The 56,428-nt window shown below is 59.2% G+C and carries 53 protein-coding genes, 1 tRNA gene and 6 pseudogenes (1 of these 60 cut by a window edge); 24 read left to right on the top strand and 36 right to left on the bottom strand.

Annotation, left to right across the window (positions count from 1 at the left end):
• Positions 1–546, top strand: the 3' portion of a protein-coding gene (gene ubiG / locus AB4Z52_RS28200; RefSeq protein ID WP_442221186.1) for a bifunctional 2-polyprenyl-6-hydroxyphenol methylase/3-demethylubiquinol 3-O-methyltransferase UbiG. It extends 225 nt beyond the left edge of the window; 546 of the gene's 771 nt are visible here — the last part of the coding sequence; its start codon lies beyond the left edge, outside the window; its stop codon occupies positions 544–546.
• A 25-nt stretch (positions 547–571) separates the two neighbouring features.
• On the opposite strand, the gene AB4Z52_RS28195 is transcribed toward ubiG, so the two are convergent.
• The 5 genes and pseudogenes from AB4Z52_RS28195 to AB4Z52_RS28175 all read right to left on the bottom strand — a co-directional run bounded on the left by AB4Z52_RS28195 (position 572) and on the right by AB4Z52_RS28175 (position 3,755).
• Entirely contained in the window at positions 572–1,000 is a 429-nt protein-coding gene (locus AB4Z52_RS28195) for a DUF1178 family protein (RefSeq protein WP_442221185.1), read from the bottom strand.
• Entirely contained in the window at positions 997–1,854 is an 858-nt protein-coding gene (locus tag AB4Z52_RS28190) for a carbon-nitrogen hydrolase family protein (protein ID WP_442221184.1), read from the bottom strand. The genes AB4Z52_RS28195 and AB4Z52_RS28190 overlap by 4 nt, the downstream gene beginning before the upstream one ends.
• A gap of 9 nt (positions 1,855–1,863) precedes the next feature.
• A complete protein-coding gene (gene grxC, locus AB4Z52_RS28185; protein ID WP_442221183.1) occupies positions 1,864–2,121 on the bottom strand; it encodes a glutaredoxin 3 in 258 nt (85 codons plus the stop codon).
• Positions 2,122–2,154: 33 nt separating this feature from the next.
• Positions 2,155–2,331, bottom strand: a pseudogene (locus tag AB4Z52_RS28180) (ComF family protein); the annotation flags it as partial.
• A 149-nt stretch (positions 2,332–2,480) separates the two neighbouring features.
• Positions 2,481–3,755, bottom strand: coding sequence for an ATP-binding protein (locus AB4Z52_RS28175; RefSeq protein ID WP_442221182.1), 1,275 nt, complete (start codon positions 3,753–3,755; stop codon positions 2,481–2,483).
• Positions 3,756–4,151: 396 nt separating this feature from the next.
• Here AB4Z52_RS28175 and AB4Z52_RS28170 point away from each other — a divergent pair, with 396 nt between their 5' ends.
• On the top strand, positions 4,152–5,036 hold the full coding sequence (locus AB4Z52_RS28170; protein WP_442221181.1) for a class I SAM-dependent methyltransferase: 885 nt from the start codon (positions 4,152–4,154) through the stop codon (positions 5,034–5,036).
• Between the two features lie 94 nt (positions 5,037–5,130).
• On the opposite strand, the gene AB4Z52_RS28165 is transcribed toward AB4Z52_RS28170, so the two are convergent.
• The 6 genes and pseudogenes from AB4Z52_RS28165 to AB4Z52_RS28140 all read right to left on the bottom strand — a co-directional run bounded on the left by AB4Z52_RS28165 (position 5,131) and on the right by AB4Z52_RS28140 (position 9,217).
• Positions 5,131–5,298, bottom strand: a complete 168-nt coding sequence (locus AB4Z52_RS28165) for a Flp family type IVb pilin (protein ID WP_442221180.1) — start codon at positions 5,296–5,298, stop codon at positions 5,131–5,133.
• Positions 5,299–5,369: 71 nt separating this feature from the next.
• On the bottom strand, positions 5,370–5,684 hold the full coding sequence (locus tag AB4Z52_RS28160; protein WP_442221195.1) for a hypothetical protein: 315 nt from the start codon (positions 5,682–5,684) through the stop codon (positions 5,370–5,372).
• Between the two features lie 146 nt (positions 5,685–5,830).
• Entirely contained in the window at positions 5,831–6,244 is a 414-nt protein-coding gene (gene mutT, locus AB4Z52_RS28155) for an 8-oxo-dGTP diphosphatase MutT (RefSeq protein ID WP_442221179.1), read from the bottom strand.
• Positions 6,241–7,049, bottom strand: a pseudogene (locus AB4Z52_RS28150) (GNAT family N-acetyltransferase). The gene mutT and the pseudogene AB4Z52_RS28150 overlap by 4 nt, the downstream one beginning before the upstream one ends.
• Positions 7,030–8,271 carry a bifunctional glutamate N-acetyltransferase/amino-acid acetyltransferase ArgJ gene (gene argJ, locus AB4Z52_RS28145; protein ID WP_442221178.1) on the bottom strand — a complete coding sequence of 414 codons (1,242 nt, stop codon included), beginning with the start codon at positions 8,269–8,271 and terminating at the stop codon, positions 7,030–7,032. The pseudogene AB4Z52_RS28150 and the gene argJ overlap by 20 nt, the downstream one beginning before the upstream one ends.
• A gap of 52 nt (positions 8,272–8,323) precedes the next feature.
• A complete protein-coding gene (locus tag AB4Z52_RS28140) occupies positions 8,324–9,217 on the bottom strand; it encodes a peptidylprolyl isomerase (protein WP_442221177.1) in 894 nt (297 codons plus the stop codon).
• Positions 9,218–9,461: 244 nt separating this feature from the next.
• On the opposite strand from AB4Z52_RS28140, the gene secA reads away from it, so the two are divergent.
• The 3 genes from secA (at position 9,462) to AB4Z52_RS28125 (ending at position 15,080) form a co-directional block, all read left to right on the top strand.
• Positions 9,462–12,179, top strand: coding sequence for a preprotein translocase subunit SecA (gene secA, locus AB4Z52_RS28135; protein ID WP_442221176.1), 2,718 nt, complete (start codon positions 9,462–9,464; stop codon positions 12,177–12,179).
• Positions 12,180–12,417: 238 nt separating this feature from the next.
• Positions 12,418–13,812 carry a lipopolysaccharide biosynthesis protein gene (locus AB4Z52_RS28130; protein WP_442221175.1) on the top strand — a complete coding sequence of 465 codons (1,395 nt, stop codon included), beginning with the start codon at positions 12,418–12,420 and terminating at the stop codon, positions 13,810–13,812.
• Positions 13,809–15,080: a GNAT family N-acetyltransferase gene (locus AB4Z52_RS28125; RefSeq protein ID WP_442221174.1), complete on the top strand. Its 1,272-nt coding sequence runs from the start codon at positions 13,809–13,811 to the stop codon at positions 15,078–15,080. Before AB4Z52_RS28130 ends, AB4Z52_RS28125 begins: the two co-directional genes overlap by 4 nt.
• On the opposite strand, the gene AB4Z52_RS28120 is transcribed toward AB4Z52_RS28125, so the two are convergent.
• Complete coding sequence (locus tag AB4Z52_RS28120; protein WP_442221173.1) at positions 15,067–16,716, bottom strand: AMP-binding protein; 1,650 nt, start codon at positions 16,714–16,716, stop codon at positions 15,067–15,069. The two genes, AB4Z52_RS28125 and AB4Z52_RS28120, sit on opposite strands and share 14 nt — an antisense overlap.
• Before the next feature lie 241 nt (positions 16,717–16,957).
• Here AB4Z52_RS28120 and AB4Z52_RS28115 point away from each other — a divergent pair, with 241 nt between their 5' ends.
• Entirely contained in the window at positions 16,958–17,938 is a 981-nt protein-coding gene (locus AB4Z52_RS28115; RefSeq protein WP_442221172.1) for an aldo/keto reductase, read from the top strand.
• 96 nt (positions 17,939–18,034) lie between these two features.
• The gene (locus tag AB4Z52_RS28110) at positions 18,035–18,826 is read left to right on the top strand and encodes a class I SAM-dependent methyltransferase (RefSeq protein ID WP_442221171.1); all 792 of its coding nucleotides are present in this window, start codon (positions 18,035–18,037) and stop codon (positions 18,824–18,826) included.
• Between the two features lie 24 nt (positions 18,827–18,850).
• Here the strand turns inward: AB4Z52_RS28110 and AB4Z52_RS28105 are convergent, their stop codons facing one another.
• Positions 18,851–19,438, bottom strand: coding sequence for a TetR/AcrR family transcriptional regulator (locus AB4Z52_RS28105; protein WP_442221170.1), 588 nt, complete (start codon positions 19,436–19,438; stop codon positions 18,851–18,853).
• Between the two features lie 299 nt (positions 19,439–19,737).
• Between AB4Z52_RS28105 and AB4Z52_RS28100 the strand changes: the two genes are divergently transcribed.
• Both AB4Z52_RS28100 and AB4Z52_RS28095 read left to right on the top strand, forming a co-directional pair.
• Positions 19,738–21,036, top strand: a complete 1,299-nt coding sequence (locus AB4Z52_RS28100) for an MFS transporter (RefSeq protein WP_442221169.1) — start codon at positions 19,738–19,740, stop codon at positions 21,034–21,036.
• A gap of 139 nt (positions 21,037–21,175) precedes the next feature.
• Positions 21,176–21,260, top strand: a tRNA-Leu gene (locus AB4Z52_RS28095).
• A gap of 585 nt (positions 21,261–21,845) precedes the next feature.
• Here the strand turns inward: AB4Z52_RS28095 and AB4Z52_RS28090 are convergent.
• The 14 genes from AB4Z52_RS28090 to AB4Z52_RS28025 form a co-directional block, all read right to left on the bottom strand.
• Positions 21,846–21,968, bottom strand: a complete 123-nt coding sequence (locus AB4Z52_RS28090; RefSeq protein WP_442221168.1) for a hypothetical protein — start codon at positions 21,966–21,968, stop codon at positions 21,846–21,848.
• Between the two features lie 566 nt (positions 21,969–22,534).
• Positions 22,535–23,302, bottom strand: a complete 768-nt coding sequence (locus tag AB4Z52_RS28085; protein WP_442221167.1) for a hypothetical protein — start codon at positions 23,300–23,302, stop codon at positions 22,535–22,537.
• 323 nt (positions 23,303–23,625) lie between these two features.
• A complete protein-coding gene (locus AB4Z52_RS28080; RefSeq protein WP_442221194.1) occupies positions 23,626–24,273 on the bottom strand; it encodes an SOS response-associated peptidase in 648 nt (215 codons plus the stop codon).
• 304 nt (positions 24,274–24,577) lie between these two features.
• On the bottom strand, positions 24,578–24,856 hold the full coding sequence (locus AB4Z52_RS28075) for a hypothetical protein (protein ID WP_442221166.1): 279 nt from the start codon (positions 24,854–24,856) through the stop codon (positions 24,578–24,580).
• Positions 24,857–25,091: 235 nt separating this feature from the next.
• Entirely contained in the window at positions 25,092–25,577 is a 486-nt protein-coding gene (locus tag AB4Z52_RS28070; RefSeq protein WP_442221165.1) for a hypothetical protein, read from the bottom strand.
• Between the two features lie 441 nt (positions 25,578–26,018).
• The gene (locus AB4Z52_RS28065; RefSeq protein ID WP_442221164.1) at positions 26,019–27,140 is read right to left on the bottom strand and encodes a hypothetical protein; all 1,122 of its coding nucleotides are present in this window, start codon (positions 27,138–27,140) and stop codon (positions 26,019–26,021) included.
• A gap of 323 nt (positions 27,141–27,463) precedes the next feature.
• A complete protein-coding gene (locus AB4Z52_RS28060; protein ID WP_442221163.1) occupies positions 27,464–27,721 on the bottom strand; it encodes a hypothetical protein in 258 nt (85 codons plus the stop codon).
• A 225-nt stretch (positions 27,722–27,946) separates the two neighbouring features.
• Positions 27,947–28,267: a hypothetical protein gene (locus AB4Z52_RS28055; protein ID WP_442221162.1), complete on the bottom strand. Its 321-nt coding sequence runs from the start codon at positions 28,265–28,267 to the stop codon at positions 27,947–27,949.
• Positions 28,268–28,448: 181 nt separating this feature from the next.
• Complete coding sequence (locus AB4Z52_RS28050) at positions 28,449–31,106, bottom strand: nitrate reductase (protein WP_442221161.1); 2,658 nt, start codon at positions 31,104–31,106, stop codon at positions 28,449–28,451.
• Between the two features lie 123 nt (positions 31,107–31,229).
• Positions 31,230–31,571: a nitrite reductase small subunit NirD gene (gene nirD / locus AB4Z52_RS28045; protein ID WP_442221160.1), complete on the bottom strand. Its 342-nt coding sequence runs from the start codon at positions 31,569–31,571 to the stop codon at positions 31,230–31,232.
• 4 nt (positions 31,572–31,575) lie between these two features.
• Entirely contained in the window at positions 31,576–34,026 is a 2,451-nt protein-coding gene (gene nirB / locus AB4Z52_RS28040; RefSeq protein WP_442221159.1) for a nitrite reductase large subunit NirB, read from the bottom strand.
• Positions 34,027–34,043: 17 nt separating this feature from the next.
• Entirely contained in the window at positions 34,044–35,279 is a 1,236-nt protein-coding gene (locus AB4Z52_RS28035) for an MFS transporter (RefSeq protein WP_442221158.1), read from the bottom strand.
• A 296-nt stretch (positions 35,280–35,575) separates the two neighbouring features.
• Complete coding sequence (locus AB4Z52_RS28030) at positions 35,576–36,811, bottom strand: CmpA/NrtA family ABC transporter substrate-binding protein (protein ID WP_442221157.1); 1,236 nt, start codon at positions 36,809–36,811, stop codon at positions 35,576–35,578.
• Positions 36,808–37,410: an ANTAR domain-containing response regulator gene (locus tag AB4Z52_RS28025; protein WP_442221156.1), complete on the bottom strand. Its 603-nt coding sequence runs from the start codon at positions 37,408–37,410 to the stop codon at positions 36,808–36,810. Before AB4Z52_RS28025 ends, AB4Z52_RS28030 begins: the two co-directional genes overlap by 4 nt.
• An 80-nt stretch (positions 37,411–37,490) precedes the next feature.
• On the opposite strand from AB4Z52_RS28025, the gene AB4Z52_RS28020 reads away from it, so the two are divergent.
• Positions 37,491–37,796, top strand: coding sequence for a hemagglutinin repeat-containing protein (locus AB4Z52_RS28020; RefSeq protein ID WP_442221155.1), 306 nt, complete (start codon positions 37,491–37,493; stop codon positions 37,794–37,796).
• Between the two features lie 359 nt (positions 37,797–38,155).
• Here the strand turns inward: AB4Z52_RS28020 and AB4Z52_RS28015 are convergent, their stop codons facing one another.
• Positions 38,156–38,542, bottom strand: a complete 387-nt coding sequence (locus AB4Z52_RS28015; protein WP_442221154.1) for a type II toxin-antitoxin system VapC family toxin — start codon at positions 38,540–38,542, stop codon at positions 38,156–38,158.
• On the bottom strand, positions 38,539–38,787 hold the full coding sequence (locus AB4Z52_RS28010; protein ID WP_442221153.1) for a type II toxin-antitoxin system VapB family antitoxin: 249 nt from the start codon (positions 38,785–38,787) through the stop codon (positions 38,539–38,541). The genes AB4Z52_RS28015 and AB4Z52_RS28010 overlap by 4 nt, the downstream gene beginning before the upstream one ends.
• A gap of 189 nt (positions 38,788–38,976) precedes the next feature.
• On the opposite strand from AB4Z52_RS28010, the pseudogene AB4Z52_RS28005 reads away from it, so the two are divergent.
• The 5 genes and pseudogenes from AB4Z52_RS28005 to AB4Z52_RS27985 all read left to right on the top strand — a co-directional run bounded on the left by AB4Z52_RS28005 (position 38,977) and on the right by AB4Z52_RS27985 (position 43,436).
• Positions 38,977–39,902, top strand: a pseudogene (locus AB4Z52_RS28005) (DUF1403 family protein).
• Positions 39,903–39,904: 2 nt separating this feature from the next.
• Positions 39,905–40,673: pseudogene (gene scpB, locus AB4Z52_RS28000) on the top strand (SMC-Scp complex subunit ScpB).
• Positions 40,670–42,469, top strand: a complete 1,800-nt coding sequence (locus tag AB4Z52_RS27995) for an SWIM zinc finger family protein (protein WP_442221152.1) — start codon at positions 40,670–40,672, stop codon at positions 42,467–42,469. The pseudogene scpB and the gene AB4Z52_RS27995 overlap by 4 nt, the downstream one beginning before the upstream one ends.
• Before the next feature lie 393 nt (positions 42,470–42,862).
• Positions 42,863–43,162: a type II toxin-antitoxin system RelB family antitoxin gene (relB, locus tag AB4Z52_RS27990; protein ID WP_442221151.1), complete on the top strand. Its 300-nt coding sequence runs from the start codon at positions 42,863–42,865 to the stop codon at positions 43,160–43,162.
• Complete coding sequence (locus AB4Z52_RS27985) at positions 43,149–43,436, top strand: type II toxin-antitoxin system RelE/ParE family toxin (protein WP_442221150.1); 288 nt, start codon at positions 43,149–43,151, stop codon at positions 43,434–43,436. The genes relB and AB4Z52_RS27985 overlap by 14 nt, the downstream gene beginning before the upstream one ends.
• Before the next feature lie 255 nt (positions 43,437–43,691).
• Here AB4Z52_RS27985 and AB4Z52_RS27980 read toward each other — a convergent pair whose 3' ends face one another.
• A complete protein-coding gene (locus tag AB4Z52_RS27980) occupies positions 43,692–44,081 on the bottom strand; it encodes a helix-turn-helix transcriptional regulator (RefSeq protein WP_442221149.1) in 390 nt (129 codons plus the stop codon).
• A gap of 545 nt (positions 44,082–44,626) precedes the next feature.
• A pseudogene (locus tag AB4Z52_RS27975) lies at positions 44,627–45,776 on the bottom strand (tyrosine-type recombinase/integrase).
• A 7-nt stretch (positions 45,777–45,783) separates the two neighbouring features.
• Between AB4Z52_RS27975 and AB4Z52_RS27970 the strand changes: the two are divergent.
• Complete coding sequence (locus AB4Z52_RS27970) at positions 45,784–45,966, top strand: DUF1403 family protein (protein ID WP_442221148.1); 183 nt, start codon at positions 45,784–45,786, stop codon at positions 45,964–45,966.
• 78 nt (positions 45,967–46,044) lie between these two features.
• Here AB4Z52_RS27970 and AB4Z52_RS27965 read toward each other — a convergent pair whose 3' ends face one another.
• Positions 46,045–47,373, bottom strand: a complete 1,329-nt coding sequence (locus AB4Z52_RS27965) for an aminotransferase-like domain-containing protein (protein ID WP_442221147.1) — start codon at positions 47,371–47,373, stop codon at positions 46,045–46,047.
• A gap of 98 nt (positions 47,374–47,471) precedes the next feature.
• On the opposite strand from AB4Z52_RS27965, the gene AB4Z52_RS27960 reads away from it, so the two are divergent.
• From AB4Z52_RS27960 to AB4Z52_RS27940, 5 genes are all read left to right on the top strand, one after another.
• Positions 47,472–48,461 (top strand): nitrate ABC transporter substrate-binding protein, encoded by a 990-nt coding sequence (locus tag AB4Z52_RS27960; RefSeq protein WP_442221146.1) that lies wholly within the window; start codon positions 47,472–47,474, stop codon positions 48,459–48,461.
• Positions 48,462–48,492: 31 nt separating this feature from the next.
• Complete coding sequence (locus AB4Z52_RS27955) at positions 48,493–49,383, top strand: ABC transporter substrate-binding protein (protein WP_442221145.1); 891 nt, start codon at positions 48,493–48,495, stop codon at positions 49,381–49,383.
• Complete coding sequence (locus AB4Z52_RS27950) at positions 49,380–50,327, top strand: amino acid ABC transporter permease (RefSeq protein ID WP_442221144.1); 948 nt, start codon at positions 49,380–49,382, stop codon at positions 50,325–50,327. Before AB4Z52_RS27955 ends, AB4Z52_RS27950 begins: the two co-directional genes overlap by 4 nt.
• Positions 50,324–51,103, top strand: a complete 780-nt coding sequence (locus tag AB4Z52_RS27945; RefSeq protein WP_442221143.1) for an amino acid ABC transporter ATP-binding protein — start codon at positions 50,324–50,326, stop codon at positions 51,101–51,103. The genes AB4Z52_RS27950 and AB4Z52_RS27945 overlap by 4 nt, the downstream gene beginning before the upstream one ends.
• Before the next feature lie 63 nt (positions 51,104–51,166).
• Positions 51,167–52,345, top strand: a complete 1,179-nt coding sequence (locus AB4Z52_RS27940) for a M20 aminoacylase family protein (protein ID WP_442221142.1) — start codon at positions 51,167–51,169, stop codon at positions 52,343–52,345.
• A 171-nt stretch (positions 52,346–52,516) separates the two neighbouring features.
• Here the strand turns inward: AB4Z52_RS27940 and AB4Z52_RS27935 are convergent.
• From AB4Z52_RS27935 to AB4Z52_RS27925, 3 genes and pseudogenes are all read right to left on the bottom strand, one after another.
• Positions 52,517–53,359, bottom strand: a pseudogene (locus tag AB4Z52_RS27935) (integrase); the annotation flags it as partial.
• Positions 53,360–53,381: 22 nt separating this feature from the next.
• On the bottom strand, positions 53,382–53,801 hold the full coding sequence (locus tag AB4Z52_RS27930) for a type II toxin-antitoxin system VapC family toxin (RefSeq protein ID WP_442221141.1): 420 nt from the start codon (positions 53,799–53,801) through the stop codon (positions 53,382–53,384).
• A complete protein-coding gene (locus AB4Z52_RS27925) occupies positions 53,801–54,043 on the bottom strand; it encodes a type II toxin-antitoxin system Phd/YefM family antitoxin (RefSeq protein WP_442221140.1) in 243 nt (80 codons plus the stop codon). Before AB4Z52_RS27925 ends, AB4Z52_RS27930 begins: the two co-directional genes overlap by 1 nt.
• A gap of 486 nt (positions 54,044–54,529) precedes the next feature.
• On the opposite strand from AB4Z52_RS27925, the gene AB4Z52_RS27920 reads away from it, so the two are divergent.
• Together AB4Z52_RS27920 and AB4Z52_RS27915 are read left to right on the top strand one after the other, a co-directional pair.
• Entirely contained in the window at positions 54,530–54,835 is a 306-nt protein-coding gene (locus AB4Z52_RS27920; RefSeq protein WP_442221139.1) for a hypothetical protein, read from the top strand.
• Positions 54,832–55,233, top strand: coding sequence for a type II toxin-antitoxin system death-on-curing family toxin (locus AB4Z52_RS27915; RefSeq protein ID WP_442221138.1), 402 nt, complete (start codon positions 54,832–54,834; stop codon positions 55,231–55,233). The genes AB4Z52_RS27920 and AB4Z52_RS27915 overlap by 4 nt, the downstream gene beginning before the upstream one ends.
• Before the next feature lie 128 nt (positions 55,234–55,361).
• Here the strand turns inward: AB4Z52_RS27915 and AB4Z52_RS27910 are convergent, their stop codons facing one another.
• A complete protein-coding gene (locus AB4Z52_RS27910; RefSeq protein WP_442221137.1) occupies positions 55,362–55,655 on the bottom strand; it encodes a winged helix-turn-helix transcriptional regulator in 294 nt (97 codons plus the stop codon).
• A 174-nt stretch (positions 55,656–55,829) separates the two neighbouring features.
• On the opposite strand from AB4Z52_RS27910, the gene AB4Z52_RS27905 reads away from it, so the two are divergent.
• Positions 55,830–56,219, top strand: coding sequence for an FMN-dependent NADH-azoreductase (locus AB4Z52_RS27905; RefSeq protein ID WP_442221136.1), 390 nt, complete (start codon positions 55,830–55,832; stop codon positions 56,217–56,219).
• Positions 56,220–56,428: the final 209 nt, after the last annotated feature.

Here is a 56,428-nt window from a genome sequence, read left to right as displayed (position 1 = left end):
ATTGGCTGCGGCGGCGGCCTGCTGTCGGAGCCGGTTGCCCGGATGGGAGCCGATGTCGTCGGCGCCGACCCGTCCGATAAGAACATCAGCATCGCCTCGACCCACGCCAAGGCCTCCGGGGTCGCGGTCGATTATCGCGCCGTCACCGCCGAGCAGCTTGCCGAAGCCGGCGAAACCTTCGACATCGTCCTCAACATGGAAGTCGTCGAACATGTGGCCGACGTCGAGTTCTTCCTGACGACCTGTGCTCGAATGGTACGCCCGGGCGGCCTGATGTTCGTTGCCACCATCAACCGCACGATGAAGGCAGCAGCGCTTGCCATCTTTGCGGCCGAAAACGTCCTGCGCTGGCTGCCGCGCGGAACACATCAGTTCGAAAAGCTGGTGCGTCCCGACGAGATCGAGACGCCGCTGGTGGCCCAAGGCATGGAGATCGTCACCCGCACCGGCGTCTTCTTCAACCCGCTGCTGAACCAATGGAACCTGTCCAAGGACATGGACGTGAATTACATGATGGTGGCCAAGCGGGCGGCCTCACCGGCCTGAGGGAAATCCGGGCTTTCGGAAGATATTAGTTCACATCGTCCGGCAGCGTCGGGATGGCTGCGATTTCGATACCCTCGTCCATCAATGCGCGGGCTTCTCCAGGCGTTGCCTGGCCGATGATCCCGCGGGCATCTGCCTCGCCATAGTGAATCTTGCGGGCCTCTTCGGGGAATTTCGTGCCGACATCCTCGGCATTCGCCTTGATGGCAGCCACCGCTTCCTTGAATTTTGCGATCGCTTCCTTCTGCGCTGCGTCCATGGCGAGCGTCTGTAGCTCCTGCTTCTTGCGGGCCGTCGAGACGGAAGGAGCCATCAACATCTTGGAGACGGCCAACGAGCCGCAGACGGGGCAGGTCAGGAATCCGCTTTCGACCTGCCGGGTGAAGTCGGCGCTTTCGGAAAACCAGCCCTCGAACTCATGGGCATTGTCACAGGTCAATGCGTAACGGATCACGCGGCAACGCCTCCAGACGCGGGCGCCGCGATCTTCTCCAGCGAGAATTCGCGGGCATTCTTGAGATTGGGGATCTTGTCGTGGGCAGCCTTCACTTGAGCAACGTCGATCTCGGCGACGACGACGGCTTCGCCGGTACCGCCGGCCGATGCCAGCACCTTGCCCCAGGGATCGATGATCATCGAGTGGCCGAAGGTCTCGCGTCCGTCCTGGTGCAGGCCGGCTTGCGCTGCCGCGATGACGAACATACCGTTTTCAATGGCACGCGCCCTCAGAAGAATTTCCCAGTGCGCCTCGCCGGTCTGCTTTGTAAAGGCGGCCGGAACGGTCATCACCTCGGCCCCGGCAACGGCCTGGGTCCGGAACAACTGCGGAAACCGCACATCGTAGCAAATCGAAAATCCGAGTTCGGCAAAGGGCAGAGACGCAATACGGGCCTCCGCACCCGGGCGGTAGACGGCACTCTCGCGCCAGCTCTCGCCATTGTCGAGATCGACGTCGAACATGTGGATCTTGTCGTAGCGGTTTATGAGCACGCCGTCCGGCCCGAACAGGAAACCGCGATTGGCAATTTTGCCGTCGTCAAGCGCAATTGCCGTCGAGCCGATGTGGAGGAAGATGCCGAGCTCCGCTGCAAGGCTCGCGGCGGTTCTGACGATGATATCGTCGCTTTCGTCCCGCAGCACGGCGCGCAAACCGGCACGATCCCTCTGCACTGCGCCCGTCATCTCGGGCGTCTGGACGTAGATCGCGCCAAGACCTGCGGCCTCGCTCACGAGGCGCGCCATATCGGCCGCGTTCTTTTCAGGATCAACGCCGGAGCACATCTGGATGGCAGCTGCCTTGAAGGTCATGGTCTATCCTCAGTTCGAAAGCATCGGGTCGAGCCTGCCTGCGCGATCGAGCGCGTGCAGATCGTCGCATCCGCCGACATGGACTTCATTGATAAAGATCTGCGGAAAGGTCGCCCCGCCATTGGACTTGGCGATCATCTCCTGGCGCATGTCGGGAGAATAGGTCGCGTTGTGTTCGACAAAGTCAACGCCCTTTGATTGAAGAAGTGACTTTGCCCGGGCGCAATAACCGCAGAATTCACGCGTATAGATAACGACGGATGCCATGATCAACTCCGAGGAGGAAAGACGTATTTCCAGTCATATAAGCACCCCGAACGCCCTTGCAAAGGTCAAAACCGTCACATCGGCAGCAACTGCCTTCTTCAGAGTGCGGGTCGCAGCGGCGACCGTCGCACCAGTCGTCAAGACCTCGTCGACAAGGAAGATGCGTCGGCCAAAGACGTCGCTATCGCGACCGCTGGCAATCCCAAAGGCAGCCGCGCAGGAGTGCGTGACCGTGCAGCAATACAGCCAAGTTTTTCTTCTCCCGATGATAGGTCCAGTCTCCATTCAGCTTGTGATCTCTGCTCGCCCAGTAGCGGGGCGTCATTAGCGACGATAAGGTTCGGCGCTATCGAGCAATATTATGAGCGTGCCGAAAAGGAGGAAAATATCGAAGCAGGTACCGCCAGCAGTCTATCGCCAAACACCAAGACATCGTTGCCCATGTAGATCACCAAACCTAGGAAGTCCCATTTTTTGCCGGGCCCCTCTTTGAATGCGTGAAAATTCTTGAAGTCGCTTTCAGTGACCGATGAAGACGCCTTCATTTCGAAGCCGACCAACAAATCCCCAGTTTCGGCAAGGATGTCGATTTCTTTTCCGTTCCGATCCCGCCAGTGGAATAGCCGCCATTCATTGCGCTGTAGAGGAATCGATTTCAGGAGTTCGGTATAAATATAAGTCTCGAAGAGTGAGCCAAGGGGCGTCTGGTCCTTTCCCAAACTGAAGTCATCCGAAGTTAGTCCGCGTAACGCCGCGGCAATTCCAGTGTCAATGACGTGGGATTTAGGATGTCTGACGTCACGGCCTATTTCCCCTGACGTCCAAGCGGGCAGCCTTGTGACAAGCGAGAGACGCTCAAGAATATCGAAATAATCGCTTGCTGTCTGGCGCTGTATCCCCAATCTCTCCCCGAGTTCGACAAGGTTAATCTCGCTGCCGGTTCGAATGGCGACCTGATCTATCAGTCGTCGCATCGTATCCGGCCTTCTGACCTTCATTACGTCCGCGACATCCCTATCCACGATCGTGTCGATGTATTCCCGATACCGGCGCTGTCGAGACCGCTCTGGCAACGGTCTTATCTCAGGGTATCCGCCGCGAATTATGCGGTCGATGCTCTCCGCTCTGATCATCGGTCGGCAATTAGGAAGGGATGCTCGCCCGCCGTCCTTTACCCAATCAAGCAAAAGACAGGGTCCGGCGCTGTCGATTTCAGCAGAACTCAAGGGAAGCAATTTCAGTGTTTGTACTCTACCAGCAAGCGAGTCCATTATCTCCGCCGAAACAAACACATTCGATGATCCGGTTAGAAGGAATTGCCCCATCTTTCGGTTGCTATCGACGATGCGTTTGATCGTCAGCGCGATTTTCTTGGATCGTTGAACTTCGTCGATTACTATCGGCTCGCCATTTGCCGCCGCCACTAAAGTTTCGAGATGACCCTGCGGGTCGGACTCGACTGCCGCGAGGACATTTTCATCGTCGAACGAGACGAAGTGGCCATGGCCCAGCATTTCTCGAACCAACGTGGTCTTTCCGGTTTGTCGTGGGCCAATCAGATTGACAATACGAGCGCTAAGGAGCGCTTCATCAAGCTCCGGTTTCATATGCCGCTGATATAGCTCCTTCGCCATCACAAAGTTCTCTAATTAATCGTTGTTTATGCGTACCTTACGACAATAATCGAGTCAATGAAAATGCAGCGGAATGTATGTTACGATGTCAGCGGAATGTATGTTACACGTTAAGCGGAATGTATGTTACATGCTCAGCGGAATGCATGTTGCATTCGGCACAAAGGCTTCTGTGCGAGCCCACCGAAACTCCGCAACCGGCACAGGTCGACAGATAGAGCAGGTCGGCGAGCAGCGTGAAGGGACGAAGACCCGTCTGCCACGAGGACCGCAGAAGGACATCGTGATTTCGCTTTTGATAACCCCCATATGCTTGACAATATCTGCTTCCTGGCGCCATTGCGACGGGAAAAGCAGGCTGCAAGGACGGCAGGAAACTCGAGGAATGATGATCGCATGGACATTGTATTCGATCAGAAGCTGATAGCTGGAAACCGCCGCAGGGCCTTGCGTCAAGGCGACCCGAACTCAGCTTTTCTCCTTGATATTGCCGCGCGCGAAATGGCCGACCGTCTCTCCGTCGTCGAACGCAGATTTGAGGAGGCCGTCGAGCTCCACGGAGCAACCGGTAGCGCTGCACACCAGGCAATGGCGACCGGAAAGATCGGTCACCTGACCCGCATCGAGATCGACCAGGCCTTTGCCGGACCCGGCGAGACGGTGGTCGAGGCCGAACCCGAGAAGTTGCCGCTCGCCCCTGCCTCCGTCAATCTCGTGCTTTCGCCGCTCAACCTGCACCTGACCAACGACACACCGGGTGTCTTCATCCAGGTGCGCCGAGCGCTTGCACCGGACGGCCTCTTCCTCGCAGCCATCCCAGGCAGCGGTACGTTGCAGGAACTGCGCGAGGTGCTGCTTGCGACCGAAGCGGAAATGACCGGTGGGGCAAGCCCGCGCGTCATACCTTTCCCCGATGTCCGCGACGTCGGCGGCCTGCTGCAGCGGGCGGGCTTCGCACTGCCGGTCATCGATGCCGAGAGCTACACGGTTCGCTACGCCTCGTTGTTTCCGTTGATGAAGGATCTGCGCGCCATGGGCATGGCCAACCCGCTGATCCACCGCAGCCGCAAGCCGCTGACGAGAGCTTTTTTCCTAAGAGCGGCGGAAATCTATGCCGAGCGCTATTGCGATCCGGACGGGCGCATCAGGGCGACCTTCTCGATCATCTACGCTTCCGGCTGGGCGCCACATGACAGCCAGCAGAAGCCACTGAAGCCGGGCTCGGCAAAGGCACGCCTTGCCGACGCCTTGAAGGTCGACGAGCATAAGTTGAAGCAATAGGATAATACCAGGCGGAATTCGCGACGCGGATTCCGGTCTGGAATTGTGTAAAAAGCAAACCAGGGGAGAGTGCGGCCAGAGGCTCGCGCCAACCTTAATCCGTGGCGATCTTGTTTGCGACAATATTGAAGATGCGGCTGATGTTGTCGCCGTAAGCCCCGACGGCGCCCATCATTGCTACCGAGATCAAGGCAGCAATTAGACCATATTCAACGGCGGTGGCGCCGTCCTCACTGCCAAAAAGTCGCCTCAACGTCTTCATTTTGATCAGGCCCCGATTTCCCCACGAACCAGCGAACCTGATGCCCCCGGCATCTGATCAGCGGCAAATAATCAACAGCCGCCGTCGGCGCCGTATCCCTGAACGACGCAGACCGAACCCGGCTCCTGCTGCAGCACGCTGCGGCGGATCGTATAGCGCTTGCCGTTTTCGGAAGTTGGAATGGAGCCTGTGGTGATGTTGTCGAAATCTGGCGCGCTCGCAAGCACACTCGACTTGGACTTGTCGGCCAACATCGGCGTCAGGATAAGCGAAAGCGCCACCGCTGCCGTTCCAAACAGCAGGGCAATATTCAGCGCACCCGTCCTACGCGATTTAAAGGAAGTCTGTTCTTTCTCGCGAACAGCCTTCCAGAAATCGTCATCCATCATGTCAAGCCTCTTTACACACACACCAACCGCTTGATTGAGTACGATCTTTGCCAGAAGGTCTTAAACGATCCATTAACATCCACAGGCAAATCGCCGGCGATGGATCAGATCCAGCACAAATCGGGATCGGCGGTCGGCCTCGTTCAGAGCAGATCCTGAAGGAAGGGAATGAGCGGCTCGTCGGCCGGTGGCATTGGGTAATCCCGAAGCGCCTGGGGCCGGACCCATTTTATCGCCTGCCCTTCCTGTCCCGTGGGGATGCCTTCATAACGCCTGCAGACGTAAAGAGGCATCAGCAGATGGAAGGTTTCATACGTATGGCTGGCGAAGGTGAGCGGCGCCAGGCAGGCAATCTTCGTGGTGATGCCAAGTTCCTCGTCCAGTTCGCGCACCAATGTTTCTTCCGGCGTCTCGCCAGGATCGACCTTGCCACCGGGAAATTCCCAAAGCCCAGCCAGCGATTTACCCTCGGGGCGTTGCGCGAGCAGGATCCGGCCATCGACGTCGATCAGCGCACAGGCAGCCACGAGCAGGATACTGCGGGGCGCCGCCGTCATGCGCCGTGCTCCGGCCGCCAATATTGATAGCGATAGGCCTCGCGGAAACCGAAGCGGTCATAAAGCGCCAGCGCAGGCGCATTCGAAGCCTCCACCTGCAACCAGGCGGTCTTTGCGCTGCGCATGCGCGCCCAACGGAGCGCCGAGGTCAATATCTCGACACCGAAACCTCTGCGACGAAATTCGCGCGCAACGGAAAGTGAAAGGATGCCTGCAAGATCGTTGTCGTGAACACAAAGCGTCGTCGCAACCGGCCCGGCATCGTGATCCTCGATGACGAAAAGGCCTGAGGGCGGCTTGATGCCGCTGACTACCTCGGCAAGCGCTGGTTTCAGGATGGGATCGGCTTGATCGACCCACAGATTGGCATCAACGTAGCGGCCGACATCATGGCTCGGCAGGTGATCGAGCGTATCGGGCAGTTCGATATGGGCAATATCGCAGACCATGACCATCGTCTCGCCGAAGCACCGCCAGTTTTGCTGGCGCAGAAGCGCCATCAGGATGGGCGGCGCCAAAGGTGTTTCGCGCACGACCATCGGTCGTCCGTAAGCCTCGAACTTGCGCTGCGCCTTCTCAAGCCGGATTTCGACATCCCGGTGGTCGGCCGGATCGAGCGGAACGATGGAGTTCAGCCGCTTCGAAGGATGGCCTGCCGTCAGCCTGACCTGCCAGCTGCCGTCATATTGCACTGACGATGCCGGCCACGCCCGAAAGCCGACGGCCTCGAGCCGGCGCACCAGCGGCAGGTTGTTCATTCTGGAATGGGCAGGCATCAAAGGCAATCAGCTCCGGTAGTCGCCATTGATGGCAACATATTCCTTCGTAAGGTCGCAGGTCCAGACAGTTGCCCGGCCGTTGCCGAGCCCGAGGTCGACTTTGACGGGGATATCCTGTCGCTTCATCACATTGGAGGCAGCTTCCTCCGAATAGGAAGCGTCGCGCTCGCCATTGACGGCGACCCTGATATCGCCGAACCAGATTGCAAGCCGGTCGCGATCGGCCATTTCGCCGGCCTTGCCGACGGCCATGACGATGCGGCCCCAATTGGCGTCTTCGCCAGCGGCAGCCGTCTTTACCAGCGGCGAGTTGGCAATCGACAGCGCGATCGTCTTGGCGGCAGCATCGCTCTCAGCACCGGTGACGGTGATTTCGAGCATCTTCGTCGCCCCCTCGCCGTCACGAACGACCTGGATTGCCAGATCCTTCAGCACATCGTTGAGTGCTGCACGAAATGCTGAAAGACGCGGGTCGTTCGCGTCCTCGACCCGGACCTGGCCGTCGGCACCGGCAGCGCCCGTCGCAAACAGCATCAGTGTGTCGGATGTCGAGGTGTCGCTATCGACGGTCATCGAATTGAAGGTCGGGCCGACGCCGGCAGACAGCAGCGACTGCAGGACGTCAGGGGCGATATCGGCGTCGGTGACAACGAAGGACAGCATGGTTGCCATGTCGGGGGCAATCATGCCTGCACCCTTGGCGATGCCGTTGATGGTGACAGTGACGCCGCCAATCTCCGCGCTGCGTGTTGCCACCTTCGGATAGGTATCCGTCGTCATGATCGCCTTGGCCGCCTCGAACCAGAAATCGCCGGTCGCCTCGGTATGCATGGCACCCAGCACGCCCGAAAATTTCGTCGCATCCAGCGGCTCACCGATGACGCCGGTGGAGGCGAGATAGACCTCGCGCTCGCTGCAGCCGACGGCAGAAGCTGTCGACTTTGCCGTGAGCTCCGTCGCCTGGCGACCCTTCAGGCCGGTGAAGGCGTTGGCATTGCCGGAGTTTACGACGACGGCGCGTGCGGACCCGTGGGGCAAGTTGGCGCGGCAGAAATCCACAGGCGCCGACGGACATTTTGAGCGGGTGAACACACCAGCGACGGACGCGGGCTTGTCGAATACCATCAACAGCACATCTGTCCGGTTCTTGTACTTTATCCCGGCGGACGCGGTCGCCATGCGCACGCCGCGCAAGGCAGGCATGGTGGCGAAGGTTTTGGGGGCGAGTGGAGAGACGGAACCTGACATGGCGCTACCTGATAGTGAAGGGCCCGGAAAAACCGGGCCCTGATGGATTGTCTTACTTCTGCGGCTGCGCGGCTGGATCGGGCTGCGCCCCCGGCTGCTGCTGCTTGTTGGCGTCTTCATAGCCCTTGCGCAGCGCCTCGTCGGAAATCTCGACCTTGGCAGCCTGCTTCGCAGTGGCCAGAAGCTCAAGATACTTGTCGCGCATGACCAATTGACGAACCTGGTCCTGAACCTGGTCGAGCGGCGGTGGCGGAGCGTCGCGCTTGTCCTCGACCTTGATGACGTGATAGCCGAAATCGGTCTTCACAGGCGTCTTCGAGTAGGTGCCGACCGGCATGGTGAAAGCGGCATCTTCGAATTCCTTGACCATGCGGCCCCGGGCAAAATAGCCGAGATCGCCGCCATCGGATTTGTTCGGATCGGTCGACTTTTCCTTGGCGAGTTCTGCGAAATCCTTGCCGGCGTCGAGTTCCTTGATGACTTCCTTGGCTTCGTCCTCGGTCTTTACAAGGATATGGCGCGCATGAATTTCTTCCTGCTTGGGAAGCGCTGCAACTTCCTTCTCGTAGCGTGCCTTCACTTCTTCAGGCGTGACCACGTCGACGACATGCTTCTTGAAATAGGCATTATGCAGCTCGCGGTCTTGAAGATAGCCCATGCGGGTCTTGAAATCGGACGTCTCGTTGAGCTTCTCGGCAAGCGCGTTCTTGGCAAGCAGCTTGACGTCGATGGCGGCTGACAGGGCTGCGACCTTCTTCTGGTCGTCAGGCAGCTGGGCAAGCTGAGGATCAAGGTTGGAAACAGCCAGATCAAGTTCGGACTGGTGAATTTCCAGATCGCCGACCTTGGCGACAACGGCGTCCTTCTGATCGGCAGAAAAAGCCGGGGCCTGGAAGGCGACAAAGGTTGCGAAGGCAACCGCTGCAAGTTTGTGGTAGCTCGACATGAATAAACCCTTTGGTGTTCTCGCCGGCATCAATACGCCTAAAACCGGCCGGAAAAATGTGTTCCTCATAAGAATGTGGCCTTTGTGTATCCGCCATTCCCGTTGACATCAATCGACCCCCCTCTTATCTGTCACGCAACCTCGCGTCCAGATCAGTTTCCGGGCGTTTCAAGGCAATCGGCTGATTTTTTCGGGACGGCCATTGTAGAAACGTCGGGATGTAAATTCAGAAAGGACCAGTCATATGGTCAGCTTTGGTGGAATAGCCCGAAAGTTGTTTGGCTCGGCCAACGAGCGGCGTGTCCGGGCGTTTCAGCCCAACGTCGCCGCGATCAACCCGCTCGAAGAAGGCATGCGCGCCCTCACCGACGAGCAGCTGGCCGCAAAGACGGTTGAGTTCCGCGAGCAGCTTGCCGCCGGAAAGACGCTCGACGATCTTCTGGTTCCAGCCTTTGCCGTTGTACGCGAGGCGTCGCGCCGCGTTTTGGGCATGCGACCTTTTGACGTTCAGCTGGTCGGCGGCATGATCCTGCATTCGGACGCCATCGCCGAAATGAAGACTGGCGAAGGCAAGACGCTGGTCGCAACGCTGCCGGTCTATCTGAACGCGCTTGCCGGCAAGGGCGTTCACGTCGTTACCGTCAACGACTACCTGGCACAGCGCGACTCGGCGACGATGGCACGCATCTACGGCTTCCTGGGCTTGACCACCGGCGTGATCGTCCACGGTCTTTCCGACGAGGAACGCCAGGCAGCCTATGCCTGCGACATCACCTACGCTACCAACAACGAGCTTGGTTTCGACTATCTCCGCGACAATATGAAGTATGACCGAGCGCAGATGGTGCAGCGCGGACATTACTTTGCAATCGTCGACGAAGTGGACTCGATCCTTGTCGACGAAGCCCGCACGCCGCTGATCATTTCCGGTCCGCTCGACGACCGTTCCGACCTTTACACTACCATCGACGCCTTTATTCCGTTGCTGACGGCCGAAGATTACGAGATCGACGAAAAACAGCGCTCGGCCAACTTCTCGGAAGCCGGCACTGAGAAGCTCGAAACAATCCTTCGCGACGCCGGGCTGCTCAAGGGCAATGCTCTTTATGACATCGAGAACGTCGCGATCGTCCACCACATCAACAATGCGCTGAAGGCCCACAAGCTGTTCCAGCGCGACAAGGACTATATCGTCCGCAACGACGAAGTGGTGATCATCGACGAGTTCACCGGCCGCATGATGCCGGGCCGGCGTTATTCGGACGGGCAGCACCAGGCACTCGAAGCCAAGGAAAGAGTGAAGATCCAGCCGGAAAACCAGACGCTGGCGCAGATCACTTTCCAAAATTATTTCCGCATGTACGACAAGCTCGCCGGCATGACCGGTACGGCGTCGACGGAAGCCGAAGAATTCGGCAACATCTATGGCCTTGACGTCATCGAAGTCCCGACCAACCTGCCGATCAAGCGCATCGACGAGGATGACGAGGTCTACCGGAGCTTCGAGGAGAAGTTCAAGGCGATCGTCGCCGACATTCTCGACGCACACAAGCGCGGCCAGCCGGTTCTCGTCGGCACGACGTCGATCGAGAAGTCCGAGCTGCTTGCCGAACGCATGCGCAAGGAAGGCTTCACCGACTTCCAGATCCTCAACGCCCGCTACCATGAGCAGGAAGCCTATATCGTTGCACAGGCCGGCGTGCCGGGCGGCGTGACGATCGCGACCAACATGGCCGGCCGCGGTACCGACATCCAGCTCGGCGGCAATCTTGAAATGCGCGTCGAACGCGAACTCGGCGAAGTCGAGCCAGGTCCTGAACGGGACGCGAAGATCCAGGCAATCGCCGAGGAAATCAAGGTTCTAAAGCAGAAGGCGATCGACGCCGGCGGCCTTTACGTCATTGCGACGGAGCGCCACGAAAGTCGCCGTATCGACAACCAGCTGCGCGGTCGCTCAGGCCGCCAGGGCGACCCGGGCCGCTCCAAGTTCTACCTGTCGCTCCAGGACGATCTGATGCGCATCTTCGGCTCCGACCGCATGGACGGCATGCTGCAGAAGCTGGGTCTCAAGGAAGGCGAGGCCATCGTCCATCCCTGGATCAACAAGGCGCTCGAGCGCGCGCAGAAAAAGGTCGAAGCCCGCAACTTCGACATCCGCAAGAACCTCCTGAAGTACGACGACGTCCTCAATGACCAGCGAAAGGTTATTTTCGAGCAGCGCGTCGAACTCATGGAAGCGCAGAACATCTCCGAGACCATCGCCGATATGCGCCACGACGTCATCGACGATATCGTTGTCAAGTACATTCCCGAGCGTGCCTATGCCGAGAAATGGGATGCAAGCGGCCTCAAGGCCGATATCGCCAACTTCTTCGATCTCGATCTTCCTGTTGAAGACTGGGTCAAGGAAGAAGGCATCGCCGAAGACGACATCCGCGCCCGTATCACCGAAGTTGCCGACAAGGCAGCTGGGGAGAAGGCCGAACGTTTCGGTCCCGAGATCATGCACTATGTCGAGCGCTCGGTAATCCTCCAGACGCTGGACGGTCTTTGGCGCGAGCACATCGTCAATCTCGACCACTTGCGTTCCGTCATCGGCTTCCGCGGCTACGCACAGCGCGATCCGCTGCAGGAATACAAGGCCGAAGCCTTCGAGCTTTTCCAAGCCCTTCTCAACAATCTGCGCCAGGCGGTCACGGCACAGCTGTCACGCGTCGAACTCGTCCAGCAGCCGCAGCAGCCCGAGCCGCCCGCCATGTTCGGGCACCACCTCGACGCCTCGACCGGCGAGGATGACTTTGCTCGCATCATGCCTGCAACCGATGTTGCCGTCGCGCCGGAAAGCCGCGACCCCGACAGACCCGAGACCTGGGGCCGCGTCGGGCGCAACGAGGCATGCCCTTGTGGCTCCGGCAAGAAATACAAGCATTGCCACGGCGCCTTCGAACCAGAGATCGTTTGAATATCGCCCGTCTCGATTGGAAATGCCGCCTTCTGGCGGCATTTTTATTGCCCCAACGCCTTGGCGCTGCAGGCAGAATATTTTGATATGAATTATCTCCAGCAAATTTAGCGACGCCGCATAAAAAGCCGGTCGAACAACCGTTTCTTAACCCTGACCTGCCAAGACTTGGCTGAGGCCAGGACTGCATCTAGAGTATTGCGCGTTGATTACAGCGGTCATCGAAACAGCGGAAAGAATGCTGCCTACTGGGCTGCGTGCATCGCTGTTGTCGTTCGTCAATAAGTTGTATAGTTTGCTTTCTACACGCGATGAGCAGGCGCTGGCGCAGAGGATGGCGCTGGTTGCCTTTGCCATCCGCATAGGCAGTGCAGCTCTTGCCTTCCTCTCGCAGGTGATCCTTGCGCGCATGATGGGTGGGTTCGAGTACGGCATCTTCGTTTTCGTCTGGGTTCTGATGGTGCTTTTCGGCAATTTGTCCTGTCTCGGCTTTCATACCGCGGTCATCCGCTTCCTGCCGGAATACCGCGCGGCAGGCGTCAACGATCTGGTTCGCGGCCTGACGAGTACTGCCCGGCGCTTTGCGCTGGCTTCCGCCGGAGGCCTTGCGATTGTCGGGTTCGCCGCACTCTATTTCTTTGGCGGCATCATCGAAAACTTCTATGTGGTGCCGATCTTCATCGGCCTTTTCCTCATGCCCCTGATTGCTCTGGGTGACGTGCTCGATGGCACGGCGCGCGCCAACCACTGGCCGGTCATGGCATTGAGCCCGACCTTTCTCATCCGCCCGACGTTGATCCTCGCATTCATGCTGGCGGCCGTCACTGCCGGAGCACCCCATACCGCAATTACGGCGATTGGCGCAGCACTCGCCGCGACGTTTGTGACCACCGCTGCACAATATCTCGCCGTCACCGCACGCATGCGCACCCATTATGCGACCGGTCCGCGCACGATCGCGTTCTCGACCTGGTTCGCGGTTGCCTTCCCGATTTTCCTGATCGAAGGCGTCGGATACCTTCTGACAAACTCCGATGTGATCGTGGTCGGCATCTGTTTGCCGCCGGAGAAGGTTGCCATCTACTTTGCAGCCGCCAAGACCATGGCACTCGTGCATTTCGTCTATTTCTCGGTAAAGGCTGCGGCGGGTCCACGCTTTTCAACCATCATCGCCGAAGGTGACCGGACAAAACTTGCCGCCTTTGCAGCCGAGGCCGCCCGTTGGACGTTCTGGCCGGCCTTGGCCGTCGGCCTTGCCGTTCTCGCCGCCGGTCAGTTTCTGCTCTCTCTCTTTGGCGCAGCCTTCGCTGCGGGCCACATCGTCATGGCCATACTCTTGGGCGGCATTCTCACCAAGGCGGTGGTCGGTCCGGGGGAAATGCTTCTGATGATGTCGGGGCATCAAAAGCTCTGTGCCTGCCTTTATGCCGTGACGCTTGCAACGGGTATCGGTCTCAACGTGACGCTCATTCCGTATTTCGATATCGAGGGAGCGGCAATCGCCACCGCCGGCGCCATGGCCTTGGAAGCGCTGCTGCTGCACCTTGCGGTGCGACGGACGCTTGGGATCGTCCTGTTCGTCTTCGCTCGTCCATCGCTCATCGCCACGACCACTGAGGCTCGCAAGCAATGACGCGCCCTCCGTTCAGCGAAAGTACCAACAGCAAATCAAACCCGATGATGCACGAGCTTGCAGCGTTGCATTTCGAAACCCCGCGAGCCGAAACCCGCATCGAAGTCGGACGCCCTGGCCGCGAGCTGTGCCTCTATCCCTCAAGGCTCGGCTACGAGTTGCAGGAGGAGCTCGATTTTCTCTCCAATCGCGCCATGGAGCCGAACGTCTTCTTCTCCGGCGGCATGCTGGCTCCGGCCATGCCGCGGCTGGACGAACGCCAGATACGACTTGCGCTCATCCGCGACAACAAGGACAAGCGCAGCCGGATGCGGTTGCTGATGCCGCTCTCGATCGAAAAGCCTGGCTTTGCCGTCGGCCCCTCGATCATCCGTGTCTGGTCGAACACCTTCGGCCCACTCGGCACACCGCTCGTCGACGTCGAAGATGCGGCCGAAACGCTCGACAACCTCCTGGAGGCCCTGGCCAAGGCGGACGCTCGACTGCCGACGACGCTGGTGCTGCCCGACGTCAGGCTGAATGGCCGCTTCGTGCAGATGGCCAAGGTCGTCGCCATCGGCCGCAACCTGCCTGTGACCGTCGCCAATCCCTATCAGCGCCCGATGTTGCAGAGCACCGAGGATGCGCCGGTTTATCTCCAAAACGCCGTAGCACCATCGCATCTTCGAGAAATGCGCCGCCAGCGCCGGCTTTTGGACGAGCAGGGCGAGGTGACCTACAACGTCGCCCGACAGCCTGCCGATATCCATCGCCGGATGGAAGAGTTCCTTTCGCTGGAATCGAGCGGCTGGAAAGGCAAGAAGCGCTCCGCCCTGCTGCTTGATCGGCACCACGCGGCTTTCGCGCGGGAGGCGATCTCCAACCTTTCCGCCGTCGACGCCGTCCGCATCCACACCCTCGATCTCAACGGCAAGGCAATGGCCTCGATGATCGTTCTGATGATGGGTGGCGAGGCTTATACCTGGAAGACCACCTTCGACGAGGATTATTCCCGCTGTTCGCCCGGCAAGCTGTTGCTCGGCGAGTTGACCCAATGGCATCTCGATGATGCCAACATCGTGCGCTCCGATTCCTGCGCCGTTCCCGACCATCCGATCATGAGCCGCTTCTGGAAGGAGCGCGAGGACATGGGGACGTTGATCATCGGGCTGACGCAGAACAGCGACCGCGATGTCCGCCAGGCCGCCACCCAGCTGCATATGTACCGAAACACCCGGAATGTCGCAAAGAGGCTGCGCGAAAAAATACTGTCGCTTACCGGCCGCTAGTCGGTGAGACCTCCGCAGCGGCCCGATCCCGCAGCAGGCGGCGGATGACCTTTCCCGACGTCGTCAAAGGCAAGCCCTCGACAAATTCGATCTCGCGCGGATATTCGTGCATTGAAAGCCGCGTCTTGACCCAGTCGCGGATCTCCGCGGCAAGCGCTTCGCTCGGCTCCCGGCCGGGAACGAGCACCACATAGGCCTTGACGATCTCGGTGCGCACGGGATCGGGCTTGCCAACGGCGGCGGCGAGTTGCACCGCGGGATGGCCGATCAGGCAGTCTTCGATTTCACTCGGCCCGATGCGATAGCCGGAAGAGGTGATGACATCGTCGTCGCGGCCGACGAAGGTGACATATCCATCGGCATCCTGCCAGCCAAGGTCGCCGGTCAGAAGCCAGTCGTCGACAAATTTGGCGGCGGTCGCCTCTATATCCTGCCAATAACCGAGAAACATCACCGGGTCCGGACGTCGAATTGCGATCTGGCCTGTCTCGCCGGCCGCCAATTCGCGGCCTGTCTCAGCGACGATGGCAACACGGTGCCCGGGAACCGGCTTTCCCGTCGCCCCAGCGCGACTGACGCCGAAAGCGGCGCTGGAGGAAAGCACGAAATTGCATTCCGTCTGGCCGTAGAATTCATTGACAGTGACCCCAAGCGTCGCGCGGGTCCATTCGAATGTCTCGCGGCCGAGCATTTCGCCGGCCGAGCCGATGGTGCGCAATTGGAGGTCATATCGCGCCTGCGAGTTGTCGACCGACTTCAGCAATCTGAGTGCCGTCGGCGGAATGAAGGCGTTGCGCACCTTCATCTCGGACATGATGCGGTATGCCATGTGCCCATCGAACTTTTGTGCCGGCGACGACACGACGGGGACGCCAAGAAAAAGGCTTGGTAGCAACGCATTGAGCAGCCCGCCCGCCCAGGCCCAATCGGACGGCGTCCAGACCCTGTCGCCAGGTTGCGGAAAGCGCTCATGGGCAAACTGCATGCCGGGAATATGGCCCAGCAGCACACGGTGACCATGCAGTGCGCCCTTGGGCGGACCGGTGGTTCCGGAGGTGAAGATCATCAGCGCCGGGTCATCGGGGCCTGTCCTTACGACTGGAAACACGGCAGACTGGGCTGCAACGAGCGCTGCGAAATCCTCGACACCAGCCTCAGCGCCGTCGATGCTGATCACATGAACAAGATCTGGCAAACTATCGCGGATGGGTCGCAGCCGTTCGAGACCGAAGGCATTGGTGACGATGGCGGCGGCACCGGCCACCTTCAACCGATATTCCAACGCCTCGATCCCGAACAGCAGCGCCAACGGCAGGGCGATCGCGCCCATCTTGTAGATTGCCACATGGGCGACGACCGTCTCGAAACATTGCGGTAGGAGCAGCGCGACGCGGTCACCGGATTTGACGCCAAGGGTGGTTAGCGCATTGGCGAAGGCTGCCGAATGTCTCGCAAGTTCGCCATAGGTCAAACTGGCATGATTGCCTTGCGGACTGAAATGCTCAAGGCATATCCGCTCCGGCTCCCGCTCCGCCCAGGCGTCGCTGACCGAATGCCCGATGTTGAACCATTGCGGCATCTGCCAGGAGAAATCACGATAAAGCGCGTTATAGTCCTCGCTAAGGGAAAGTTTCATGCTGACAGTCCGTTCGATGCTGCACTGCAGCTAATACTCTGTGAGCAATAACGCAAAATGTTTTTGCCCATCAGCCTCCATCCACGGCTCAAATTGTTAGTTCCTCTTCAAAGCCTATCACGAATTATTGAGCTAATCGTCGAGGCAGAACTGATCTAGCTTTACGATACGATGGCAGGCCCTACCTTCCCCCGGCGGTGGCGCGCATCGCATCGGTTCGACAACAGGACGGAGAATCTCGATGGAATACGTAAAATTCGGCTCGACCGGTCTCGAAGTGTCGCGCATCTGCCTCGGCTGCATGACCTATGGCACTGCTGATCGCGGCAATCACGCCTGGACGCTGGACGAGCAAGCAAGCCGCCCGCTGATCAGGCAGGCTATCGAGCTCGGGATCAACTTTCTCGATACCGCAAACACCTATTCGGACGGCTCCTCGGAGGAGATCATCGGTCGCGCTATCAAGGATTTCGCCCGCCGTGAGGACATCGTTCTGGCAACGAAGGTCTTCAATCGCATGCGCCCCGGCCCGAACGGCGCCGGCCTGTCGCGCAAGGCGATCTTCGACGAGATCGACAATAGCCTGAGAAGGCTCGGCACCGATTATGTCGATCTCTACCAGATACACAGATATGATCACACGACGCCGATCGAGGAAACGCTCGAGGCATTGCACGACGTCGTCAAGGCGGGCAAGGCGCGCTATATCGGCGCGTCCTCGATGTATGCCTGGCAGTTTGCCAAGGCTGTTTACATTTCCCGCCTCAACGGGTGGACGCAGTTCGCCAGCATGCAGAACCATGTCAACCTGCTCTACCGCGAAGAGGAACGTGAAATGCTTCCCTTCTGCGAGGACCAGAAGATCGCCGTCATCCCCTGGAGCCCGCTGGCGCGCGGTCGCCTGACCCGCGACTGGAACGAAAGCACCTCGCGCCAGGAGACGGACCAGTTCGGCAAGACGCTCTATACTCAGGCGATCGATTCAGATCACAAGATCATCGATGCCGTTGGTGCGCTGGCGGCTGTCCATGGCGTTCCACGCGCCCAGATCGCCACCGCGTGGATACTGCAAAAGAGCGCCGTCACGGCGCCGATCATCGGCGCCTCGAAGCCGCATCATCTGACGGACGCGGTAGCCGCCCTTTCGGTCAAACTGAAGCCGGAGGAAATCACAACGCTGGAGGAACCCTACGTGCCGCGCACGGTGGCCGGCTTCAAGTAAGCACATTCTGCTCGAGGCTGAGCGGGCAAGCGTCGATTTTCACGCGCCGGTCATGAGCCGACGGTAACACTGATCAAAGCATTCGAGGATGCGCCGATGATGACTGTCCCCTTCGAGGCTCGCCGGTTTCAGTCGACTGCGGCTTTCTATCTCCGCTTCCGGGTTCCCTACCCTTCTGAACTTGTCGCCCGGGTGGCGGAACGTTCCGGCATGCGGCCCGGCGACCACGTCCTCGATCTCGGCTGCGGACCGGGCCAGCTCGGCATCGCCTTTGCAAAGCTGGGCGCCGAAGTGACCGCCATGGATCCCGAACCCGAAATGCTTGCGGCTGCAGGAGCTGGCGCCCGCGACGCCGGCATCGTCCTCCGCCTTCGCCACGGCTCCTCCTATGATCTCGGCCCGGATATCGGGAAAATTCATCTCGTCGCGATGGGCCGCTCGTTTCATTGGATGGACCGTCCGGCAACGCTTGCGGCACTCGATGGCCTGGTGGAGCCTGGAGGCGCGGTAGCACTGTTCCACGATCGCCACATTTCGACGACGCCGGACTGGCGTGGCATCGTCGAACGACTTGGCGAAACCTTTTCGCCGGAGCGCAGCGCTGATCGCCGGAAACGCAAGAGCAAGGAGTGGGAACCGCACGAGATCGTTCTTCTGCGTTCGCCATTTTCCAAACTGGAACGCATCGGCATCGTCTTCGAACGCACGCTTGAAATCGACGACATCATCGGCCGCGCCTTCTCGATGTCGGTGACCTCGAAACAGGCGCTCGGTGACAAGGTAGATGAATTCGAAGCAGCTTTGCGCCGCGAACTGAGTGAGGCAGCACCCGACGGCCGCTTTGCGGAAATCGTCGAGGCAAGTGGGCTTCTGGCTTTCCGGCGATAGCAATCAATTCACGAAAACAATGATTTAAGCCTTGCCGGCGGCGTCATCCGAATCTGGGGAAAGCTCCGCCTGCGTGGCTGCAAGCAATTCGTCCGCCAGATGAGGATTGTCCATCGCTCGGGCCAGAATGACGGCGCCCATCATCGACGACAGGCTGGCAAGCGCCTTGCGTCGGCGTTCTTCCGGCGTATCTCCTGGCGTTACCTGTTCAAGGATCGTTGCCAGATCCATCAGCCCGCCGGTGAAGGTGGATTGCATGGCGGGGCCATGGCGGCTGACTTCCTGCGTGAGCGACGCAAAGACGCAATCGCTGCTTTCAAGATTGCGGCGCGAGAGGTAGTGCCGAAGTAGGGCATCCAGCGGCTCTTCCGGCGCATTGTCGATGACCGCCTGCCAGCGCTCCTTGGTCTTTGCCACCAGCGCCTTGCTCGCCTCGCGGGCAAGATCGTCCTTTGAAGAGAAATGACCGTAAAAGCCGCCATGGGTGAGACCTGCCGCCTTCATGATCTCGGCAACGCCGATGCCGTCAAAGCCCTTTGCGCGAAAAAGCTCGCCCGCGACCTGCAATATCCTCTCGCGGTTTTCAGCGAATTTCTCGCGGCTCACCCTCATCAAGATTTCTCCGAATTGACGCTTGACAATTTATATGACAGCCATCATCAATAAGCAACAAATATGATGACCATCATCTAAATTCTCCATCGACGGAAAAGCGCTATGCGATTGAAGCGACCCGAGCGACATGTCTGTCTTAACCGTCTGAAGATAGCCAGTGCTGTTCCGCTCGGCTTGACCCATGATATGCTGACGAAATCTTCGCTCAAGAATAGCCTAGCCGGTGGAAAATTCGCCTCTGTCGACCGCCTGACCCACCCAGTCCGCTGATCTCAACCCTCACTGGAACACGCCCCATGGTCTCCACCGCCCTCGCCTCGACCCTTGCCCGGCGCAACATCCATTATGGATGGGTCGTCGTCGCCGCGACTTTCCTCACCATGCTGGTCACCGCCGGCGCCATGGGCGCTCCTGGCGTCCTCATCAAGCCGCTCGAGGATGAATTCGGCTGGAGCACATCGTCGATTTCGTCGGCGCTTGCCATCCGCCTGGTGCTGTTCGGCCTGATGGGTCCCTTTGCCGCAGCCTTCATGAACCGCTTTGGCCTGCGCCCCGTCATCTTCTTTGCGCTGACCACCATCGGCCTCGGCTTCATCGGCTCCCTGTTCATGACGCAGCTTTGGCAATTGCTGCTGCTTTGGGGCGTCGTTGTCGGCTTTGGCACCGGCTTGACCGCGATGGTGCTTGCTGCCACCGTTTCGACGCGCTGGTTCAACAAGCAGCGCGGCCTCGTCATCGGTATGCTCTCGGCCAGTTCGGCCACCGGCCAGCTTGTCTTCCTGCCATTGATGGCAGAACTGACCACACGCTATGGCTGGCGCGCAACCATTATCTTTGTCTGCGGTCTGCTGATGCTCGCAGCGCTCATCGTCCTTTGCCTAATGCGTGACCGCCCGGCCGACGTCAATCTGCCGATCTATGGCGAAACGACGATCACGCCGGCGCCACAGGCCGGCGTCGGCCTGCTGACGCTTCTGACCTCGCCGCTGATAACGCTTAAGGAAATCTCCAAGACCTCGACCTTCTGGATCCTATTTGCCACCTTCTTCATCTGCGGGCTCAGCACCAACGGGTTGATCCAGACCCATTTCGTCACGCTCTGTGGCGACTACGGCATTGTGCCGGTCGCTGCCGCCAGCGTGCTCGCCGTCATGGGCATTTTCGACTTCTTCGGCACGATCGGGTCCGGCTGGCTTTCCGACCGCTTCGACAATCGCTGGCTGCTGTTCTGGTATTACGGGCTTCGCGGTCTGTCGCTGCTGTTCCTGCCCTTCAGCCACTTCTCCTTCTACGGCCTGTCGATCTTTGCGGTCTTCTACGGCCTAGACTGGATCGCCACTGTGCCCCCGACCGTGAAGATTGCCGCCGATCGCTTCGGCCCGGAGAAGGCAGGCCTCGTCTTCGGCTGGATCTTCGCCGGCCATCAGTTGGGCGCTGCAACGGCGGCATTTGGAGCAGGCCTATCGCGCACCGAACTGCAGAGTTATCTGCCCGCCTTCTTCGTCGCCGGCGCCTTTTGCATGCTCGCCTCGATCCTTGCGATCACACTCAAGAAATCCGGCCTGACCAACAAGGGCCCGGCTGTCGCCCACTAGCTGCAACCATCAAATCGCCCGTGGTCGACAAGACCGCGGGCTCGGCCTCAACTATCCGAAAACGCACGTAATAAGTCGCCGGCCCGCCTTGCGCGGGCGCCCGGTCGCATGCTAGAGACCCGGCTCGTCGGTATCCGTTGCCCCATTGGCGGAATTGGTAGACGCGCTCGACTCAAAATCGAGTTTCGAAAGAAGTGCTGGTTCGACTCCGGCATGGGGCACCACCTACCAACGTTGCGGCTGTTTTTGTTGATGAAAATCGGCCTTTTTGCCCCACATTTTAGAACTGTCGAATGTGCGGGACAAATACGAGCTACTTTTGTTCTGGCATGAGCTTATGCATGGCCCCTCAATCACGACGGACAGGTTTTCCAAAGAGGATGTCGGTCTCGCCCACATACGCTTGCAGCCTAGACGTTGACTACCGTTAGGTCGGCGATCTCCTTTCGCGCTTGGCATCCTCGAGTTCAAATTGGATGCCACGCGCGGCCCTTACCAATTCTAGAAGCTTTTGTTCGTCTCTGACGCCTTGGCGATAGAGATGGATGGTTATGGCGGCAACCCTGTTGGCTTCCTCCGAGCCGGGGGCACATTTCTGCTCGTCGCATACGGTGTTGTGGACCGATTGGCAGACGCCAAGATCTCGGGATGTCAGGGGTTCGTCGGTTGGTTTTATCCTCTGTTCTCTCATCGTTTCATCCTCCAAGTGGAACGACAGGAGAAAAAGATAATTCCGGATTTTTCGGACTTCAATAGCCCTAAGGGCTACCACCAAAATCACCAATTTCCGTAGAGCCGAGGCGAACCGGCTAGATGGCGCGAAAAAGGACCATTGCCGGATAGCTGATTGCGGCCAGAACAATCAGCAGCGAGATGCTGGCCTTGAGCAACTTGATACGGCGCGCTCGCGCACCACTCCAATCGTAATTCACGCCTTACCCCCGTCATGCTTCCCATCGCAGCGCCGAACCTAGCGTTAGGCGTCGCCGTTCCAAGGGGCTGACGATGTTTCACACATAAAATCAATCGGGCGATTTCCATGGGCGACATTGTCACCGCTCAACACATTCGCGCCCTACGAAGGGGCAGGTGAAAGCAATATGAAGTCCGTCGTCGTATCGCTTAATCAATTTGGCGCGACGTTCGGGCTGGATAGGCCGCACTGCGTGGCGCAACTGGTCCGACGATCATGCACAAGAGCAGCTACTTTCGCTACGATCGGGAGATCTGAGGGCCGACGCCAGCGCAATCGAAGTACGATACTCGTGCGGATCTCGAAGCACAACTTTGGCGCTTGACTAATTTATATTCAAGGCGCCTAATATTAATGCAGACGTGGATTGAAATAGTATCCCCCATTGCCTGGCCCGTCACCATCCATGGTGGCGGGCCTTTTTTGCATTCGTCCTGCGGCCGACCAGGGCTCGTCGCATTGATCCGAGCGGGTATGGAGATCTGTAGCCCAGGCTGGGCCACGAGATCTCAGCGCTCACGGGTATTAGTTGAAGATGGTGGACACGTCGCTCGCCCCTGATGCACCATCCTCTCGCACTTCCTTCCACTCGCGGTATCGGGCAGCGTCCGAAGTCTGTAGTTTGCGGGCTAAAATTATCGACATGTAGCAAATTCCAAACGTTTCCAGGCATTCAGAGACCAAGACGAACAACGCGTTGAGGATGTTGAGGTTGCCGTCCTGAAAGAGGTCGTCAACGTTGTACGTCGTCAATGAAGCCGCAGCTACCAGGACAAATATTGTGAAGTAGGGCAACACTAGCGCTGCGATCAGTCGGAAAAAAGTCGGCAATAGTTTCCGTCGACCTCTGCCAAAGGCGTCCACCAAGCCTGTAGTCGAGCCGGCAATTCCGGCGATCGGCCAAGTTCCGACAAGGGCAAGTATCAACGCATATGAAACGGACATTAGTACCGCACAGAGGAATACAAACCAGCCTTTCGAAAATGAGTGGGCGCCCCAGGCAAGCGGGATGCCAACACCGATCGCCATCGCCGCTAGCATTAGAAGAAGATTTTTCCAGATGAAGCCGCGGAGACCGGGCATCTTTCCTCGGCTGCGCCCAGAACCGGGGGCGAGGCCATTGAGAATTTCATTCTGAACGTAATACGCGAGGTAAAACGTGGCAAAGAATGCGGCAGACTTGGCTTTCCCGCCGCTGAATTCGTTGTAAGCCACTATCGCCCAACCCAGTGCAACCATGGACATGAACATGAATGGATTACGCTTTACAAAGGAAAACGTCTCTAGAAACACAGCAACCCCCCACTGCACGAACACTCGCCCCTGAATTGAAGGTATCGTCAGAAAAATGATGCTGTCAAATGTTCAAAGGGACTTGGCGCAACCTGATGGGATATCGCCTCAGCCCGATCTCATATCTGTGTGATCTGCTTCGGGTTGTATCCGGTTGCCCACCATCGCCGGGTACGCAGGGTTATGCTCTGCGGAGGCTGGCGGACCCGTGCCCGGAGCGTTGCCAGCCTCTCCCTTGAGGGCTTGCAATAACAGGTCCCCATTTACCGCCATGGCAATCGTGAGCCATCGAGCCATATGCCGCCGCTTCGTGGTGTCTTCTGTTATGCTGACTGACTTTCGAGCGGTAACAAAACGAGCCCATCGTCAGGCAGCGGTCGCTGCAACGCCTTCGCTTCTTCCCATGGTGCCGTCAGCCAGATTTCGATCTCTTCGGATGTGGTCAAGATCACCGGCATTGCCTTCGGGTGGATCGGCGCGACGACTGAATTCGGCTCACATGTCAGAAAGGCATAAAGGTGATGCTGACCGGCACGTGGTGTCTTTACCGAGCCGCGCACGCCATGCCAAGTCGTCCAGACACCGGCAAAGAAGGCAAGGGGCTTGTCCTTATCGAGGGCAAACCAGCGCTTGGTCTTCTTCGGCTTGGTGTCTTCCCACTCACAGAACTCAGTCCAAGGAACAAGGCAGCGACTATCGGGGCCTAGCCAGCGCCGCCAATGCGGCGAGCCGATGTTGCGGATGTTGGTCACGCCGCTATCAGGCTTTCCATTGGTGAGAAATGGCGGTGACGGCATGCCCCAGGTCAGTGCTGCCAGCTCGCGCCCCTTCGGCCTGTTGCGGACTACCGGGCCGGAGCGGTCGGGATAGACCTCGACGGTTGGTTCCATGTTGCCGATGCTGTCGATCATGGCGTCAGTGATTTGCCTGATGGCTTCCTGGTTCGATGTCATCCGGTAGAGATTGCAGATTCCATCCTCCGAAGGCGTCCAGTGGCCGAGCTTTGACAGCTCGGATGGATCGATGATCTCACCCTTGTACCGCTGGCGAAACTGCAGCGCAGCTTCGCGCTCGGCAAAGCAAAAGACCAGGTAGCTCTCATCGTAATATCGGGCCGAACGACTGTGCGGCGAACATCCCAATTCGGTGGCGTCTGCCATGATCACCATGCGCTCCGAAACCGGCCGGTACTCCCAGGCCAATATGACCTGATGCGGCCAGCCGACATCAACGAAATGCCGGGTGATCTCGCCTTTTCGTCTGCTCATTGTCTTCCTAAAGCATCACGTCTTCCCAGACCGGCCGTTGGATGGTCTTGATCCGCACCAGCTTGCGAATGGTCATGCCGACCATTTCCCGCGCTGTCGGAAGCTCGAAGATTGCGTCCATGTAGTCCTTGCGCTTGCATTTTTCGCAGCGGAAGCGTCCGGGAATATCGAAGATCGCCACGTCGCCACAGACCAGCAGCATGTCGCCGGCCCGATAGCGCCGGGTCATTCTGCACCAGGTGCAGGTGATCTTGACGAGCTGGCCGATGTCTTTTGCCTTTGACATCGTCTGTTCTTGCGCTGCCACGTAGGGGTGCGGAGGCCATTTTCGATGGGATTCTGGCATGTCTCAGGGCCGATCGAATGCCGGCGTCCATCCTCGAACCAAGCCTCGGCTCAGAGCACCGGATGCCAAGGCAAGTTGTTCGCGCAGGTGGCGGCCGTCGGCAAGGAGGGTCGCGATCGTCGCTCGTGCGTCACCGTCATGACAGGCGATGGCCGCGTCGATCTCCGGCTGGCCCTCACTGCAGATTTGATGTGGCTCGTTCAATGTCGTCTTCCTCGTCATCTGCAAAGATCAGGGGCTGGGCCGCTTCCTTCAGCCACAAATCGACGGCGTCGTCCGGCGATGCACAGGCGTAGCGCTTGACAATCAACGGAACGCCGTGACCGACGTAGGCGACAAGCGCGATGCCCAATTCCTTGCTGAATGCGATGTCCAGTTGATTTCCTGATTGGCCGCTATCGAGTGTGCCATCGAACGCGACTTCCATATTGCGAAACGCCTCAAACGATTGGGGACATTCTTCGCGAGCGATCGCATCAGATATCGCGCTGTTCAAGCGACAGGAGTCGAGGATTTCGGGAAATTCCTCGGCGGCCTTCAACAGATATGGCTCAAGACTTTCGATGTTCATAATTGGTCGGGTCAGGGTTAGATAACCCTGGTCCAGCTCTGCCCTCGGCCAGACGCCGGCCTTCTCAAAGTAGCTGTTTTTAAGCAACATCTCTCCGTCCTCCTGTGTGGTTCACAGCAGCCAAACCGTCGGCGTGAATATGAATGCCGCTTGCTGCGGCTTCGATGTTCTTATTATGTTCTAGTTTGCAGCAGAGTCAAGCCGACGAAATGGTAGGGAGGCGCTGAGAGCTGTTATGGTTGGCCAGCGGTAGCGGCTGGACGTTCAGTTAACCTTTGCCCGCTGCTTCGGAATGAAATGGATAATCCGATAGCTTTCGCTTTCCCAAATGCCGACGGCTTTAAGCCGAGGGCTTTAAAATGGTGGTCTAGGATGGCTCGCCATTCGGTCATGCGACTGGCTGGCTTTGCACTGGGGTTCATGTCCATCCAGATCCGACAAGCTATTCTATAGCGACGAAAGGAACCCGAGGATGGGCCCCGCTGGGCATCTATCAAGGGCCAAGGTTGGGCAAAAGCCTTCCTTGCCCGATCATTTCAACCATTCAGGTCGCCGGCGCCACCTCAGGTCGCTCTTAAGACTCTTCCCGGCTGCTTTTCTATCGCCTTTGAGGTGATCCATATATTTACCGAGTATGCTGTTGAGAAAAACGTGGGACCTCGTGAGGCTGGAACCCAAAAGCTTGAATTTCGCCTCTCCGTCTCGCTCCATTTGCTGGACGATCTTCCAAAAAAGAAAGCTATCGTGGCTCTCTTTTTGAGTGAGGAAGTAACCGGACGCATAAATGTCCTCGAAACGCTCGGCGAACGTCAGTATTTCTTCATGACGGAGGTTGTATCCCACCCATCCGCATTCCGGGTATATTTTCCGATTGAGGTAAGCTGCAAGCTGGTCGCCTTGTGGCGCAACTCTCTCAAGAAGGCTATGGGGAATTTCGGTGTGAGTGACTGTATCAGCATCGAGCCATATGAGATGATCTGCAACTGTCCGGCATCTGCGGATCGCATCGGTCACGGCGTAGACCTTGTTGGAAAAGCGAACAGCATCCCACAGGAAATTGCGCTCTAAGCTGTCGCTAGATGGTCGAATTCCCTGGGCCAACGGGTTCTCGCCAAATGCTTTTCGAAATTCGAGCAAACGTGGCAGGGTTGCATTTTGGTCGAAGATCTGAAGACGGCTATCCCTTTCCTCGACATCTACATCCTCAGCGTACACCAAGAGCGACACGTCTTTGGGCCAGTATCGAAGAAAGCTTTCGATGCATCGTTTGCCATAGTCGCGGTAGCCCTGTTCGTGAAACGTCGTCACAACGACATGTCGTTGCCGCTCTTGCGGCTGCAATTGAACGAAGGACATTGACGGCAGGCTCCACGGCAAAATTTTGCCGATCCCTACAGGTTGTGTGTGAACCGTAACTGATGAGTTGCGTGGGATAATCGAAACGAAAAGACAAATGATTTCAAGCGTAGGCGTTTTGTCCCCCAAACTCACAAGGTATTGATGGCGTGCGCTTTTTCCAGTTCGGCATGGGACACCACCTGCAAAGCCTTCGAAGACTTCAAGAAGGCCAACGAAGAGAAACTGAAGGCCAAGGCCGATGTCATCCTCGGCGAGAAGGTCCAGCGCATCGACGATGCCGTTGGCAACTTTCAATAAGCGATCGATGATCTCAACACCACGGTGGCAGCATCCCCCCCAATGGTTGAACTAAAGATCGTTGAATGAATTGATAAAATAACGCTTCAAAACGAAACGAGCAGGTGGCGGTGCGGAGGTAGAAATCGACTATCCTGCACTCGACAGCGATCTGCGCACGAACGCGACTGCAAAGCAGAACCGCATCGATCTGAATGACCCGACCGTCTCCGCTCAGGAGACGGTCGAACGCAATCTCGGCTATGCGAGCGCCGCTTCGAAGGCAAACGAAGAATAGGCTTCACGTTCGGCCGACAGAGCGAGGTCAGCGTGCCATCGACTTATTGCGCCGGCTGTACCGCCGGCGTCGCTTGCTGCTGCTGCAGCTGTTGTTGCTTCAGCTTTTTGTCGGCGATCTGCTTCTTGTGCAGTTCGTGTCCGGCAACACAGCCGCCGACAGCGCCAAGCACGGCATGATGGCCAGCATAGTGGCCGGCCACGGCGCCAGCCGCGCCGCCGCTGATGCAGCCAACGGCCTGGGCTTCAGTGCTTGCACCCGCGATCGCGAGCAGTGCCGCAGCAATCATGATCTTCTTCATAGTGACCCCGCATGGGTTGGTTGTTGTCTGTTGCCATTAATACGTCGCCTAACTGAACCCCGACTGAATGGACTGTTCATCGAGCGGGTCCTTCGTTCACAACAAGGGTCGCGAGCGCCGCTCCGAAGACCGAAGAGCCGCTGTGCCAGTCATGAGGCTATCTGCCTCCACCTAAGCATTCACGAAGATGACCACGATCGTGAGTAACAGCACTCTTCAAGCCGTCTATGGTTGGACGTATGAAAGAGCCAGATAGATCGTCAAGGAGGAAACTGCGAGTAAAATGCCTGCCTTTGATCCGGTCAAGGACCGGTCGATGGCGAGAGACAGCGCAATGGCGAATGCTGTCAGGGTGAGGCCGCGGCTTACGCCGACATGTTGGAGAGCAAAGGATGCCGAGCAAAGAAAGGCGGTCGTCGCTAAGGTGGTCGAAGGTGCTTGTAGCAACATGACATCCGTGTTGGGCTGCAGAAGCGCAAGCATCCGTTTGAAGCTGCACGTCATGGCAAGCCCAAGCAGCAGGCAGACGACCCAATCATCGACCATTATCTTCCTCCTACCGCGGCGCCAACACTCAATCTGCTGTTTGTCCCAATCCCCATGGGTCCTGTAATCGCCACCGCAAGGACGGCACCGAAGGCGACCGCTCGTCCGCTCTCGAAAGCCCAGAGGGCGAAAAATTTCGCAGGGCGTGTGAGCCGCAGCAGTGGAGCCTCGTATGCGACGTCTACTCCGCAGCGGCGACGCGACATCCATCGATGATCCCCCTGATCTCGGCACGGCAGGAGCCGCAATTGGTTCCGGCATTGAGTTCCTTGCCGACAGCCTCGACACTGTGGAAGCCGCCACGGACGGCAGCGACGATCTGGTTCACGCCAACGGCGAAGCACGAACAGACCGTTGCGCCGGGGTCGGACTTGCCGATGCCGGGGCGTCCAGCAACGACGGCATAGCGCGTGCCGGGATCGGCATGGGAGGCGGAGAGTTGCCCAATCGCCCAATTGCGGGAGACGGCCACCGGCTGGTCTGCAAGGAACAGCGCGGCCAGCAGTCTGTCGCCGTCGAAATAGGCAAGCCGGAAGAGGCCGGAGCGTTGATCGACATAGCCGATGGGCTCGCAGTGCAGCGGCAATTCGAATGTCTGGCGACACCATGCCCGCCAATCCGCCCCCGGTTCACTGAAGGCAAGTTCCGTCCGCCATCCGCCATCCGCCTTGGCGACCGCCCAATAGGCTGCATCAAGATTGGCGGGCCTTCGCGCCGACACCGCAAATCCATACGATTTGACGCTGAAGGGCCGCGCGGCAACCGCCACGTTCTTCGATGCGGGTTGTCCTGAAACGGGATCGACGACCGGAGCAACGACAGCATCGATGCGCGCCATGGAGGCAAATTGACCGTTCCAGTGCATCGGAACGAATAGCCCTCCGGGAGATTGGCGTTCGGTCACGAGTGCTCGGACGACGGCCTTGCCATACGGACTTTCTATCTCGAGAAGTTCCGCGCCGCGCACTCCGATTGCATCGGCATCTCGCGGATTGATCTCGGCGAATGGCTCGGCGATATGCGCAGACAGGCGTGCGCTCCTGCCTGTCCTGGTCATGGTGTGCCACTGGTCGCGAATCCGGCCGGTATTCAGCGTAAATGGAAACGCTTCATCCGGAACCGGCAAGGCAGGGGCCTCCACGGCGACGAAGTGCGCCTTACCGTCGGGGTGGAAGAAGCCACCGTCTGCGAAGAAACGCTTATCGGATCTGTCATCGCCTGCAGGCTGCGGCCACTGGAAGGGTTCCAGTGACTGATAGGCGTCGGCGTCGATATTGGCATGGGCTCCGATGTCGAAATCGCGGCCGCCTTCGTTCTCAAAGGCTGAAAGTCCGGCGTGCTCGGCAAAGATTGCGGCGGGCGTGTCCTGACCAAAGGCGCTGCCAAACCCCATGCGACGGGCAACTTCGGCGATCTGCCACCAGTCCGGCTTTGCCTCTCCGGGACTGGCGAGGAAGGCCCGCTGCCGGGAGATCCGCCGTTCCGAATTCGTTACCGTTCCGTCCTTTTCTCCCCAACCGAGGGAGGGAAGCAGGACATGGGCGACGCGGGTCGTGTCGGTCTCGCGCTGGATGTCTGAAACCACGACGAAGGGGCAGGCCTCTATCGCCGCCTTGACACGATCGGCATCCGGCATGGAAACGACCGGATTGGTCGCCATGATCCACAATGCCTTGATGCGTCCGTCGCCGACCGCCCTGAACATGTCCACGGCTTTCAGCCCAGGCTTTTCCGCCATACCAGGAGATTGCCAAAAGCGCTGGACGCGGCCGCGATCGTCGGGGTTTTCGATCGACATATGGGCGGCGAGCATGTTGGCAAGCCCGCCGACCTCGCGCCCACCCATCGCGTTGGGCTGCCCTGTCAGGGAAAATGGACCCATTCCCGGGCGGCCGATCCGACCTGTCGCCAGGTGGCAATTGATGATGGCGTTGACCTTGTCGGTCCCCGTTGAGGACTGGTTGACGCCTTGGCTGTAGCAAGTGACCGTCCGTTCCGTCGCCGCGAACAGGCGAAAGAATTCCCTGACCTGCATGGCCGGCAGACCGGTGCGCATCAGGACATCCGGGAAGCTTAAGGACGAGGCGGCAACGAAAGCCTCGCCGAATCCCGTCGTATGCGCCGCGATGTAGTTCTCCGCGACGGCCGAAGTTGCCGAGAGATGGGCAAGCAGGCCCATGAACAGCGCGACGTCGCCATCGGGACGAATTGCCAGATGAAGGTCGGCAATGTCGCAAGTCGCGGTCCGACGAGGGTCGATGACGACGATCCTCATGTCCGGACGCTGCACTTTTGCTGCCGCCAACCGCTGGTAGATCACCGGATGACACCAGGCGAGATTGGAGCCCGTCAGGATCACCAGGTCCGCAAGCTCGATGTCCTCATACATGCCCGGCACCGTATCCGAACCGAAGGCGCGGCGATGGCCCGCCACCGAAGACGACATGCAAAGCCGGGAATTCGTATCGATGTTTGCAGAGCCGATGAAGCCTTTCATCAGCTTGTTGGCGAGGTAATAGTCCTCGGTCAGAAATTGTCCGGAGACGTAGAACGCGACGGAATCTGGCCCATGTTCGGCAATGGTCGTGGAAAAGCGTTCGGCGACGAGATCGAGAGCCTGATCCCAGCTTGCAGCTTGACCATTGATCTCAGGGCGAAGCGCCCGTCCGTCAAGATCGATGGTCTCGGCCAAAGCCGAGCCCTTGGAACACAGTCTTCCGAAGTTGGCGGGATGATCGGGGTCGCCTTTGACAGAGACGACGCCGTCATCGGCGACCTTGGTAATGACGCCGCAGCCGACGCCGCAATAGGGGCAGGTCGTCTTGGTTTCAGTGGGCACCCTTGATCCCCCTGATGCTTAGTCGCCGATGGCTTATGCCTGCCTGCTTCGTCGATATCTCACCCGCAAGGGGATGATGTCTCGAACCTGCAAAGAGGGGTATCGTGACGCGTGCTGTCATCTTCACTCCGCCGCAACCATCTGGGCGCTCTGCTTCAGGGTAATGAACAGCGCTCCATTCTCGTTGCGCAAGGGAATGGTCCTCACCTGCCCCTCGTCGGCGCCCAGCGCCTTGCCGGATTCCAGCGAGATGACCCAGTTGTGCAGCGGGCATGTGACCGATGTGCCGTGGACGATACCCTGGGAGAGTGGCCCGCCCTTGTGCGGGCAATGATCCTCGATGGCGAAGACTTCGTTTTCGGCCGTGCGGAACACCGCGACCTTGCCCTCGGGCGTCTTCACGCAGCGCGCGCCACGCAGCGGGATATCGGAAATGTCACCGATTGCGATCCAGTTCACGTCCATCTCCTCACTCCGCCGCCTGATGAAAGCCGACCGTCGCCATCGGCCGGAACTCATGCTTGTCCTTGCCGGAAACCCGCTCCGACCACGGATCGACCTGCGCGAACGTCTGGCTGAAGACAAAGCGGTCGTAGTAGCCTTGGCGCTTGTCCRSGTCGTCCATGATCTGGCGACGGATTTCGTCAAGACCGATGCGYTTTGCCCATTTGTAGATGCGCTCGAGATARCGTCCCTGCTCGCGGTACATTTGCGCCAGTGCCACGATGTGCTCCAGCGCCTCGTCCTGYGTTTTCACCAGGCCTAGAACCTCGGTGCCCTTGATGTCGAGGCCGGCCGCACCGGCGAAATGGATTTCGAAGCCTGAATCGACGCAGATGACGCCRATGTCCTTGCAGGTTGCCTCGGCGCAATTGCGCGGACAGCCGGAGACCGCCAGTTTCARCTTGGCCGGYGTCCACGAGCCCCACATGAATTTYTCGATGCGGATGCCAAGGCCGGTCGAATCCTGCGTSCCGAAGCGGCACCAGTCCGATCCGACACAGGTCTTCACGGTGCGCAGGCCCTTGGCATAGGCCTGGCCGGAGATGAACCCYGCCTTGCCGAGATCGGCCCAGACGGCGGGAAGGTCCTCCTTCTCGATGCCGAGCAGGTCGATGCGCTGGCCGCCGGTCACCTTGACCATCGGGATTTCGAACTTGTCGACGACGTCGGCGATGGCGCGCAGTTCGTTGGCGTTGGTCACCCCACCCCACATGCGCGGCACGACGGAATAGGTGCCGTCCTTTTGGATGTTGGCGTGGACGCGCTCGTTGATGAAGCGCGACTGGTAGTCGTCGGCGTATTCATCCGGCCAGTCGCAGACGAGATARTAATTAAGGGCCGGCCGGCACTTGGCGCAGCCGCAGGATGTCTTCCACTCCAGCTCCTGCATRACGGCTGGAATGGTCTTCAGGCCCTTGGCCTTGATCAGGCGGCGGACATCGTCATGGCCGAGCTCCGTGCAGGTGCACATCGGCTGCACCGCTTTCGGATTGTAGCTCTCGCCAAGCGTCAGTGACATCAGTTGTTCGACAAGGCCCGTGCAGCTGCCGCAGGATGCGGATGCCTTGGTGTGGGCGCGAACCTCGTCGAGYGCCGTCAGGCCCTTGTTGGTTATCGTCGAGACGATCTTGCCCTTACAGACGCCGTTGCAGCCGCAGATTTCCGCATCATCCGGCAAGGCTGCAACGGCCGCCATAGGGTCCAGCGGTGACCCTCCCTGGTAGGACTGGCCAAAGATCAGCGTGTCCCGCATCGCGGTGATGTCGGTCGCCTTCTTCTTSAGGTCGTTGAACCAGGCACCATCAGACGTCTCGCCGTAGAGCACTGTTCCGATGATGCGATTGTCCTTCAATATGACGCGCTTGTAGATGCCGCCGGCGGCATCGCGCAGGACGATCTCCTCGCGGTCGTCGCCGTCGGCAAAGTCGCCGAGCGAAAAGAGGTTGATGCCGGTGACCTTGAGCTTCGTCGGCGTGTCGGAATGAACGAAGGCCGCCGATCTGTCACCGGCAAGATGGGCAGCCGCGACCCGCGCCATTTCGTAGAGCGGGGCGACGAGGCCGTAGACCTGTCCGCTGACTTCTGCGCATTCACCGAGCGCCATGATGCTGCCATCCGAAGTCTGCATGCCCGCGTCGACAACGATGCCGCGGTTAACGGCGATACCGGCGTCCTTCGCAAGCCCGATATTGGGACGAATGCCGACCGCCATCACGACGAGCGTCGCCGGAATGATGCGGCCATCATCAAGCTCGATGCCCTCAACCTTGCCACTGCCGATGATCGCCTTGGTGTTGGCCTTGGTGATCACCTTGATGCCGCGCTCTTCGACGGCCTTTTGCAGGAGGTAGCCTGCGGCAGGGTCGAGTTGGCGTTCCATCAGCGTCGGCATGACATGTAGAACGGTGACATCCATGCCGCGGGAGGCAAGGCCGGCAGCCGCTTCGAGGCCGAGAAGGCCACCGCCGATGACGATCGCCTTCTCGCGCGACTGGGCGGCAAGCAGCATCGCCTGCACGTCATCGAGGTCGCGATAGGTGATGACGCCGGGCAGATCCTTGCCCGGCACCGGAATGATGAAGGGCACCGAACCGGTAGCGATCACCAGCTTGTCGTAGCTCTCGGTGACACCGTGATCGGACGTGACCGTTTTGGCCGCCCGGTCGACGGCAACGATCTTGTGGCCCTTGTAAAGCGTGATGTTGTGCTTGATGTACCAGCCGTCGCCGTGAATGATGATCTGCTCGTAGTCCTTTTCGCCAGAAAGGACCGGGGAGAGCATGATGCGATCGTAATTGACGCGCGGTTCGGCATTGAAGATTGTGACGTCATAAAAGTCCGGCGCCTTTTCGAGGAGATGTTCCAGCATGCGGCCAGGCGCCATGCCGTTGCCGATGATGACAAGTTTCTGGGTCATTGGATCAATTCCCTGGATTAAGATGCCGTTGCGGCCTGGGAGGAAAGACCACGTCGCTCAAGTTGCCGAACGGACAGGTGCATCCAGACGAGCGAGATCGAAACGACTACGAAGAGCAGGAGAAAACAGCTTGACCAAAGTCCGGTCATATCCTTGAGGAAGCCGAAGGCGATCGGCATGATGAAGCCACCCAACCCGCCCATCATACCGACAACACCGCCGACAGCGCCGATGCTTTGCGGATAATAGGCTGGGATATGTTTGTAGACAGCTGCCTTGCCGAGGCTCATGAAGAAGCCGAGAGCGAAGACAACGACGATGAATGCGGGAGGCGTAACGGGAAAGGAGAGGATAAGAGTGGCCACAGCAGAGACCGACAAGGTTGCATACATCACACGGCGGGCTCCTTTCTTGTCAGAGATGAGGCCGCCGAACGCGCGAAAGACACTGCCGGGGATCGAGTAGGCCGCGGCCACCATGCCGGCGGTTTCGAGGTTGAAGCCGTACACACCGACCAGATAGCGCGGCAACCACAGGGAAAGCGCGACGAACCCGCCAAAGGCAAAGAAGTAGTAGAGTGAGAAGCGCCAGACCTGAATATTCTTCAAAGGGGCAAATTCCTGCAGAAGGCCGTTGGATGCAGTGCCTCGATTGCGACGAGCGCGGAAGGCTGGGTCGTCGGTCGTGGTGAGCCAAAAAACGATTGCCATCACGGCGAGCACGAGAGCCCATACCTCTGCAACGGCCTGCCATCCCCATGCGATCAGCACGAAAGGGGCGGCGAACTTGGTGACGGCCGCGCCGACGTTACCGGCGCCAAAGATACCCAGTGCCGTTCCCTGCTTCTCCGGCGGAAAGAACGGGGAAACATAGGCGACGCCCACGGCGAAGGAGCCACCGGCAAGGCCGACGCCGAGGCCAGCGACCAGCATTTGCGCGTAAGTCGTTGCATAAGACAGCAGGAAGGTTGCCACTGCTGCCGCAAGCATTGTGAGCGTGTAGACCAGACGACCGCCGTAACGCTCCGTCCATATCCCCAGCAGGATACGAGCGATCGATCCGGTGAGCACAGGTGTGCCGACCAGCAAGCCGAATTCGGTCTCGCTGAGGCCAAGTTCCTGCTTGATGCGAATGCCTATGATCGCAAAGATCGTCCATACGGCGAAACAGATCGTGAAAGCGAGTGTGGAAATCCACAATGCTTTGGCTGGTTCGCCCGTAGTCATGGGCTGTGTGTTCTTGAGAGCAGACATGGCTTCTCCTGGGCTCGACAAGGTCGTGCCAATCCATCGTTGAGGTCAGAAGCACAAAAAGCCGCACGTCAGGCTACGCATACGAAAGTACGCGGTATATCCTGATCAGCGGCTTTGCTTGAGGCGCCCGTCATTGGACGCTAAAAATGCGGCCTTTCGGCTCGCAGATTTACATGCAAGGCCCGTGCCAATTGCGAATTTTGGCTAGTTGCGCCGCTTTTCGGTAGAAATCTGCCGCAAGTCAGGCCGCAAAACGATTAAACCATTGGCGCATGATGCCAATATTTGAGCATTGCTCACGAAATAGGCATACGGTTCGCATTTTTTTGAGCAGCGACATACTCATCGATGCGATCGGGATCGAAAAGATTGCCGTCGAAAAAGCCGTCCGGGCCAAGCGTCAGCACACCACTGGAGCCAACCGGCGTCTCCACGCGCAAAGCGCCCTCCACCTTGGAGCTTGCGGCCGGCATCGCCAGGCCCAGGGCCTTCAGAGCGTTCCGGTAAATATCCGGTCTATAGGTGTTGCCGGCGACGCGCTGATGAGGCGCAGTATGCTTGACCTGACCCCATCGTACCATCTGCGTGTAGAACCAAAGCGCGTGGCTCTTCCACGGAAACGTGGCCGCCTTAGCGTTTGGGACGAAAAAGTCCTTTACTGTTTGAGTATTGCGGCCACCGATGCGAAGCTCGCCCGTCACTGCGGGTCGCAGCCATTCGGCGGACTTGTCGATGTACGCCGGTCCCGAAAGCAATATGGCAAGCTCCTCATGGTTGGCAGCGTCGGCGCACCAGAGTGATGCGTTGTAAAGCGCTCTGAGCAGTGCGGCGAGGGCCTCTGGATGGCTGTCGCCCCAACGGCCATTCACTCCGAGTACCTTTTCGGGACTGGATTTCCAGATCGCTGCCTTGATCGTCGCCAGATGTGCGCCACGTTTCAGAACGCCGAACGTATTCCACGGTTCACCGGCACAATAGCCGTCGATGGAGCCGGCCTTCAGCGCATCTCCCATGTCCGCAGGAGGCAGGGTTACGATCTCGATCTCCCTGTCAGGATCGATGCCGCTTGCCGAAAGCCAGTACCGCAGTTCGTAGTTATGTCCGGAATAGGGGTGCACAACACCGAAACGAAGCCGGTCTCCAGTCCGCTGTGAGATCACTTGCCGTAGCGCAATGCCGCTTGAGCGGGCATCGAGATTGCCGGTCGCACCGTTGTCAGCCATTTCCCACCATAGGCCACCCGATACCGCAACGGCATTTCCGCCAAGGCCAAGCGCCATGGGGACGATCATCCGCGGTGCCGGCGCCGTCAGCCCCAGATTGCAGGCGATCGGCATCGGCGCGAGGATATGGGCTACCTCGAAATGTCCGACTGCCAATTTGTCCCTGATCGTTGCCCACGAGCGCTCGCGCACGAGCGTGAGATCCACCTGCTGTTGTTGGGCAAAGCCTTTCTCTTTGGCGACAACCAGGAGCGCACTGTCCAAGAGCGGCAAGAAGCCGGCCGTGATTTCATACCCACTCTTCTTCATGTGTCGCCTCCCGGATCGAGCAGGCTGGCCGCGGTGATGAGGCTTTGAGCGATCTCGACGATTTTCCTGTTCTGATCCATTGCCGTTCGCCGAAGGAGTGCATAGGCCTCTTTCTCCGAAAGCCCGCGGGCGCGCATCAGCACCCCCTTGGCACGGTCAATCAGCTTGCGATTTTCCAGCTCGCCGCGTGCTTCTTCAAGCTCTCTGCTCAGTCGTGAAAACGCATTGAAGCGACTAATTGCCATCTTCAGGATAGGGCGAACACGTTCCTGCTTTAGACCGTCGACGATATATGCTGAAACCCCAGCGTCCACTGCCGCCTCGATGGAGGCTTCGTCGGACTTGTCTACGAACATCGCGATAGGCCGGTTTACCGCACGTGATATTTGGAACATGCTTTCCAACATGTCCCGGTTGGGGTTTTCGAGATCGATGACAATCACATCAGGGTTGATCTCGGTGATGCGCCTGGCAAGACCTGTCATGTCGGCGATGACTGTAACGCGATCATATCCTGCGTCCCGCAGACCTTCTTCAATGACGGATGCGCGAATGCGATTCTCATCAATCACCAGTACATTCAGACTGCTAGGTTTCATGAGATCGACGCCACAGGTTTATCGGCATTCATTCAATATCGGGCGTGCGGACTGGAAAGGCCGAAACGACAAGATCGCACATGCGGGAAGTCAGCCTCAAAATCAAGCGCCGTCATGGGTATTGTTACACAAACAACGGCAACGTACTGATCTCGGCGGCCGGGAATGGCGACCTCGAAATCGTTCAGGCGACCAGCGCCAGCAAGAACAGCAGCAAGTCTGGCAGCGCCAGCGTCGGGTTCGCCGCCGGCATCGATGCCGGCGGCAACTTCATCGGCGCCGGCCCGACCACGAATGCAAGTTTTAGCAGCGGCAAGGAGAACGACAGCTCAGTCACCCAGGTCAGTTCGAATGTCAGCGGCCCGAACACGGTCAGCACCAGGTAGATCCCTTCGATATCGACAGGCTGAAGGCGCAGCAGCGGCTGCAGAGCGCTGCAGCGCTGTCGCAACTGATGAACATGACGATCGGTTCGATCGCGAGCCGGTTCCAGCTGGCAGAGGGTAGCCCCCGAGAAGGTTCCCTGCATGCGGTGCGGGACGCTCGCGGCGTCAAAACAACCGATAATGCAAATTTACCGGGCGCCGAACTTTAGGCGTGGCCGCTCTTGCAGCCTCGTATCTGGCCCGCGAGGATAGTCCAAGATGCTCGTCGTCGGCGCCGGTCGCGTTGGTTCTATGACGCCGGCTCAGGCGGAGGGGAGTTGATCCTCAGCGTCGAAAGGGTCGGGCAGATGCATCATCGGTTATGCGGCCTTGATGTCGGTTTGCGAAAAGTCGTTGCCCTTGAACAGCAGCGGTTCGCCGGTTGCTTTGGCAAGGGCATAGGCAAAGCAATCGCCAAAATTCAGTCCGGCTTTGTGGCGCCCCTTGCCGAAATCGAGGAAAGCCTGTCGCGCCAGCTCGCCATGCTCAATCGTGACGGGTTCGATGATGATGCCGGCCCGTCGGAAGAAGGCTTCGGCCTGGCGCATGCCGTCGGGGCCAAGCTGGCTCTCGACGATTATCGACAGTTCAACATAGTTGGCGACGCTCATCTGGCAGGTTTCAGCTGCCCGGATTCGCTCGACGAAATCTACCGTTTCAGCTTCCCTGTATAGGATCGCTACGAGCGCAGAGGTGTCGAGGATCATTTCGGAATCCCGTGCTCGTCGTAGAGAAATTCGGCGTGATCGACGTAGGGTCGTTTGACGTGGGCCGCAGCCCGGTCGGCAATTGTCAGAAGTTCTTCCACGCTCGCCCGTGCCTTGCGCTTCTCGACTTTCGCCAGGCGTTCCCGCAAGGCTTCAGTCACGACGCGGGTCATGCTTTCCCCTGTGGCATGGGAGATCGCCTGCGCTAAGCGATGGGCTTCCGGATCCTTGATGCTGAGGTTCATCTCGGGTCGTTCCTATCTAGAATAAATCCTATATTTCTACCTTTCTATACTGGATTCGATGTCATTCCAAGCGAGTTCGAGCAACGAACGATAACGCAAGATTATCGGTCGTTGTTTGTTGGCGACAGGCGGTGCGGTTAATGGCGATATCTCTGGCATGAGCCGCTCGTCTGATCTATGCACGCTCCCATGGAATCGTTTCTGATCGCCTCGTCGCAGAGCCCCGTTTGGCCGCCCCGCCTGCCGGACTGGACCTTGGCGCGCGGACACCAGCCGAGCGAAGCGGACGCCGCCTTCGCCGCCGGCATCGCCCTGAAAACGCTCGATGATCTGATCCGCGCCGAGCCGCCATGGCTTGGCTGCTGGCGCGATCGCCTGCCCTCAAGTCCACCGCCGTCGCCGCCAGAATGGTCGGCCGCAGCGAGGAGGAAAGCGCGTTGCGCGACGCCGTCCAGTTGACCGCCGCCGGAGACGATCCCGGCCCCGCCGGAAAGCTGTTTTTGGCCACGCGAATGTTGTCGCGCCGATCCGGCACAATCACCACTGCCTTCGTTAAGGAGCTTGCCGATCTATTCGGACTTCGATGGGATGGTGGTCTTGCTGCGATCCCGGATCTGATCGATTCCGCGAATCAATTCGGGCGAGCAGCGCCCTTCGCGGTGGCCGACTTGATAACGGCGATTTTTGCCGTTCGCCCGGATGCCGAGATGCTCGCCCTGGGGCTCGCCGACGTCGTGCTGGCGCACAAGCTGAAATGGCCGCGACCAATTCCCCTGCTGCTGCGCGAACGCTATGGCCCGGCCTTCCGCCCGTGTGAGCCTGGCTTTGAGCGCGCCGTTTGTTTGGCGCTGGTCGACGGCACCAGCGCGGCGCGGCGCTCAGCAGCCGATATCGGCCGCCGAGCGGAAAAACTGTTGTCGGTGGCGCCAAAACTGCGGACCAAAAACGCCGAGACCGTCATCTGCAAACTGCTCGACGAGGATGCCGTGCCGGCCTCGGCGCCGGGCAGCAGTCTGTCGCGCTGGGCGGCCATCCGGCTGTTCGAGCGGCTCGAAAGCTTTGAGGCGGTGTGCGAATTGTCCGGCCGATCATCCTTCCGGATTTATGGGTTGTGACGATGGCCGGATTGAACGCAGCGAAACCATCCCGCAACCAAGGACGAGCGTCGCAACCAGGTGTCGGAGGCGAAGCCCGCCTTGATCGGGAGCTGGAAGATCTGCAGCCGGAACTGCGCTGGAGGGAGTGGATGCTGCGGGTCGAGGCGGTTATCTTCGCTGCGGCCCGGCCGGTCAGCCGCGAGATTTTGGTGCCGGTGGTGGGAAGAGATTGCAGCATCGATCTCATCATTGATGACCTGCGCGAGGAACTTCGTTCCAGGTCCTATGAGTTGGTGTCGGTGGCCGGCGGCTTGCAGCATCGAACCCGGCCGCATTACGCGGAAGCGATACAGGAATCGTCTGCGCCGACGCGATCGGGTGCCGCGGCGCTGTCGGAGTTCGAGGCGATGGTGCTGATGGCGGTCGGGTATTTTCCAGCCGGTGACGCGCGGAGAGTTGTCGAAGATTTTTGGCAAGGAAGTGTCGCGCGACACCATCGAAGCGCTGCGGGGCGCCGGCTTTCTCACCTCTGGGCCGCGCAGCCTGACAACCGGGGCGCCCTATACCTAGGTAACCACGAACCACTTTCTGTCGGCGTTCGGCATGGAGACGCTGCGCGACCTGCCGAATATCGAAGCACTGGAGGATACAGGGTCGCTGAGCGGGCAAAAGCTGGTGGCGAGCGATGGCGCAACAGGGCGGATGAATGGCGGCTATGCGGATGAGGTCGAGCCGCTTGGCGATGCCGGCGGCGACGAATTTGAGTTCCAGGAGCAGGACGATACATGAAAGATGCGGCTCTCGACGAAAACGCCGTGCGTGCACTGGCAACGGTAGAATCCTTCACGCGTGGCCGGGAGTACTTTCGTCGTGGTGCCGTTTCCGACTTGGAGCGCCGCGGTGAGCGGATCGTTGCCGAGGTCGAAGGTAGAGAGTTCACGTCTTATGCCGTCACGATAGAACTTCATGACGGTGGTGTGGCCGCCACGCGTTGCTCCTGCCCGTATGACTGGGGTGGCGCCTGCAAACATATCGTCGCCGTGCTCCTCAAATACAAAGAGACGCCCGGTGCGGTTGCCGAACGTCCCGCGCTTGCCGATATGCTTGGCGACCTTGATCGTGAGGCTCTGATGGCCCTGTTGGTCAAGCGGGCCGGGCAAGATCCCGGACTCGAACCCTGGCTCGAGACCGAACTGGTGAGCGGCATGCCGGGGGTGACGGGTAAGCCTCCAGCCGCCATCGATTCGAAGCTCGTCAGGCGGCAGGCCGAGCGGCTGTTGTCTGGAGGCTATGCGCGCCGGCATCGCTGGGACGACGTGGGTGCCGTTGATGAAGAGGCGTTCGCGGCGCTGATCGACAAGGCAAAACCGTTCCTCGATATCGGCGAAGGGCGCAATGCTCTGAAGATTCTGGAGCCGGTGATGGAAGCGCTCGTGCCTGCATGGAGAGAACAGGCTGATTTCGATGAGACGCTGCACGAATTTTTTCCTCCGCTCGGACAGCTTATCGCCGAGGCAGTCCTGATGAGCGACCTCCTTCTGGAAGAGCGCGACGATCTGATGGTCCGGCTCGATGTCTGGCAAGGCATGCTCGATGACTATGGTCTGGATGCCTGTCTGCAGGTTGCGGTCGATGCGCTTGAGCAAGGGTGGGACGAGATTGGCCTTGACGACGTTCTGGCTGGAAGAAGCCGCACCTGGCCGCCTTCGGGAAGAAGCGACTGGACGACCGAGCGGTTGACGCAAGCGCGGCTGCGTGTTCTCGATGTCAGCGGCCGGATCGACGCGTTCCTCTACCTTTCCAGTGCTGCGAGCCGCCATGGCGACTCTACTGCCATGTTGGTCCGGCTTGGACGCATCGATGAAGCGGTGGGCCGTGCGCACAAATGGTTCCGCTCCAGCGAAGAGACGCTGCAGCTTGCGCGCCTCCTCATGGACGCAGGGCATGTCGATGCGGCCCTGGACCTTGCCGAGTGGGGGGCAAGCCTGGCGCCTGAAAGTAATCGTTTGGCTGGAGCGGCCAGCTTGGCCCGTTGGCTAAGGGACAATGCCGGTTTGCTCGGACGCAAGGAGCTGGCGCTGATGGCGGCGCGCCGGGCCTTTGAGGCGAGCATGTCGCTTGAGGATTTTGAGGTGGCCCAGACCTTGGCTGGAGCGGATTGGATCGAATTGCGTGCCGGCCTGCTTACGAGCCTGGCGGCCGCGCGCCATGCCTGGGAGCGAACGAAGATCTACCTCAGCGAGGGGATGATCGAGGACGCGGTGCGGTCCGTCGATCTCGAGATGATACCGGGCAATCCCTCCGACACCGTCCTTTTGCGGCTCGCGGACATCGCACATGCCAGCCATCCCGGCTGGGTGGTCGACATCGCCGAACGCATGGCAGGCGGCATCATGGAAGCTGGGCAGTCGAGGCACTATGAATTGGCGGCACAATGGCTTGAAAAGGCTGCGTTCGCCTACGACGCCGCCGGCCGGCTCGAGGACTGGATCGCAAGAATCGATTTCCTGATCGAAAAACACCGGCGCAAACACAAACTTAGGCCGCTGCTCGAAGCCCTCCGGCTGGACGTTGGCACGCTTTGACGACGATCACAGCCGGGATGCGACAAGTTCAAACTCCCATCCCAAGATAGAACGGATCGTGGACCTTCGTTTGATAGGCGCATGATGATCTGTCTGGTCGTGCCGAACTTCCTGGCGATGGCCGATACACTCATTTCTGCCGCCGGATTGTCATGCACATCTTGTTTTTGATTTTTGCTCAGTGTTGAGGCCGGCTGTCGCTAAGACAGAAGGAAGTTGTTAGAATGCGACCGTTTCGGACTGATACGGTGACTCTGGATGGCTGCGTTCCTCGGCAAGAAGTAGCGAACAACCTTTAGCAAAATTTCGAAATCGGCGCCAGACAGGGCGGACCTTGAATGTATCTCGGTTGAGATACATATTGGAGACAAGGCAACACTAGGAGAATCGACGATGGCCGCACAAACATCCATGCTGCACATCCGTGTAGACGACAAGCTCAAGGCCGACGCGACCGAAACGCTTGCAAACTTTGGCTTGTCCGTCTCGGAAGCCGTGCGCATCTTCCTAACCCGCGTTGCCAAAGAAGGCGGCTTGCCGGCCGGCCTGACAACGGACCCCGAAGCTCATGACGAATGGTTCCGTGCTAAGGTGCGCGAGGCTCTAGCCGATACCCGACCGGGCGTGCCACATCAGCAAGTCATGGACGAAGTGCAAGCACTGATTGACGGGAAGCGCCGTGCCCGAGCTTGAATGGTTGGAGACAGCTCGCGCCGATGTGCTAGCGATTGTCGATTACATCTCGGATGATAACCCCGACGCCGCGCAAAGGCTGAAAGACGACATCGAGGTCAAAGTCGCAAAACTGCGGGAGCATCCGCGGCTTTACAGGCCGGGCCGGGTCGAAGGCACGCGGGAAATGGTTGTGCGGGCAAACTACATCGTAGTGTACGCTGAAGACCCATTTGCTGTGCGCATCCTGCGTGTGCTCCACGCCGCGCAGCAGTGGCCGCTGGCGCGGGAGTAGCGGCCATTCGACATGGGCGGCGTGGCCCTGAACATTAGAGGGGCCTTGACCCAGATCCGATCTTTGTCCGCGATGGCGACGTTTGGACTTCCGCCGGTGTCACGGCGGGGATTGACCTTGCCTTGGCGCTAGTCGAGGGCTGTGAGACATATGTTCCGCTATAGGCGAATGCCAGACCGCCCCGTTGATCTCAGACGAGCACTCCCACCGGGTCGACCGAATTGTCCAGGCGGACATCGAGAGCTAAAGCTTCCACTACAGTGACCGGTCGCGCGCGATAAGGGATATCCCGGCCGCGCGAGCGACTTGGAGGACTTTTGCGAATTCCAGCGTTGGCTTGCCGTTCTCCAGTTCAGAGACAAACCGGCGTCCGACTCCTGCTAGATCTGCAAACTCCTGCTGGGACAGTTTTCGGCCTTCGCGCAAGCGACGGACCATTCGTCCAAGATCTACGATGCTATCGAGTTGGACGTCCGCTTTCGCAAAGGTCCCCGGACTGGCTTTTGGCATGGCGACCGAGGCATGCGTCGCTGGATGGGCCGAGATATCCGCAAATTGCTTGGGCAAGGATGCCTTTATTTTTGTGGAGATATCCGGGAGGTTTAGATCTATCTTAGGCAACACCTTCGTCAGTCTGGCCGCCATATCCGACTGCTGCGTCAACCGCCTGGCAATGTCAGAGGCAGACTCGATCGACTTCATGAGGTCGTCGTTCGCATTCAAATTCTTGTTGAGATTCTTTATTGCTTGAGCGTGCGCCTAAATCGAGGCGAACGTGCGGGCTATTTCAATCGCCGGGTTGGCTTGGTTGACCAACTTCTGGATGTCGCTGACCGACTCGAACGGGTTTTTTGGCAATTTCGTTGTCCTTTGCTCCCGAGCGGGAACATGTCATGGTGATTGGATGAATACAACCCATCTTGCACCCTTACGGGAGCAAGCGAAATTATATTGATACCGTACGGGATCATGGCCGTAGCGCTCCTTGTGTATTCGACTGTTCGTTACCGCTCGGGAGCAGCAGGTGACGGAACTATCAGCGTAACGTGATGAATACCGATGAATCTTTTTGGACATGGAGGACAAGGAAACCGGCCAGCCAAGTGGGCTTTTAACATCCGATTTCAAGTGAAGCGATACGATAATCGGGAAATTCCGCAGCTGCGTGAAATCGAGCAGGAAGGGGCTGGCTAAAGCCCTGAAGCCTTGGTCAAATTTACCCGGAATCGGTCCCTGCGGCGCTGACACCGACGGGTCATTTCTGCGGAAGTATGTCCCAACTGCTTCTGGACATAGCGTTCATCGACCTCGGCCGAGGAGGCAAGACCGGCCCGCAAAGAGTGTCCTGAAAACTTCATCCCGCGCTCGCTCTCCGATAGATCGCAGCGGACGCCGGCCGTCAGCGCAGCGCGTTTGACCAGCCTTGCCACCTCCTGGCCGTGCAGCGGATCGGGGCCGACCGACTTTCCCTGTCTGGTCACCCGACGAAAGATCGGACCATGGGCGATCCTGGCGAGCGTCAGCCAGGTTTGCATGGCGACGACAGGGCAGGTGGCGTCCGACGAGCCGCGGCCGATCTCGACCTCGCGCCAGCCGGTTTTGCCCCGGAGGGTGACGAGCAGACCCTTGTCAAAAATCTCGATCCAGCCGGAAGAATCTTCGGTTTGGTAGCGACCGACATCGAGGCCGACGATTTCCGAGCGGCGCAGGCCGCCGACAAAGCCGAGCAGCAGAATCGCCCGATCCCGGATGCCCCGAGGCTGCGCCGGTCGAGCGTCACCAGCATGGCGATCAGATCTTCGGGCAGCACCGCTTCCTTCTGCCGGGGAGGGGAGGCGTGGGTGTTGCGAATGCCGGCCATGACGGTGGCGATGTGCCAATCCTTGCGATCCAATTTTTGCTCGCCACGCTGGGCATAGGTCCAACTGAGCGAGGAAAGGCGACGCTCGATGGTCGACACCGAATTCGGTTTTTTGTCCGCTGTCACCGCGCGGATGCACAGGCGGTGATATAGAGGCCGACGATCTGCGGCTCTGGGGGCAGGGGCGACAGGCCGGATCGCCGGCACCAGGCGGAAAAATGCTTCCAGTCGGCGGCAAAGGCGCGACGGGTATTTTTGGAACTCGCCGCCTCGACATAGGTGCGGGCGCGATCGGCAAGCGTTTCGAGATGGGCTGGCTGGGTAGGCAATGCCTTAGGCACCGGCTGCGGGTGAGGCAATGCCTGAGGCCGCGCCTCCGGCGCCGGATCGGCAACATCGACGGAAACCGCCGTGCTGAGCGACGGCGCAGCGTCTTCCGGAGGGGTGTCTTCGGGGTTCTGCTCGACGTTTTGGGCCATTCTCTCGATGAAGAGCAAAAGACCGATAAGCAAGATTATCGGGGGCGCAGATACTGTCATCCGGCAACTGCTCAATGACGATGCGCTGTCGGCCGCCGCACCCGGAAGCGATCTGTCGCGCTGGGCCAGCCGCCGGCTGTTCGAACGGCAGGAAGGTTTCGGCGCCGTGCGCGAACTGTCGGGGCCTTAAGAGGAAGCTGCACTGCAGACAGTCGTGCGCTGAGTACGGTGATGCGATCTTCGGCATACTTGATCTACACTAAAATCTTCAGTGCTGGGCTGCTGCGAGCGCGATACCAGAAGCAACTTCTTCACATCGATCCGAAAGTATGGCCGTTGCGACCCGCAAATGCCTGCTCGGCAGAATGCTAAATTTCGCACCAGGATGAACAGCGATACCTCTGGCTGCGAGCGTCACGAGTGCAAATGGCTCGGATGAGACTGGGATCCAGGCGCAGAGGCCTCCGCCATGGGCCGCTTCGATGCCCCTCCTCCTCAGTGCGTCAATAAGATTGCTGCGTCGCAAGAGGTATATTACGCGAGACCGGTCAACGACTTCGTTTGTGCCCGGATCCCGCAATAGCCAGGCACCAGCGGCCTGAAGGATGCGGCTAGTCCAACCGGCGCTGAAACTGCGATAAGACTGGATCTGGTCAACGATTGCCCGTGAACTTGAGAGCACCGCAAGACGTAAGTCAGGTCCGTGGGTCTTTGACATGGAAAGAATATGAATGACACGGTCGGGAAACAGCGCGCCCATCGACTGGCGAGGTGCGGTCGCAAGATCCCCAATGCCATCATCCTCGACAATCAGCGTATCATGACCGCGCAGGACCTCGGCGAGGCTCGCCATGCGCTCGGAGCTGACGCTTTGCCCCGTTACCGAATGGACCCGCGGCTGAAAGATGAAGGCGACCGGGCGATGCGTCATGGCTTCGCGAAGCGACGACGGCAGCGGGCCGTCCTCATCGCACCGCACCGGCAGGATGCGCACACCGCGATCCTCCAGGATATCCAGCAGCCGTAAACCCGTCGGATCTTCGATAGCAACGTATGCACCTGGCATAACAAGAGCATGGATCAGGGTATAGACTGCGTTATACCCACCATTCGTCGCTAGGAGGGCTTCTGCCTCGTAGGGCCAGTCCCGCCTCACAGCCTCCTCAAGCTCCGGCAAGATCCGGCTTCGCTCATAGCTGTTGAGCTGCTCGGCCGATGCGCCATAGGCCATGGCTTCGGTGAGCTTTGGAAGTAGGCGGATATCGGGGACAGCAGCGGTCAGGTCGAGAACGTCGTCGCCGTAGTGGCCGACGCTCGCCAAACGCTCCGGCTTGGCAGCAAAACGGTCGCCGCTGATCCATGTGCCGTTGCGCCCCCGGCCGCTGATGACCTTCTGCCGCCTGAGTTCGCTCCAGGCCTCTGAAATGGTCGCCGGGCTGACGCCCAGCGCAAAGGCGAGGTCGCGGATCGGTGGAAGCTTGGTGCCGACGGGCAATGCGCCAGCTCGGATCAACGCGCTGGTCCCGACCGCAATACCCTGGATGCTCCGGTCGTTCAATTTCTCGGCAAACCAGGCCGCACCGACATTGTCGCTCATTTTCGCGCCATATTAAATGTTCAATAACGTAATAGCATTTGATCCTCGTGATTTGAACATTTACTGACGTGGAAAACAAGCTTTCGCGAGTACTATTCATGCCTCTTGCGCTCCGCCTCGCCATTCGTGACTGGGATTACATGACACCCCTCGTTCTCGGCGATGTCTCCTCCCCGCGGCTCGATCTAAAGGTCGATAGGGTCGGCACGTTGATCCCTCATGTGGGCACCAGCGACATTTACGATGCTGCGGAGGTCTCCTTCAGCCGCTACACGCAGCACCGCATCGACGGCGACGAAAGTTTGGTCGGCATCCCGAATTTCATCATGCGAGGCTTTCGCCACCGTTGCATCGTCACGACCAAGAACAGTTCCATCACGGCGATTGGCCAGCTTGCCGGCAAGCGCATCGGCGTCACGGGATGGCGGGACTCCGGCAATACCTGGACACGCGCTGCCATGCGCCGAGAAGGTGTCGGCGTGGAAGATGCCATGTGGTACGCCGGGCGGCTGACCGAAGCCCATCCGATCGTCGACCGCCTCGATGGTTTTGGCCGCCCAGGCTATATCGAGGCTGTGCGCGGCGAACGCCCGATGGTCGACCTGCTCAGGGATGGCGAACTCGATGCGATCTTCACACCGTTCATGCCCGACGGCTATTTCGCGGAAGAGTCGATATTCCGGCAGTTGCTGCCGGATTTTCGCTCTGCCGAGCATCGCTATTTTCGCGATGTGGGCTATGTCCCCGGCATGCATCTAATTGGTCTCAAGGCCGGGATCGTCGCCGAGCATCCTTGGGTGGTCGGAGAGCTCAGTGCACTTATCGATGAATCACAGCGTATGTGGTTGAGCAAACGCCGCAAATACGCCGAGACCACACCCTTTATGTTTGACGAGCTTTTGAAGTCCGCTGGCGAACTGCCGGAAGGATGGGATCGAAGCGGCTTTCAGCCCAATCGAAAGATGATCGTCGATTTTGCCAGCGAACTCCACCTCCAGGGTATCTTACCGCGGCTGATGACACCGGAAGAACTTTTTCCCATCGATACCGACGGCAGCAGCACACGGCCTTCCTGCGTCGCAAACTAAGACACAAGAATCCAACCCAAGGGGAATGAGCATGTTGAAGAATGTAACCTACTTTGCCTTGGCAAGCCTGATGATCGCGGGCGCGGCCTCGGCACAGGACACCTCTTTGCCGAAGCTGGCGATCAACCAGGATCTGCGGGCGAAATTGCCCGAAAGCATTCGCACCGCCGGCAAGGTGGTGTCCGTCAACAGCGGTTCCTTTCCGCCCTACGAGATCGTCAACGGCGCGACCGATGTTACCGGCGCCAGCGCGGAATTGACGACGGCCATCGGCCAGATCCTCGGCATCGAGATCACCAATGCGACGGTCGGCGGCTTTCCGGCGCTTCTGACCGGCATCAATTCCGGCCGGTTCCAATATGCGGAAGGCCCTGTCGGTGACTTCCCGTCTCGGGAAAATGCCAATGATTTCGTCGACTACGTTCAGGAGTTCGTGGTGTTCGCCGTCGAAAAGGGAAATCCCAAGGGTATCAGGTCGCTTGATTCCGCCTGCGGCCATAACATCGCCGTCATGGCTGGCGGCTCGGCCGAAAAGGTGATCAAGGCCCAGGCCGAAAAATGCAGCAAGGATGGCAAGCCTGCGCTGCAGGTTCAATCCTTTACCGATCAGCCGACCTCCATCCTCTCCGTCCGATCTAAACGCTCCGATGCCTTCTTCTCGTCACAGGCACCGCTGACCTATTTCGTGTCGCAGGCAAACGGCCAGTTGGAACTTGCCGGCACCGGCGAGAAGAACGGGTTCGACAACCTGTTCCAGGGCGCCGTTCTTCCGAAAGGGTCGCCGCTCAGCCCCGTCCTGCGCGACGCGATCAAGGAACTTGTCAACAACGGCACCTACGCTGCCATCATGAAGAAATGGGGGCTCGAGAACAACATGATCAAAGAACCCGGCATCAATCTTGGCGGCACCGCAGCGAGATGACCAACGGACCACATGATAGAGCACCGCCGCTCGCCGGCGGTGCAGATCTGGCGAAGCAGGATGTTGCAAATGCCCATAACCCGTTTCCCGCGGCCCCTATTGCTGCCTGGCTGGTAACGCTTGCCATAGCTGCCTATTTCGCCTGGTCGGTCGCCAACAATGCCAATTTCGGCTGGTCCACCGTCGCCCGCTACTTCTTCGATCCCACCGTCATCGACGGCTTGTATGTCTCGCTGGGATTAACCATCGTCGCCATGGCAATCGGCATCGCACTGGGGTTGCTGCTGGCGATTGCCAGGCTGTCGAACAGCCGGCTGGCGCGCCTGCTATCTGCGCTGTTCATCTGGTTCTTTCGCGGCACGCCACTGCTGGTCCAGCTGATCTTCTGGTACAATCTCTCGACACTATTTCCGACCCTGTCGATCGGCATCCCCTTCGGTCCGACCTTCTTCAGCTGGGAAACCAATTCCGTCATCAGTCCGATGACGGCGGCGATCGCCGGCCTGGCACTGAATGAATCAGCCTATATGGCCGAGATCATCCGCGGCGGCCTGCTGTCCGTCGACAAGGGGCAGTTCGAGACGGCCGAAGCCTTCGGCATGACGCGCATTCGCGCGCTGCGCCGCATCATCATTCCCCAGGCCATGCGCTCCATCGTGCCGCCGACGGGCAACCAGTTGATCAGCATGATCAAGGCGACCTCGCTCGTCAGTGTTATCGCTATGGCCGACCTGCTCTATTCGGTCCAGTCCATATACAACCGAACCTTCGAGGTCGTGCCGCTGCTGCTTGTTGCCGTGCTCTGGTACCTGCTGATCACCTCGGTGCTGAACATCGGCCAGGGCTATATCGAACGCCACTTTGGTCGCGGCGATCGTCGCAGCGGCCCGACAAAACCCGCGAAAGAAGTTGCGGCAGCGTTGACGCAGGAGGTCGGAGAATGAATGCGGTCGTGCAACCGACGCCGCTGGTGCGGGCGCGCAATGTCCACAAATCCTTCGATCATCTCGAAGTGCTGAAGGGCATCGATCTCGATGTGGCAACGGGCGAGGTGGTGGCCATCCTCGGACCATCCGGCTCGGGAAAATCCACTTTTCTGCGCTGCATCAACCATCTGGAATCCATCAGCCGAGGGTCGGTCGAAGTGGATGGCGAGCAGATCGGCTACCAGTTCAAGAAAGGCCGCCTCGTCGCGCTGTCCAGCCATACCATCATGCTCCAGCGTCGCAAAATCGGCATGGTATTCCAGCAGTTCAATCTCTACCCGCATATGACGGCGCTGCAGAACATCATGGAAGCGCCGGTCGGCATCCACGGCCAAAGCCGTAGCGAAGCGCGCAAGGAAGCCATGGCTTTGCTAGACCGCGTCGGGCTTCTGGCAAAGGCCGATAGCTATCCGCGCCAGCTTTCCGGCGGCCAGCAGCAGCGCGTCGCCATCGCCAGGGCCTTGGCGATCAAGCCGAAACTGATGCTGTTCGATGAGCCGACCTCTGCCCTCGATCCGGAATTGGTCGGCGAGGTGCTGGCCACCATGCGCGATCTTGCCGGCCAGGGCCTGACGATGATCGTCGTGACCCACGAGATCGGCTTTGCCCGTGAGGCGGCCGACCGCGTCGTCTTCATGGATGACGGCAAGGTCGTCGAGCAAGGCAAGCCCGACGAGGTCATCGGCAATCCGCAGCATCCCCGCACCCGCAGCTTCCTGTCCCGCTTCATCTAGCACGGCCACCTCCTCCCCTGGCCTCCCCGGTCCTGCACCGCTGATCTGAAAACTGGAATAGCCATGACCCTCGACAACGATTTTGCCCGCCTTTCGGATTTCGAACCGATGAGGTCAGAGCTGACCGACATCCGTCGCCATCTCCACGCCCATCCCGAACTCTCCTTCGAGGAGACGGAAACAGCCCGCTTCGTGGCGGAGAAGCTTGAAAGCTGGGGGTATGAGGTCGCACGCGGCGTCGGTGGGCACGGCGTGGTGGCGCGGCTGACGGTTGGCGCCGGCAAGAAGAGCGTCGCCATTCGCGCGGACATGGATGCGCTGCCGATCACCGAACAAACGGGTTGCGACTATGCCAGCACCGTGCCAGGTAAGATGCACGCTTGCGGCCACGACGGCCATACCACCATGCTGCTCGGCGCCGCAGAATATCTTGCCCGCACCCGCCGCTTCAGCGGCACCGTCAACCTCGTCTTCCAGCCGGCGGAAGAGGCAGGCGCCTTCAGCGGCGCCCAGGCGATGATCCGTGACGGCTTGTTCGAACGCTTCCCCTTCGATGCGATTTATGGCCTGCACAATCACCCGGGCGCGCCGGAAGGAACATTACTGACCCGATCCGGCCCGCTGATGGCCTCTTCCGACACAGTCGAGATCACCATAACAGGCAAGGGTGGCCACGCCTCCCGCCCGCACTTGACCATCGATCCCATCGTTGTCGCTTGCACCATGGTTGTCAGCCTGCAATCGGTCGTTTCGCGCAGCATCGATCCGACACAGACCGCCGTTGTGACCGTCGGCGCCATCCATGCCGGCAAAGCGGCGAACGTTATTCCCGAAACCGCCACGCTGCTGCTCAGCGTCCGCTCGTTCGACCCGCAAGTGCGCCAGCTTCTGGAAACCCGCATCCGCAAATTGACCGAATCCATCGCAGACGGTTATGGCGCCGGCATCCGCATAGACTATGAACGGGGCTATCCGGTCGTCGTCAATTCCGTGAAGGAAACCGAATTCGCCCGCATAGTTGCCGGAGAACTGGTTGGCGCGGACAAGGTTTCGACTTGCCATCTCATTCCGGGTAGCGAGGATTTCTCTTATTTTCTGGAGCACAAGCCCGGCAGCTTCTTGCGCCTCGGCAATGGAGTCAATTCGCCCATTCTGCACAGCGCGAAATACGATTTCGCTGACGAAAATCTAACTGTCGGCGCGGCCCTATGGGCAAGGTTAACCGAGCGGTATTTGGTCTAGCGACTGGTCAACTCGCGGTTGACGTCTTCCGGTAATTCCATAGTAAGACCTGATGACCAGCTTCTCAGCGGCTTCCAACGCCTCAAGGCGCTTCAATTCACAGTGACGTTCCTCACACTAGGCGCGGAGCGTCTGGTGGAGATCTGCATTTCATCCGGGCCAACCTGCTTTCACACTCCCGGTATCAATCTTGGCGGCGGTGAGCCCGGCATTCAGCGCATCGACAGGTCGACCGGTGAGATAGACGACTTCGTCGTCATCCGTGCCGCTGGTCTTGGTGCGGCCGAGATGGGTGGCGAGAGAGGGGAGGGGGCTTCCATGCTCACCGATAACCGGTGCTTCCTGCTACAATTGTTCGTTGCGCAAACCCGCAATCTCGCTGCGCCGGCGGCCACCTGAGGCAAATCCGACCATCAGGACGGCTCGGTCGCGCAGGTCGCGCAAGCTGTCCGTCCGGCACGTGGCGAGCAGCTTGGCAATGATATCGCCTGTCACTGCTCTGGCGCTCTTGCGACGGCGTTGCCGCGGTACGGCGCGCACCGCCAACCGGATCGCCGATTGAAGGGCAGGCACGGCGAAGGCGCCCTCGAGCCCTCGCCATTTCGTCAGCCTCGACCAGTTGGCAAGACGCCGACGCACGGTATGCGGCGCGTGCGGTCCGGTCGATCTGAGAAAGCCGCCATCTCTAAGGATTCGGTCAACATCGGCCGGCATGCCGTGCTCGGCATCGGTCTCGCGGCGGTGCGGATCCCACAGGTGATGCGCGACAAATTTCAGAAGCAGCGCTTCGGGCGCAGGCCAGGGCAGAGGGCTTCCGCTCGCAGCCAGCGACCAGGCCTGCAGGTAGGCGAAATCCGAGGTGAGCGCCCGAAGCGTGTTTTCGCCCATGCCCTCGTTGACGAGATGGCGCAGCGTCTCGACATCCTGGTCGGCTAACAGCTCGGCGAGCTTGTCGCGACGGTCGATCGGCAGCACCGCGGCGATGGTGTCCAGCTGTTCGGCGCGCTTGAGCAGCGATCAGCCTGGGCCGGCAGGATCAATGCTCATGCTCGAGCGGCCCCACGATGGCTATGGCCTCACTGCGGGCGGCCGCCGCCATCTTGCGGTCGCCTGTCGCCAGCGGCAGGCCCTGTGTTTTCGCCAGCGCGACGTAGCTGGCGTCATAGCCTGTCAACGTATGGCGGGCCGCCAAGTCTAGCACCAGCCCGTCGCCTCCGGATCCGGCGTCCTCCAAGGGCAGTCCTCGCAATTGCGTCATCAGCAGAAGCGCTTCGCCGGGACGCAGTCGCCCGCGCCGTTCGGCCACCAGAAACAGATTGCGGGTTTCGACCCAGAACAGGGCCGGTACCAGCGCCACCGTCGATCGCAGATCGGCCATCAGCCGGTCGGCAACATCGTGCTGTTCGTCGGGAAGAAACCAGGCCGCGGCAATGGATGCGTCAAGGATAAAGGACATCAGTACCGACGGCCCTCGTCGCGCCACTCACGAATTTCTTCCTGGGTCGTGGGTTGCCGGCCAGCACGTTGCGCCCTGATCTCGGCGATCAGCGCATCGATGTCGTTTTCGCGGCGGAAGCGGGACAGCCGGGCAACCGGGATGTTGCCACGCGAGATGATGACCTCTTCGCCGGCTTCGACTTTCGCCAAAAGCTCGGATAAACGGGTCTTGGCCTCCGCGACCTTAACTGTAACCGTCATGACTATTCTCCCGTAATTACATCTGTGGTCGAGCAGAGAGTGCTTTGCGTCAATTTTCCGGATCCTGCTCGACAATACGGTCGATAGGTCAAGTCCTAACCATATTACTTCCGATAACCTATACTTATCGATGGTTAGAGCGGCGAGTATGGCTAACGAATAGTAACGGAAATAAATACCTATATAGCTTCCTCTATATACTACTATGTCAACAGTATAAATGACATAAAGCGCGCCAAGCCCGGTAAAAAAGCGTTAGATTTGGGTGAGAGGGGCACATTTAGTGGCGCTGCCCACTTGATAATCCGGCGAGATATCCTATGCAGACAGTTGACAGTCGACGCGCACTGCTCAGCATGAGCTCTCGTTCGAACGCCGCATCGTTGCAGACGAGTCTGATGACGCGATGGGTGCTTCTGCTTCTGGTGCGCCTCTCGCATTTGCGCCAACTCTGCGCTATATAGCTAGAAGACTAGGGAATGATTTATGGCGACGGACCGCAACCCACCACCAGACAGCAAGAGACCGAGGCCAAGCCCACGTGGTCGGCGCGAGATTCTGCGTGACGCACGAGCTGGCGCGTTTCGTGAAATCAACAAGGGCGGCGCCGGATACGCCAAGGCGATTGCCGGACGCTTTGTGGAAACCACAAGGACAGCGGCCGCTTCGGCGCCTCGTGCGGAGTCTCAGACCAAGCTGGCTCGGCCGATCAAAGAAAGGCTGGATATCGATGCATTCTTCGACGAGATCTACGTCGAGGATAGAATTATTTTCGATATACTCGCAAAGTGACCGATGAGCCCCTCTGGGTCTCACTCGAGGACGTGATCCATTTAAATCAACGCACCGTTGCCACGACCAATGAGCCTCACGGCGTCCGTGACGCCAGCACGCTCGCTGCTGGCCTTGAGCGTGCGATCAATTGCTACCATTACGGCAGCATGACCAGCCTCGCCGCGCTTGCAGGGGAGATTATCTTCGGCATCGGCAAAGCGCACGGCTTTCTTCAGGGCAACAAGCGGACCGCATGGGCGACGGCGCGCGTCTTCCTGAGACAGAACGGCCACACCCTGGCCCAGACGGACACGGATAAGCAGCTTCTTGCCGACACCATCGAGAAGCTAATGGAAGATGATAGACAGATTGAATCGGTTGTCGCACAGATCGAGATGGCGCTGCGGGCGCTTTAGCGCTCCTCTCCACCGACGTGATAATTGCACCTGGTTATTTGAGGCGAAATCGTCAATCGGCATCCGAACTGAGAGGCAAGGAGCCCGGTTGCCTGAACTGGCGCGCCTAGAAGAGGTGGTCCGCCTATTCAGTTCGCCGGTCGTGAGGCCATCAACAGTTGGGCGTTTTGCTCAACCCATCCATCCATCATCTTCACGATTTGGCTGAGTGATAGTCCGACTTCGGTCAATCGATAATCGACGCGTGGGGGAACCTCGCCGTAGGATTGGCGCTGCACCAGCCCATGATCCTGCAAAGCTCGCAACGACTGAATGAGCATCTTTTCCGAGATCCCCTCTATGCACCGTCGAAGCTCGCCCGTCCTCATGGGGCCAGCGGCAAGGGCATGCAGGATGAGCAAGACCCATTTTTCGGCCAGCACGTCAAGAATCTCGCGGGCTGGACAGCCCGAGCGAAACACATTTCCGGGGCTTGTAAGCTCACCGCTCTCAGATAATTCGTTCATCTCTAAAACTTACCAAAAGGTGCGTACTTGTCCAGCGGTTAGTTGGTAAATACCTTCCCCAAATCGAAATTGCTCTCAATGAGGTGAAAAATGCGTGCCCTAGTTCTCCAGACCAGTTTGCGCGGTGCCGAATCCGCAAGCCGTGTCCTCGTTCAATCCTATCTGACCGCGTTTCTAGAAAATCATCCTGACGCTCAGGTTTCGGTCCGGGATCTTGCCGCCGAACCGCTTCCCCACCTGAGCGCCGAACTCGTTCCCGTCCAGTTGGCCATGCAGGAGGGGACAAGCCCCTCCGCCGTTCTGGCGGAAGAGTTGATCGCGGAGTTGGAGCAGTCCGACATCATCGTGGTCGGCATCGCGATGTACAACTTCACCATTCCTTCTACCCTCAAGGCGTGGCTTGATCACGTCATTCGCGTCAAGCGCACTTTCACCTATGGTGCAAATTCCGAGGCAAGCCGCCCCCTGATTCCGAAATGATGCCGCCCCCCAATTCCGAGAATTAACCGCCCCCTCGTTCCGAGATGATGCCGCCCCCTGGTTGGGGTGTTTGTCGGGGTTTCCTGCTGGTGAGAAGCTCCTCCTTTCGGTGCGCTGAGAGGAAGGAACGCGATGCCAGCGGAGAGATTGAATATGCGGCTTGTCCGCGAGATTCTAAGACACAGATTTGAGGGAGGGCTCGGCCACAA

The organism is Rhizobium sp. 2YAF20 (assembly GCF_052114685.1).
Classification (GTDB): Bacteria; Pseudomonadota; Alphaproteobacteria; order Rhizobiales; family Rhizobiaceae; genus Rhizobium.
The sequence above is the reverse complement of the archived record's forward strand: the minus strand, read 5'-3'. Positions and strand labels throughout refer to the sequence as shown.

Coding starts and splice junctions, on each gene's coding strand:
- AB4Z52_RS28190 (WP_442221184.1), bottom strand. CDS start 1,854: ATGACCTTCAAGGCAGCTGCCATCCAGATGTGCTCCGGCGTTGATCCT.
- grxC (WP_442221183.1), bottom strand. CDS start 2,121: ATGGCATCCGTCGTTATCTATACGCGTGAATTCTGCGGTTATTGCGCC.
- AB4Z52_RS28175 (WP_442221182.1), bottom strand. CDS start 3,755: ATGGCGAAGGAGCTATATCAGCGGCATATGAAACCGGAGCTTGATGAA.
- AB4Z52_RS28170 (WP_442221181.1), top strand. CDS start 4,152: ATGGACATTGTATTCGATCAGAAGCTGATAGCTGGAAACCGCCGCAGG.
- AB4Z52_RS28165 (WP_442221180.1), bottom strand. CDS start 5,298: ATGAAGACGTTGAGGCGACTTTTTGGCAGTGAGGACGGCGCCACCGCC.
- AB4Z52_RS28160 (WP_442221195.1), bottom strand. CDS start 5,684: ATGGATGACGATTTCTGGAAGGCTGTTCGCGAGAAAGAACAGACTTCC.
- mutT (WP_442221179.1), bottom strand. CDS start 6,244: ATGACGGCGGCGCCCCGCAGTATCCTGCTCGTGGCTGCCTGTGCGCTG.
- argJ (WP_442221178.1), bottom strand. CDS start 8,271: ATGTCAGGTTCCGTCTCTCCACTCGCCCCCAAAACCTTCGCCACCATG.
- AB4Z52_RS28140 (WP_442221177.1), bottom strand. CDS start 9,217: ATGTCGAGCTACCACAAACTTGCAGCGGTTGCCTTCGCAACCTTTGTC.
- secA (WP_442221176.1), top strand. CDS start 9,462: ATGGTCAGCTTTGGTGGAATAGCCCGAAAGTTGTTTGGCTCGGCCAAC.
- AB4Z52_RS28130 (WP_442221175.1), top strand. CDS start 12,418: ATGCTGCCTACTGGGCTGCGTGCATCGCTGTTGTCGTTCGTCAATAAG.
- AB4Z52_RS28125 (WP_442221174.1), top strand. CDS start 13,809: ATGACGCGCCCTCCGTTCAGCGAAAGTACCAACAGCAAATCAAACCCG.
- AB4Z52_RS28120 (WP_442221173.1), bottom strand. CDS start 16,716: ATGAAACTTTCCCTTAGCGAGGACTATAACGCGCTTTATCGTGATTTC.
- AB4Z52_RS28115 (WP_442221172.1), top strand. CDS start 16,958: ATGGAATACGTAAAATTCGGCTCGACCGGTCTCGAAGTGTCGCGCATC.
- AB4Z52_RS28110 (WP_442221171.1), top strand. CDS start 18,035: ATGATGACTGTCCCCTTCGAGGCTCGCCGGTTTCAGTCGACTGCGGCT.
- AB4Z52_RS28105 (WP_442221170.1), bottom strand. CDS start 19,438: ATGAGGGTGAGCCGCGAGAAATTCGCTGAAAACCGCGAGAGGATATTG.
- AB4Z52_RS28100 (WP_442221169.1), top strand. CDS start 19,738: ATGGTCTCCACCGCCCTCGCCTCGACCCTTGCCCGGCGCAACATCCAT.
- AB4Z52_RS28075 (WP_442221166.1), bottom strand. CDS start 24,856: ATGTCAAAGGCAAAAGACATCGGCCAGCTCGTCAAGATCACCTGCACC.
- AB4Z52_RS28070 (WP_442221165.1), bottom strand. CDS start 25,577: ATGTTGCTTAAAAACAGCTACTTTGAGAAGGCCGGCGTCTGGCCGAGG.
- AB4Z52_RS28060 (WP_442221163.1), bottom strand. CDS start 27,721: ATGAAGAAGATCATGATTGCTGCGGCACTGCTCGCGATCGCGGGTGCA.
- AB4Z52_RS28055 (WP_442221162.1), bottom strand. CDS start 28,267: ATGGTCGATGATTGGGTCGTCTGCCTGCTGCTTGGGCTTGCCATGACG.
- nirD (WP_442221160.1), bottom strand. CDS start 31,571: ATGGACGTGAACTGGATCGCAATCGGTGACATTTCCGATATCCCGCTG.
- AB4Z52_RS28035 (WP_442221158.1), bottom strand. CDS start 35,279: ATGTCTGCTCTCAAGAACACACAGCCCATGACTACGGGCGAACCAGCC.
- AB4Z52_RS28030 (WP_442221157.1), bottom strand. CDS start 36,811: ATGAAGAAGAGTGGGTATGAAATCACGGCCGGCTTCTTGCCGCTCTTG.
- AB4Z52_RS28025 (WP_442221156.1), bottom strand. CDS start 37,410: ATGAAACCTAGCAGTCTGAATGTACTGGTGATTGATGAGAATCGCATT.
- AB4Z52_RS28020 (WP_442221155.1), top strand. CDS start 37,491: ATGCGGGAAGTCAGCCTCAAAATCAAGCGCCGTCATGGGTATTGTTAC.
- AB4Z52_RS28015 (WP_442221154.1), bottom strand. CDS start 38,542: ATGATCCTCGACACCTCTGCGCTCGTAGCGATCCTATACAGGGAAGCT.
- AB4Z52_RS28010 (WP_442221153.1), bottom strand. CDS start 38,787: ATGAACCTCAGCATCAAGGATCCGGAAGCCCATCGCTTAGCGCAGGCG.
- AB4Z52_RS27995 (WP_442221152.1), top strand. CDS start 40,670: ATGAAAGATGCGGCTCTCGACGAAAACGCCGTGCGTGCACTGGCAACG.
- relB (WP_442221151.1), top strand. CDS start 42,863: ATGGCCGCACAAACATCCATGCTGCACATCCGTGTAGACGACAAGCTC.
- AB4Z52_RS27980 (WP_442221149.1), bottom strand. CDS start 44,081: ATGGCGGCCAGACTGACGAAGGTGTTGCCTAAGATAGATCTAAACCTC.
- AB4Z52_RS27970 (WP_442221148.1), top strand. CDS start 45,784: ATGAAGAGCAAAAGACCGATAAGCAAGATTATCGGGGGCGCAGATACT.
- AB4Z52_RS27965 (WP_442221147.1), bottom strand. CDS start 47,373: ATGAGCGACAATGTCGGTGCGGCCTGGTTTGCCGAGAAATTGAACGAC.
- AB4Z52_RS27960 (WP_442221146.1), top strand. CDS start 47,472: ATGCCTCTTGCGCTCCGCCTCGCCATTCGTGACTGGGATTACATGACA.
- AB4Z52_RS27955 (WP_442221145.1), top strand. CDS start 48,493: ATGTTGAAGAATGTAACCTACTTTGCCTTGGCAAGCCTGATGATCGCG.
- AB4Z52_RS27950 (WP_442221144.1), top strand. CDS start 49,380: ATGACCAACGGACCACATGATAGAGCACCGCCGCTCGCCGGCGGTGCA.
- AB4Z52_RS27945 (WP_442221143.1), top strand. CDS start 50,324: ATGAATGCGGTCGTGCAACCGACGCCGCTGGTGCGGGCGCGCAATGTC.
- AB4Z52_RS27940 (WP_442221142.1), top strand. CDS start 51,167: ATGACCCTCGACAACGATTTTGCCCGCCTTTCGGATTTCGAACCGATG.
- AB4Z52_RS27930 (WP_442221141.1), bottom strand. CDS start 53,801: ATGTCCTTTATCCTTGACGCATCCATTGCCGCGGCCTGGTTTCTTCCC.
- AB4Z52_RS27925 (WP_442221140.1), bottom strand. CDS start 54,043: ATGACGGTTACAGTTAAGGTCGCGGAGGCCAAGACCCGTTTATCCGAG.
- AB4Z52_RS27920 (WP_442221139.1), top strand. CDS start 54,530: ATGGCGACGGACCGCAACCCACCACCAGACAGCAAGAGACCGAGGCCA.
- AB4Z52_RS27905 (WP_442221136.1), top strand. CDS start 55,830: ATGCGTGCCCTAGTTCTCCAGACCAGTTTGCGCGGTGCCGAATCCGCA.